Origin of the sequence: Xenorhabdus sp. SGI240, assembly GCF_040081915.1 — a bacterium.
GTDB classification, from domain to species: Bacteria; Pseudomonadota; Gammaproteobacteria; order Enterobacterales; family Enterobacteriaceae; genus Xenorhabdus; species Xenorhabdus bakwenae.
In genome coordinates this window covers 57672-115342 of record NZ_JBEBMB010000047.1, presented here as the reverse complement: position 1 = coordinate 115342, position 57671 = coordinate 57672, and the positions used below count along the sequence as shown (strand labels likewise).

Here is a 57671-nt window from a genome sequence, read left to right as displayed (position 1 = left end):
ACTCCGCGACAATAGACTTTGGAAGCGCAATCGGCTTCATTTGAGATGAATTCACGTAGACAACAAGGCATTCCGCACTGCTGACAACTACGCCATTACAATCAACAATTCGTTGAATAAATGTCAGAGAAGCACCACGGATATTCGTAACTTCGCTTTCAACAAACAGTTGGTCATCCAGTTTTGCTGGTTTCCGGTAGTCAATCGTCATACGACTAACAACAAAGCCAACTTGTTCATCTAGCATAGTCTGTTGCTGGAAACCTCTTTCCCGCAACATCTCTGTACGAGCTCTTTCGTAAAAACCCAAATACCGAGCGTGATAAACCACACCACTAGCATCTGTGTCTTCGTAGTAAACACGGATAGGCCAACGGAATAACATATTACTCATATAATCCTAATTAGGCGAATTGACGCTGTCACTATACTTAAGACAATAGCGCTTTGGAATGACCTGTCAGTAAAAAAAATTTATAGGCCGACGGCCTATAAAATTACAATTAGTTTACTTAAAGAAATGATATAAGCCAAAAAGAAGAATGAAAAATGCAGGTAACGGATGAAAAAATAATCGCCAAATAATACGGTTAGGATAAAAACCAACACCAAAAGTAACGCCAGAACAAACTGCCCAGATCAATAAAATACCTTGCCATATTTGTAGTGAACTGGTATTGGCGGCAAAACGTACAGGGTTCCAAAACACGCATGCAGCAAGTGTTAAGGCGATAATGAGGATAAGAGCCCTCACCAGGCTCTTATCCATAAGTTGGTAGCATTTATCAGCCAACATTATTTTTTGTCACTCTCAGAAGCGTTCTGTGATTCGCTATGCTCAAGTGCCAAAGCAGCAATGATAGCAAAGCTACAAGCTAAGAGCGTTCCGAGAATCCAAGCAAAATACCACATGCCTATGCTCCTTAGTACAGTGAGTGTTTGTTGTTATCAATGTAGTTCTTATCCAAACGCCCGAAGGTTTTGTAATAACACCAAATGGTGTAAGACAGCACAATAGGAACGAAGATAAGTGCAACAACGAACATAATTTGCAACGTCCACTGACTGGATGTCGCATCCCACATAGTCAGGCTGACATTCGGGTCAATGCTTGACGGCATCACGAACGGGAACATAGCAATCCCTGAAGTCAGGATAATGCAAGCCACTGTCAGTGATGAAAACAAGAATGCCCAGGCACCTTTATTCATCCAGGTAGCCAGCATAGTCAGCAAAGGAAGAAGCACACCCAGCACAGGTATCGCCCACAGAACCGGATAGTTATTGAAGTTGGTCAGCCATGCACCAGCCTGCTGGATAACTTCTTTATGTAACGGATTCGATGCGCCATTCACATCCAGTCCACCCGTGACAACATAACCATCAATGCCATAAATCAGCCATATCCCAGCCAACAGGAATGCAATTGCCGTTATCGCTGCACAAACATGGGTTGCGGTACGGGAACGCAGGTGCAGCTCGCCTGTTGTACGCATTTGCAGATACGTTGCGCCTTGCGTCACAATCATCATCAGGCTAATCACCCCAGCCAGCAATCCGTAGGGGTTCAGCAATCCAAAGAATGAACCTTCATAGGAGACACGCAGGTAAGAATCAACCGCCAGCGGTACGCCTTGCAGCAAGTTACCAAATGCCACCCCGATAACCAATGCAGGTACGAAGCTACCAATAGTCAGCCCCCAATCCCACATATTACGCCATTTTCTGTTTTCCAGTTTCGAACGGTAATCAAAGCCAACCGGACGGAAAAACAGGGCTGCCAAAACCAAAATCATTGCCACATAGAAACCAGAGAAAGCGGCGGCATATACCATCGGCCATGCAGCAAACAGGGCACCACCCGCAGTAATCAACCAAACCTGGTTACCATCCCAATGTGGGGCAACTGAGTTAATCATGATACGGCGTTCAGTATCATTTTTACCAATGATCCGCAGCAGGACACCTACTCCCATATCGAAACCATCAGTCACTGTGAAACCGATCAGTAACACACCAATCAGCAGCCACCATATAAATCGTAATACATCATAATCAAGCATAAGTGGACTCCTGCTTACTCAATATTATTCGCTGAAGACGCGGTTTTTTGTTCAAAATGGTAACGACCGGTCTTAAGGCTGCTTGGGCCAAGACGGGCAAATTTGAACATCAAGAACATCTCTGCGATCAAGAACAAAGTGTACAGACCACAAATCAGCACCATTGAGAAAATCAGATCGCCTACACTGCGTGTTGATGACGCGACAGCAGTTGGTAACACTTCACCAATTGCCCATGGCTGACGGCCATATTCTGCGACAAACCAACCTGCCTCAACGGCAATCCACGGCAATGGAATGCTGAACAATGCAGCACGTAGCAGCCACTTATATTGACCGATACGGTTACGGAGAACACTCAGGAACGACAGACCGATAACCACCAACATAATAAAGCCAGCAGCAACCATGATACGAAATGCAAAGTAGAGCGGTGCTACACGCGGAATAGAGTCTTTCGCTGCGGCTTTAATTTGCTCTTCTGTCGCATCAGTTACGTTTTGGGTATAACGCTTCAAGAGCATGCCATAGCCGAGATCTTTCTTACTTTCATTGAATGCACTGCGAACACTTGGATCAACATTACCTGCACGCAGTTCTTCCAGTAATTCATAGGCCTTAATACCGTTACGGATACGCTGCTCATGCTGGCTCATCAAATCACGCAGACCAACGACCGGTGTATCTGTAGAGCGGGTAGCAATCAGACCTAAAACGTAAGGAATTTGGATGGAATATTTATTTTCCATTTTGTCCTGATCAGGAAGGCCAATCAACGTGAATGAAGCCGGAGGTGGCTGGGTTTCCCACTCTGCTTCAATAGCTGCCAATTTGGTTTTCTGCACGTCCCCCATTTCATATCCAGATTCATCACCCAGAACAATGACGGACAGTACCGCAGCCATACCAAAACTTGCTGCAATAGCAAAAGAACGTTTGGCAAACCCTAAGTCGCGCCCTTTGAGCAGATAGTAAGAACTGATACCCAGTACAAAAACGGCACCTGTGACATAACCGGCTGCAACAGTGTGAACAAATTTCACCTGAGCAACTGGGTTAAGTACCAGTTCGCTGAAGCTCACCATTTCCATGCGCATGGTTTCGAAGTTAAAGTCAGACGCAATCGGGTTTTGCATCCAACCATTCGCAATCAGGATCCACAATGCAGAGAAGTTAGAGCCTAATGCAACCAGCCAGGTAACCGCCAAGTGTTGTTTCTTACTCAATCGATCCCACCCGAAGAAAAACAGACCAACGAATGTGGATTCGAGGAAGAATGCCATCAGACCTTCGATGGCCAGAGGCGCACCGAAAATATCACCAACATAATGTGAGAAATATGACCAGTTGGTTCCGAACTGGAACTCCATGGTCAAGCCCGTTGCGACACCCAAGGCAAAGTTAATACCAAATAACTTACCCCAGAATTTTGTCATATCTTTATAGATTTGTTTGCCAGAAAGGACATATACCGTTTCCATGATCGCAAGCAAAAACGCCATACCAAGCGTTAATGGTACGAACAGAAAATGGTACATAGCAGTTAAGGCAAACTGTAATCGTGACAGTTCGACAATATCAAACATCTTGACTCCTTGCTCCTAGCAGGAAGACACCGACTTGCGGCAACCCGACTTCGTAAAACGAAAGTCTCGTAACTACCAGCAATAAATGCCTCAAACACAACAATGAATTATTACAAAATCAAAAAATCAATAGATACCACAATAATATTACGCCTATATTCACATACAATAAATATCTTTTACGTGACTCAGCTTAGAATTCTGAATATAAATCAACAATATCATACATTCTCAGATTAATACCTATATATACTAGATCAATTTAATCAAGTTTAGCGAATACAATCCAGAGTAATAAATTGATTTTAGTCAATTTTTTTCTTATTTTGTTAATCTTTACAGCTATTATTTCATTATGGTTTACTTGATGTTAATAAGTTGTTATTTGCAATGACTGTAATTTATTTTTTGCTGTAAAATGCATTAGAAAATTAACTTTTCCTTTTCATTCTTTAAAGAATATATTTTTTCGATATTTCCAATTTAATTAATAAAATAAATAGATTTTACTAAAATCCAGTTCAATTAAATTGAAAAACAACTGATCTTATAAATGAACTAACCTATTGTTAATATTATAAATAAAATAAAAGGCTACCCTAAAGTAGCCTTTTTCTATAAAAAAGAGTTTATTTTATGCTGCTTATGCCAATAACGCTTTTACAGCATCGCCAATGTCTGCCAGGCTACGCACCGTCTTCACGCCCGCAGCTTCCAGAGCAGCAAATTTCTCGTCTGCTGTCCCTTTACCACCTGCGATAATCGCTCCGGCATGGCCCATCCGCTTACCTTTCGGTGCAGTTACACCCGCAATATAAGCAACAACCGGTTTAGTCACATGTTCTTTGATATAAGCCGCAGCTTCTTCTTCGGCTGTACCACCAATTTCACCAATCATGACAATCGCTTCTGTCTGTGGATCTTGCTGGAACAGTTGCAGAATATCAATGAAGTTCGAACCCGGGATCGGGTCACCACCGATACCAACACAGGTAGATTGCCCTAAACCAGCATCTGTGGTCTGTTTAACCGCTTCATAAGTCAGTGTGCCTGAACGGGAAACAATGCCCACTTTACCTGACTTATGAATATGACCAGGCATAATGCCAATCTTACACTCATCAGGTGTAATGACACCCGGACAGTTAGGACCAATCATACGAACACCGGCTTGATCCAGTTTTTCCTTAACGGTCAACATATCGAGTGTTGGGATGCCTTCTGTAATAGTGATGATCAGTTTAATCCCCGCATCAATCGCTTCCAAAATAGAATCTTTACAGAATGGGGCCGGAACGTAGATTACAGAAGCGGTTGCCCCTGTGGCTTCAACGGCTTCACGTACGGTGTTGAATACAGGTAATCCTAAATGCTCAGTGCCACCTTTACCCGGTGTTACGCCACCCACCATTTGAGTACCGTAGGCTATCGCCTGTTCGGAGTGAAAAGTACCCTGGCTACCAGTAAAACCCTGACAAATCACTTTGGTGTTTTTATCGATTAAAATAGACATTATTTATTCTCCGCTGCTGCGACTGCCTGTTTAGCTGCGTCTGTCAAACTGGTCGCGGCAATGATGTTCAAACCGCTATCCGCCAGTTTTTTAGCACCCAGTTCAGCATTGTTTCCTTCCAGACGAACGACTACTGGTACGTTAACACCTACTTCTTCCACCGCACCAATAATGCCGTCAGCGATCAAATCACAGCGGACGATACCACCAAAAATATTAACTAAAACGGCCTTAACATTTTCATCTGACAAGATGATCTTGAATGCTTCGGTAACACGCTCTTTTGTTGCACCACCACCTACATCAAGGAAATTTGCCGGTGCACCACCGTGCAGTTTGACAATGTCCATCGTTCCCATTGCCAGACCTGCACCATTCACCATACAACCAATATTGCCATCCAGTGCAACATAGTTCAGTTCCCACTGTGCAGCCTGAGCTTCACGTAGATCTTCCTGTGAAGGATCGTGCATTTCACGCAGTTCAGCCTGACGGAACATAGCATTACCATCAGCGCTCAATTTTCCATCCAAACAAACCAGATCACCTTGCGTTGTGATCACCAGAGGGTTGATTTCAACTAATGCCAAATCACGCTCTAAGAACAGGTTAGCCAATCCCAAGAAAATCTTGGTGAATTGACCAACTTGTTTACCCGTCAAACCAAGTTTGAATGCCAATTCACGGCCTTGATACGGCATAGGGCCAGAGAGTGGGTCGATAATGGCTTTATGAATGAGTTCGGGCGTTTCTTCCGCCACTTTTTCTATTTCGACGCCACCTTCAGTAGAAGCCATGAACACTACACGTCGTGTACCGCGGTCAACAACAGCCCCGAGATACAGCTCCTTGGCAATATCAGTTGCCCCTTCCACCAAGATCTGATGAACAGGTTGCCCCTGCGCATCTGTCTGGTAAGTTACCAGTCGTTTACCCAGCCATTGTTCAGCAAAAGTGCGGATATCTTCCTTACTGTTGACGACTTTCACGCCACCAGCCTTACCGCGGCCACCTGCATGAACCTGACATTTAACGACCCAAGGGCCTGAACCAATCTTGGATGCTGCTTCTTCTGCTTCGCGCGGTGTGGTACAAGCATAGCCAGCAGGTGCTGGTAAACCATACCGTGCAAAAAGTTGTTTTGCCTGATACTCGTGTAAATTCATGATGTTCTATCCATAATTTAATTTAAGAAAGGTAAATTACCTTCTATTTTGTTGCTCTGGATATGACCAGCCCCAAGGGGGCTGGCCTGCATATATTTTTACATCAGCGTCGTACTACTTCAGACTTGGCGGAGTTAACACTCTCCGCCGATAGTGATGCTATACATCCAGCAACAAACGTGTTGGATCTTCCAGCATTTCTTTGATGGTCACCAGGAAGCCGACTGACTCACGACCGTCAATCAGACGGTGGTCATAGGACAGTGCCAAGTACATCATCGGAAGGATCTCAACCTGACCATTTACTGCCATTGGACGATCTTTAATGGCATGCATACCAAGGATCGCGCTTTGTGGTGGGTTAATGATCGGGGTGGACATCAGGGAACCGAAGACACCACCGTTGGTAATGGTGAAATTACCCCCAGTAAGTTCTTCAACCGTCAGTTTACCGTCGCGGCCTTTGATAGCCAGCTCTTTGATGCTTTTCTCAATGTCAGCCATGTTCAATGCATCTGCATCGCGCAATACGGGTGTAACCAGACCACGTGGTGTAGATACAGCAATACTGATATCAAAATAGTTATGGTAAACCACATCTGTGCCATCAATGGAAGCGTTCACTTCTGGATAGCGTTTCAACGCTTCAACAACCGCTTTCACATAGAAAGACATGAAGCCCAGACGTACACCATGGCGTTTTTCAAATGCATCGCCATATTGCTTGCGCAATTCCTGAATTGGCTTCATGTTGACTTCATTGAAAGTCGTCAACATTGCCGTATTGTTCTTCGCTTCAAGCAAACGTTCTGCAACACGCTTACGCAAACGCGTCATTGGGACACGTTTTTCACTGCGGTGTGGCAATAAGGATGGCTGTTCAGCAGATGCGGCGGGCTTATCACTCTCTTTTTTATTCGCAGCGACATATTTTTCGATATCTTCACGGACAATGCGGCCACCAACGCCACTGCCCTTAATGGCAGCAGGATCTAAATCATGCTCTGCAATCAGACGACGAACAGCAGGGCTTAGTGCATCGTTGCTTTCTTCTTCCAAAGATGCAGTCTGACGCTGCGCTGGCGTTGCCTCGGTTTTGGCTTTAACTTCGGCAGGTATCCCCGTGCTGTCACCTAAACGGATACGACCTAACAGTTGTTTGGACAGAACAGTGGCGCCCTCTTCTTCCAAAATGGCTTCCAAAACACCTGCTTCACTTGCTGGCACTTCCAGAACAACTTTATCCGTTTCAATTTCAACCAGCACTTCATCACGCTCTATGGTGTCACCGGGTTTTTTATGCCACGTTGCCACAGTGGCATCTGCAACAGATTCAGGAAGGTCTGGAACCAGAATTTCTACGCTACTCATTTTCTATCCTTAATTTATTCAACGTTCAGTGCGTCATTAACCAGTGCTTGCTGTTGCTGCTGGTGAACAGACGGGTATCCCACCGCCGGGGAAGCAGATGCCGGACGACCTGCATAACGTAAAGACGCCCCAAATGGGATCGCTTCACGGAAATTATGTTGACTGCAATACCAAGCCCCTTGGTTCAGCGGCTCTTCCTGACACCAGACGAAATCATGAACATGGGCATACTGCTCAAGTTGAGCTTGCAGCTGCTGACGAGGGAATGGATACAGCTGTTCAATACGCACAATAGCAACATCGGTCTGTTCATTCTTACGACGCTGTTCCAGCAGATCGTAATAAATTTTGCCGGAACAAAGCACAACGCGCTTGACACCTTTTGGATCCAAAGCGTCAATTTCACCAATGACTGGCTCAAATTTACCATTCGCTAATTCATCCAGACTAGACACTGCCAGTGGATGACGCAGTAACGATTTCGGCGACATAACGATGAGCGGACGGCGCATACCACGCAGAGCCTGACGACGCAGCATGTGATAAACCTGAGCGGGAGTCGATGGTACGCAAACCTGCATGTTTTGTTCAGCACACAGTTGCAGATAACGTTCCAGACGTGCCGATGAGTGCTCTGGTCCCTGCCCTTCATAACCATGTGGCAGCAGCATAACCAAGCCACACATACGGCCCCATTTCTGTTCACCAGAGCTGATAAATTGGTCAATCACAACCTGAGCCACGTTGGCAAAGTCACCAAATTGGGCTTCCCAAATCGTCAGGACACGAGGTTCAGTGGTTGCATAACCGTATTCAAATGCCAGTACAGCTTCTTCTGAAAGGACAGAATCCCATACATTAAATACACCCTGTCCATTGTGGACATTCGCCAAAGGGACATAAACAGAAGCATTGTTTTGGTTATGAATAACGGCATGACGGTGGAAGAAAGTACCACGTCCCGCATCTTCACCAGAGATACGGACAGGAATGCCTTCATCAACCAAGGTCGCGTAAGCCAGTGTTTCCGCAGCCCCCCAGTCAAACAACTTATTGCCATTCGCCATTTCTGCACGGTCGCCATAGATTTTCGCAACACGTGAGTGCATTACCACTTCGGCAGGAACAGTACTGATGCTTTTGCCAAGATCTTGCAAACGTTTCATATCCATCTTATGTGGATACTCTTCATCCCATTCGTGGTTCAGGTAGGGTTCCCATGTGAATGAGTGCAGCCCCATTGGACGCCATTCATCGACAACACATTCACCATGATCCAGTGCATCACGATACAGATTCACCATCTCAGTCACGTCATTGGCTTCCAGCAAACCTTCCGCGACCAGCTTATCTGCATAGATTTTACGTGCTGTTGGTTGTTTTTTGATTTGCTGGTACATCAGTGGCTGAGTTGCACTTGGCTCATCAGCTTCGTTATGACCGTGGCGACGGTAACAGACCAGATCGATCATAACATCACTTTTGAAGGTATTACGGAAGTCAAGCGCCAGACGTGTGACGAATGCAACAGCTTCCGGATCATCTGCATTAACGTGGAAAATCGGTGCCTGAACCATTTTCACAATATCAGTACAATATTGTGTTGAACGGGCATCTTTCGGGTTAGAAGTGGTGAAGCCAATCTGGTTGTTCACTACGATACGAACCGTACCGCCAACTTCATAACCGCGCGCCTGAGACATGTTCAACGTTTCCTGCACAATCCCCTGCCCTATGACTGCGGCATCACCGTGGATAGTCACAGGCAGAACCATATTACTGCGACCTTCATCAAGACGATCACGGCGGGCACGTACAGAACCGATAACAACAGGGCTGACAATCTCAAGGTGAGAGGGATTAAAGGCCAGAGCCAAATGCACCAAACCACCTTCGGTTTCAAAATCAGAAGAAAAACCTTGATGGTATTTTACGTCGCCAGTGCCCAGATGCTCTTTGTGTTTACCCGCAAATTCGTCGAACAGATCTACCGGTTTTTTACCCAAGAGATTGACCAACACGTTGAGGCGACCACGATGAGCCATTCCCAAGACCACTTCACGGGTACTTTGTTTACCTGCGTGACGGATCAGCTCTTTTAACATAGGGATAAGTGCATCGCCACCTTCCAGAGAGAAACGTTTTGCCCCTGGGAATTTAGCACCTAAATAGCGTTCCAAACCTTCCGCGGATGTTAATTCTTTCAGGAAACGACGCTTTTCTTCTGCACTAAACTGTGAACTTACTGCCATTGACTCCAGACGTTGCTGGATCCAACGTTTTTCTTCCGTATTGGTGATATGCATATATTCCGCACCAATTGAACCGCAATAAATGCGTTTCAGCGCGTCATACAGATCAGCCAATTTCATGGTCTCTTTACCAATGGCAAAAGAACCAACATTAAACGTTTCTTCAAAATCCGCTTTTGTTAAATTATGGAAAGCAGGATCAATATCAGGTACAGGTTCCTGTTTCCATAATCCCAATGGATCAAGGTTTGCATGTTGGTGTCCGCGGAAGCGGAATGCATTGATGAGCTGCAAAACTTTGACTTGTTTTGCATCCATTGCTGGATCGCTGACTGAAGTGTGATAACGTGTGGCATCTTTTGCCAGACGACGGAAATAATCGCGTGCCTGTGAGTGAAGTTGCTCGCCGCTAAGTCCTGCTTCCGGTAATTGTTGGAAAATTTCTCTCCAACTTTCATCAACAGAATGAGGATCGGTTATATAGTCTTCATAGATTTGCTCTATATAAGACTGGTTTGCACCAGCCAGAAAGCTTGAGTCCAGCCAGTCCTTCATTGCGCCGTTCTGCATTGTGATCCCTTAAGCTTTAAAAGCTTTAGTTTTCGCCGTGGTTAACAAATACCGCTTAATTAGCGGTGTTGATAAAAGGTTCATTTGGACGTGCTTAATGCATGCTCTTCTATGGGTTTTCCTACCCTTCAAGGAACCTTTAAAAACCGAATATCAGTTTTTAAAAATCCCTTTATTTAGAAACATACTTCGTCTTTAGCAGCAGGCAATTTATCATTTTTCATTCTTTAATGCCCTCCACTGGTTTGATATTTATTTCAAAATTGTGGAGGGCAACATTATATGCACTATTTACACACTATTTATGTGTTATTTATACACAAATTTTTATTTTGCTATGCGCTATGTTTCAGCAACATAGATTTAATATGACCAATCGCTTTTGTCGGATTCAATCCCTTAGGACATACGTTGACGCAATTCATAATGCCGTGGCAACGGAAAACACTGAATGCATCATTCAGGTTATCCAATCGTGAACTTGTTTCAGTATCACGGCTATCAATCAGGAAACGGTATGCCGCTAAAAGACCGGCTGGGCCGATAAATTTATCTGGATTCCACCAGAATGATGGGCAAGACGTTGAGCAACAGGCACATAAGATACATTCATACAAACCATCCAGCTTTTCACGCTGTACTGGTGATTGCAGGTGCTCACGCGCGGGTGGATTTTTACCATCATTAATCAGATAAGGGCGGATTTTCTCATACTGCGCGTAGAACTGCCCCATATCAACAACCAAATCACGAACTACAGGCAAACCAGGCAATGGGCGAATAACAATTTTTTTATTGCCACGACGCAATGCTGAAATGGATGTAATACATGCCAAGCCGTTTTTACCGTTCATATTCACGCCATCAGAGCCACAAACCCCTTCACGGCAAGAACGGCGGAATGACAAGGTTGGATCTTGCTCTTTTAGCTGGATGAGCGCATCCAGCAGCATCATATCGCGCCCTTCCTCTGCTTCCAGTGTATAGTCCTGCATACGAGGCACATCATCGACATCTGGATTATAACGATAAATGGAAAATTCAAGTTTCATAATCTATTTCTCCGCAACTGGAACATCAGCAATGCAATTAGTAAGAACGCACTTTCGGCGGGAATGCTTCACGCAGCGTTGGCTGCATATTCACTTCACGACGAGTCATGCTCTCAGTTTGCGGTAAGTACAGGCTATGGCACAGCCAGTTAGCATCATCACGTTCTGGATAGTCAAAGCGGCTATGGGCACCACGACTTTCTGTACGGAAGTTCGCAGCAACCGCAGTTGAATAAGCTGTTTCCATCAGGTTATCCAATTCCAAACATTCAATGCGTTGGGTATTGAATTCTGATGAAGTATCATCCAGACGCGCATTTTTCAGACGTTCGCGGATCACTTTCAGCTCTTCCAGTCCTCTTGCCATCGCATCACCTTCACGGAATACCGAGAAATTATGCTGCATACAAGCTTGCAATGCTTTGCGGATTTCTACTGGATCTTCACCTGAGCGGGTATTATTCCAACGGTTCAGACGTTGAAGAGCTGCATCGACATCAGATTCGCTGGCATCACGGCTCGTACCCTGTTCCATCAGGCATTCTTTCAAATGCAAGCCTGCGGAACGACCAAATACCACCAGGTCAAGCAGTGAGTTACCCCCCAGACGGTTTGCGCCGTGAACAGATACGCAAGCAATTTCACCCACAGCAAACAGGCCAGGGATTACCACATTTTCGCCTTTTTCATTGACTGTCAGCGCCTGACCCGTAATCTTAGTTGGAATCCCCCCCATCATATAGTGACAGGTTGGGATAACAGGGATCGGCTCTTTTACTGGATCGACGTGGGCGAAAGTACGGGATAATTCAAGGATACCTGGCAGGCGGGATTCCAACACGTCTTTACCCAAATGATCCAGTTTCAGTTTGACATGCGGACCCCATGGGCCTTCACAGCCGCGGCCTTCACGGATTTCGATCATCATAGAACGAGCGACTACATCACGACCAGCAAGGTCTTTAGCATTTGGCGCATAACGCTCCATAAAGCGTTCACCATCTTTATTTAGCAGGTAACCACCTTCACCACGACAACCTTCTGTAACCAGAACCCCCGCGCCAGCAATACCCGTTGGGTGGAATTGCCACATTTCCATATCCTGAACAGGCACACCTGCACGCAACGCCATCCCCACCCCATCACCGGTGTTGATATGCGCATTAGTCGTGGATTGGAAAATACGACCGGCCCCCCCCGTTGCCAGAATAGTCGCCTTCGCTTTGAAATAGACCACTTCACCCGTTTCGATACAAATCGCGGTACAACCGACAACGGCACCATCCTGATTCTTAACCAAATCTAGCGAGTACCATTCAGAGAAAATAGTCGTGTGGTTTTTTAAATTCTGCTGATACAGAGTATGCAATAAGGCGTGACCGGTTCGGTCGGCAGCAGCGGCAGTACGAGCGGCCTGCTCGCCACCAAAATTTCTGGATTGCCCACCAAATGGGCGTTGGTAAATACGGCCATCATCCAGACGGGAAAATGGCAACCCCATGTGCTCCAGTTCCAAAATAGCTTCTGGGCCAGTCTTACACATATATTCAATGGCATCCTGGTCACCAATATAATCGGAGCCTTTCACCGTATCATACATGTGCCATTCCCAGTTATCGTCATGGGTATTGCCCAAAGCAACCGTGATCCCACCCTGTGCTGAAACTGTGTGGGAACGGGTTGGGAATACCTTGGAAATTAACGCACAAGATAAACCCATTTGTGAAATTTGCAGTGCCGCACGCATACCTGCGCCACCAGCACCAATCACGACAGCGTCAAACTCTCTTACCGGTAGTTTCATTTATGCACCCCACACCACAATTGTTCCGTAAATCAAATAAGTTAACAGCGCTACGATAATCACCAGTTGCAAAACCAGACGCAGTGCGAGCGGTTTGACATAATCTGTCAGTACCTGCCACATTCCAATCCACGCATGAACCAGAATGGAAAGCAGAGTCAACACGGTGAATACTTTAGTGAGGGATGAAGAAAAGAAACCTCGCCAGACTTCATAGGTAATATCCGGTGTTGTTGCGACAAAACCGACGAGATAGAGGACGTACAAAACAATAATAATTGCGGATGCGCGCAATAGCAGCCAATCCTGAATACCTGTACGACCCAAAGCGGATGCGTTGCTTACCATAATAATACCCCAGCCAGAATAGACAGAATAACCGCGATTGCTATTGCTACTTTGGCAGATGCACTACCGGTAGCGAGATTTTCTTCCAGGAAACCAAAATCCATCAACACATGGCGAATACCTCCACTGATGTGGTAAGCCAGCGCCGTCAATATCCCCCACAGGATAAATTTGGCGAAGAAGCCAGTCATGATTTCAGATGCTTGCAGGAAGCCTTCTTGCGACGACAGAGACATCCCCAATAACCACAGTAGAATGCCAACTGCGATAAAGGTAATGACGCCTGAGATACGGTGCAAGATCGACGCTATCGCGGAGACGGGTTGGTTAATCGTCCGCAGATCAAGGTTGACAGGTCTTTGTTTTTTCACAATTTTGCCCACAAAGCTTTTTTTTATTTTCCATCCTCCGGTCCTGGGCGGGAATCAGACAGCGCGAAGAGGATACAAAGACACAACATAATTAACTTAAACAATCCCTACTGTTCATCAAAAGTTGTGATTTGGCTACGCTGGGTGCTCCTGCATCAGGATAATCCGGAGACCTCACGGAAGTATAAGTACTTCACATTGTTATTACAATTGCCACACAATACGATTATTAACATTTAGCTTGAACAGTGAGAAAGATCACGCTTCAAACATTTTTCATAAAACCAACAATCTTGTTTGACAAAGATTAAACATTTATCTTACATATATGTCGTTATATATTATTTGCCATCATTTTAGATGCAAAAATTAATCTTAACGAAAAATAAAAGTTATGTAGAAGTATCATATAAGCACAAAATGATAACATTTTATGTCAATAATACTTTAAACATAACTTCCAAAAACTTTTTAACAACCTGAAAACCATTGTCGTCCGTAATGAGATTTCAGCGTTAAATGTGATACCAGCCTGATGTTAAATTCTCTCCGGTAGCACAATGCCTTCGGCACAGTATAAATTGCGCCTATCTGGTTGTTAGGGGTTATAAAAATAAGCGCTAAGGAGATATAAATGGCTGATAAAAAGGCTACGTTGAACATAAATGGTTCAGCTGCTATCGAACTAGACGTACTAACGCCGACCCTAGGTTCTGAAGTGATTGACGTTCGTACCCTCGGCTCAAAAGGCTTCTATACTTATGACCCAGGTTTTACTTCCACTGCCTCCTGTGAGTCGAAAATCACCTATATTGATGGCAATGAAGGCATTTTGCTACACCGTGGTTTTCCTATCGATCAGCTTGCAACGGAATCGACCTACCTGGAAGTCTGTTACATTCTGCTATATGGCGACCCCCCCACTCCCGAAGAATACGAAAAATTTAAAACTACGGTGACTCGCCATACTATGATCCACGAACAGATCACCCGTCTGTTCCATGGTTTCCGCCGTGATTCCCATCCAATGGCTGTACTTTGTGGTGTTACAGGCGCACTGGCGGCCTTCTATCATGATGCTCTGGATGTCCATAATCCTCGCCACCGTGAAATCACGGCTTACCGCCTGCTGTCCAAAATGCCAACTGTTGCGGCAATGTGTTACAAATATTCCCTTGGACAACCTTTCGTTTATCCACGCAACGATCTGTCTTATGCTGCTAACTTCCTGCACATGATGTTCTCAACACCGTGTGAGGAATATAAAGTTAATCCAGTATTAGAGCGCGCTATGGATCGTATTTTCATTCTGCATGCAGATCATGAACAAAATGCGTCAACGTCAACGGTACGTACTGCGGGTTCTTCTGGTGCCAACCCATTTGCTTGTATCGCTGCGGGTATTGCATCCCTGTGGGGACCAGCACATGGTGGAGCAAATGAAGCCTGCTTGCGGATGCTGGAAGAGATCCAAACAGTCGAACACATTCCTGAATTCATTGCTCGCGCCAAAGACAAAAATGACTCTTTCCGCCTGATGGGCTTTGGTCACCGTGTTTACAAAAACTACGATCCTCGCGCGACAGTGATGCGTGAAACCTGCCATGAAGTGCTGAATGAGCTTGGTCTGAATGACAGTCTGCTGGAAGTGGCAATGGAATTAGAACGCATTGCCTTGCATGACCCCTACTTCATTGAGAAAAAACTGTATCCAAACGTTGATTTCTATTCAGGCATTATCCTGAAAGCTATGGGTATTCCGTCGACCATGTTCACCGTGATTTTTGCTATTGCCCGTACGATTGGCTGGATTGCCCACTGGAATGAAATGCACGATGAAGGTTTGAGGATCGCCCGTCCACGCCAGCTTTATACTGGTCACACGCAACGCGATTTCAAGAGTCAGCTGAAAATTAATTGAATCAATAACACTATTCATATCCGGTCAGATTCCGGCATATTTTGAATAGCGTATTTCTGCACCTCTTATGTCAGTTTTTATTCTGATATCAGGGGTGTAGTTTTGTTTTATCTCTTTGAACCCGCCATATATTCCCGTGGCGGTCTCCCCATGATTTTGCGAAAAAATGTCACAAATGCACTATCATTAGCAAAACCGAGTTCCTGTGCAACATAGGATAATGTTTTATTCTGTGCCAATAACTCTATCGCCTTTACCAATCGCCATTGCTGCCGCCACTGTTGATAATTCATTCCTGTCTCACGCTGAAATATTCGGGTAATGGTTTTCTCACTGGCGCCAATATAAGTAGCCAGTATGTGTAATGGTGATGGCAATTGATCAAATGACAAATGGGCTAAACGCCGATCAAAAGGTAGCGGCAATAAGGTGGGTTCCCTACGTGCCTCACGGATCTCATCAAAAAATAGTGCTAACAAATTTGCTCCTTTTCCCTGATACCAATTAGAATCCAAAGAAGATGTCGCTATACGCTCCAAAAGGGCCTGTAATAGTGGCGTGGCTTCTAATACTTCACTTTGCGTCGAAACAGAAAATGCCAAGTAACTAGAATTTAAATAAATAGAACGATAACCTACCGAGCCATGCATTTCTGCCCGATGCCGTATCCTGGGGGGTATCCATGCCACTCTGGTTGGAGGCAGAACAGAAATTTGGTTTGCCAGTGTGATCTTGATACAGCCCCGCTGGGTAAACAGCAATTGCCCCATATCATGTTGATGAAAACCAGAATCGTGTTGCCCCATCTCTGCTGCGATCCCGATCACAGGCATATCCAAGCTATCAGGATCAAAATAATCACTTTGTTGCAACCACGCCATGTTGATTCCTTCTGATTTAATGTCCGATTAAATAAACAAATAGTCTTTATTATCATAAAAAGACAGTAACCATACTGCTAACCTTTCACGCCATGACTTATCAGCAAAAGAAAAAAATCATGCAAACTAAACCATCACTTTGGCTCGCTATTGCCTTGATGATGTTCCCACAGATCGTAGAAACCATCTATAGTCCCGCATTAACCAATATTGCTGCTGGATTTTCCGTCAACTCAGAGCAAGCTGGCCAGACATTATCACTCTACTTTTTTGCTTTTGCCCTTGGTGTTGTCGTATGGGGACGTATGTGTGATGTCATTGGCAGACGCCCAACCATGATTGCTGGTCTATCACTCTATGGTCTCGCTTCCCTGCTGGCATTATTGACACAACAATTTTGGTTATTACTCGTTGCCCGAATGCTGTCCGCTTTCGGAGCCGCCGTTGGCTCTGTCGGCACACAGACCATTATGCGTGATACTTATCGTGGGGAAGAGTTAGCGCGGGTTCTTTCCATCATGGGAATTGCCTTAGCAATCAGTCCTGCTATTGGTATGCTCAGTGGTTCAACATTGAACTATTTTGCTGGCTATAAGGCCGTCTTTGCTGGGTTAATTATTCTGGCGGTTATCCTGATCTATTGGTCTATTACCCGGTTACCAGAAACCCGGCCAACTGACGTAACAAAAGTGGCTTTATTCAGCACAGTCATTATGATGCTTAAAGATATTTCAATTTGGCGAAATGCGTTTTTGATCGCACTTTTTAATCTTTGTTTATTCAGCTATTACCAATTAGCGCCATTTCGTTTCCAACACTTTGGATTATCACCGAAAATATTTGGTTATACTGGCTTGTTATTAACTTTCGGCGTTGCATTAGGCGCACTATTAAACAAATATCTATTAAAGCAACAATGGATATCAACCCAATTAGTTACCCTTGCCTCATTAATCAGTTTATTCAGTGGGATCGGTGTATACCTGCTCGAAAATAGCTGGCTCTTTATTTTTCCAATATTGGGAATAGTTATCGCTTATGGACTGGCGATCCCGAATATTTTAGCTACTGCATTAACTGACTATTCAGACAGGTTAGGTACAGCGGGTGCTTTACTTGGGCTGTTTTACTATTTGCTGCTGGGACTTGGTTTGGCATTGGCAGGCTGGGGGCAGACATTAGGCCGCGTATTAATATGTTGTGGGATCGCAATGATGATTTTATCTCTCTTGCAAGATAAAAAGCCCCAACTGCCAAAATGGCAATAAAATCCAGGGGCTATACCAATCCAACTTCTGGATGCGTGTTATATTTCCCCGCGCAGCGGGGAAATATAAGGCCTCGCGTCGTCTTGCGGATTGCAACTTGAGGTTTATCGAGTACATATAAGTTACTAAAAAATCAAGCCGGATTAGGAATATCGATAAAAGTCACATCCAACCCATAATTATTCGCCAACCATTCACCGAGCGCTTTGATACCATAACGCTCTGTCGCATGGTGCCCTGCCGCAAAAAAATGCAGCCCCATTTCACGGGCAACATGGATAGTTTTTTCCGATACCTCTCCTGTCACAAAAGCATCAACGCCAAACTCAGCCGCCTGTTCAATAAAACCCTGGCCGCCGCCTGTGCACCATGCCAGTGTGCGGATCTCTTCCGGTGCATTATCCCCACAATGCAGGACCTTTCTCTCCAGGCTTTTTTCGAGACGTTCAGTCAATTCTGCCGGCGTAACAGGCTGCTCAAAAACACCATGAGGAAGAAGGGAATCAATCTCGCCGATAACCTTTACACCCATCTGACGTGCCAATCGGATATTGTTACCCAAAGCAGGATGGGCATCTAACGGAAGATGATAGCCATACAGGTTGATATCATTGCAAAGCAGTGTTTGCAAACGGCGACGCTTCATGCCACGGATAACCGGAGATTCATTCTTCCAAAAGTATCCATGATGAACGATGACAGCATCTGCCTCAAGACGAACAGCTTCATCCAATAGTGCCTGACAAGCTGTCACGCCTGTAATGACCCGTTGAACATGGGGGCGGCCTTCCACCTGTAATCCATTGGGAGCGTAATCTTGAAATTCACGGATCTTCAATTCCGTATTGAGCGCATGCTCCAATTCAACATTGTTCATCACATTCCCCCTATCACTTAGCATTTTCTTCATCATAAAAGACATACCTGCCATGGATTAAGTCAAAATAGATTGGTTATAAATCCAATATAAAACAAAACACCTTGCCAGCATAAACCGACAAGGTGCCAAGATACTATAGTTCAAATGTTATATTCAAAATGCCCGGTTAGGCTACATCGTCATGCAATTTTAGTGATTTCGATATCTGACGCCGTTTCCGAACTTTCCAGCCATACTGGCTTATCACTGGTTTTTAACCATACTTTATGCAGATAGCTATAAAAGCGGGCACGATCATGACGAAACAGCATAACAGGAAGCGCAATGACACCCAGTGATATAGCGCCAATACGTCGTAAGAGAATCTGATGCCAAGAGTATGCACGATAAATAGACATTGATACCCCTCATGGGCTTAACCTTGTAATATGCCTAAAATTTTATCCGATAAAATGAAAACTGACTACTCATCCGACCACTTTTTAGTGATATAAATTACCTTTTTTCTCTGATTGCGTAATTTAATTACAAAATTATACTTAAACAGAAACAAAACAAACAAATTGAAAACAAAAAATTAACCCAACATAGTTTGCTACACTTGCCTTATCGTTGAATTCCAAAGATCATTTATACTTTTTTACGCTTTCAGAGACCCTTTTAATAACTTATTTGTATGGTATTTCTATGCTGTAACTGACTATTTCTTGGAGAAATAAGCAAGGAGATACACCACCATGAATATCTATCTGATCCTTGGCATTTTTCTGGTGACGCTATTACTGGGCTACCTAATTTATGCGTTATTGAATGCGGAGGATTTCTAAATGGCAGTATCCGCTTTTTTACTGATTGCCAGTTTCCTGCTCATACTATTTCTATTGGCCAAACCGCTTGGTATCCTGATTGCCAGACTCGTCGAAGGAGAGCTGCCTCCCTGGCTAACCAAAACAGAAACCTTCTTATGGCGTTGTTGTGGCCTGCAAAAACCGGGCAGCAATGTTAAAGAAATGAACTGGTGGCAATATGCTCTCGCTATCCTCATATTCAATATAGCCGGGCTATTACTCCTGTTTATGCTGCTGATAAACCAAGGTCACCTGCCACTGAATCCACAACATTTTGTTGGCATGAGATGGGATCTGGCACTGAATACCGCGCTCAGTTTTATCACTAATACCAATTGGCAAGCTTATAGCGGAGAAAATACCCTCAGTTACCTGAGCCAAATGGCCGGATTAACTGTTCAGAATTTTCTGTCTGCGGCAACGGGCATTGCCGTGGCTTTTGCCTTAATGCGGGCGTTTTCCCGTCAAGGCACTAAAACAGTGGGAAATGCGTGGATAGACATTACACGCATCACGGTATATCTCTTACTTCCGCTTGCGATCATTGTATCTTTATTCTTTGTCAGTCAAGGCGTTATTCAAAACTTTTCTCCCTATGTCCTCATCCATTCCCTTGAAGGACAACAACAATGGCTCCCTATGGGACCCGTTGCTTCCCAAGAATCCATAAAACTTTTGGGAACCAATGGCGGCGGATTTTTTGGTGCCAACTCAGCTCATCCATTTGAAAACCCAACTGCACTCAGTAACTTTGTTCAGGTTCTGGCTATTTTTTTGATCCCCAGCGCCTTATGTTTCGCATTCGGTCTGGTTGTTGGCGACAACCGTCAGGGATATGCCCTGCTGTGGGCAATGAGTATTATTTTCATTATTGCCACCGGCGTGGTGATGTCTGCCGAAATCGCAGGCAATGCCCATCTCATCCATCCCAATATCGGTAACCACTTTAATATGGAAGGCAAAGAAGCCCGCTTTGGTATCCTTGCCTCTTCTCTCTATAGTGTTGTGACGACAGCCGCTTCCTGTGGGGCCGTAAATGCAATGCATGACTCCTTTACCGCGCTGGGTGGCATGATACCGCTCTGGTTAATGCAGATGGGTGAAATTATATTCGGGGGCGCAGGTTCCGGGCTTTATGGCATATTGCTGTTCGTTCTGCTTGCCGTATTTATCGCAGGCTTAATGATTGGCCGGGCACCAGAATACTTAGGCAAAAAAATCGATGTCTATGACATGAAAATGGTCGCACTCTCGATTTTAATCACACCTTCGCTGGTTTTATTAGGGACTGCTTTAGCAATTTCAATCGATGCAGGTCGCAGCGCTATCGCCAATCCCGGCGCTCATGGTTTCACCGAAGTACTTTATGCTTTCTCATCCGCAGCCAACAACAACGGAAGTGCTTTTGCCGGACTCAACGCCAACAATGTTTTTTACAACCTGTTGTTGGGAATAGTCATGTTTCTTGGACGCTTTGGCATCATTCTGCCTGTTCTGGCAATCGCGGGTTCCATGGTTAACAAAAAACGCCAGCCGATTAGCAGTGGCACCTTACCGACCCACGGCTCGCTCTTCATCGGATTATTGATTCTGGTCATTTTACTGATTGGTGCTCTGACGTTTATTCCTGCTCTGGCTCTTGGTCCTATTGCAGAACACCTACAACTTTGGCCGTGAGGTTGAGAGAGTGAGGTAACGCATGAAAAACAAACAACAAGTACTATTTGAACCCACTTTAATTCGCCATGCCCTAATCGATTCGTTAAAAAAATGCCATCCGGCTCAACAATGGCGCAATCCGGTCATGTTCGTTGTCTATGTGGGAAGCTGTCTGACCACCGCCTTATGGATAGGCCTATTAGTGGGACAATTGACAGGCAGCGCACTCTTTACCGGCACCATTGCACTCTGGTTATGGTTTACTGTCCTGTTTGCCAACTTTGCGGAGGCACTGGCCGAAGGGCGTAGCAAAGCTCAAGCCGCCAGTCTGAAAGGCGTAAAAAGAACCAGTTTGGCAACCAAACTGGCCTCCCCCAACCGTGAGGCAACAAAAGAAAAAGTCACTTCTGACACTTTACGCAGAGGCGATATTGTGCTGGTGGAAGCCGGAGAAATTGTTCCTTGTGATGGAGAAGTTCTTGAAGGAGGAGCTTCCGTTGATGAAAGTGCTATTACAGGAGAATCGGCCCCCGTTATCCGCGAATCCGGCGGCGATTTTTCCTCTGTCACCGGAGGGACGCGGGTTTTATCAGATTGGTTAATCGTCGAATGCACAGTCAACCCGGGAGAAACCTTTTTAGACAGGATGATCTCAATGGTTGAAGGTGCCAGACGACGTAAAACACCTAATGAAATCGCTCTCACCATTCTGCTCACTGCACTAACCATTATTTTTCTGCTGGTTTGTGTAAGTTTGCTGCCTTTTTCCTTGTTCAGTGTTCAGGCTAACCAATCTGGTGCACCGATTACACTTACTGTTTTGATTGCCTTACTGGTTTGCCTGATCCCCACCACCATTGGCGGGTTACTGTCAGCTATTGGCGTTGCGGGTATGAGCCGGATGTTGGGAGCCAACGTTATTGCTACCAGCGGACGAGCCATTGAAGCCGCTGGGGATGTCGATGTTTTGCTACTCGATAAAACGGGCACTATCACGCTAGGAAATCGTCAAGCATTCCAATTTTTACCCGCATCGGGCGTAACGGAACGGCAATTGTCTGATGCGGCTCAACTCTCTTCTCTCGCAGATGAAACACCGGAAGGGCGCAGTATCGTGATTTTAGCAAAACAACGTTTCAATATGCGTGAACGTGATCTGCGAGAATTAAACGCGACATTTGTCCCCTTTTCCGCCATGACGCGCATGAGTGGTGTCAATATGGGTAATCGTATGATCCGCAAAGGCGCTGTCGATGCGATTCGTCGCCATATTGAAGCTAATCATAGCCATTTCCCGGATGTGATTGACCAATTGGTACAACACGTTGCGCATAAGGGGGAAACCCCCTTGGTTGTTGCTGAGAACCAGCAGGTTTTGGGCGTTGTTGCCTTAAAAGATATTGTGAAAGGCGGGATTAAAGAGCGCTTTAGTGAAATGCGCAAAATGGGGATCAAGACGGTCATGATCACGGGTGACAATCATCTCACTGCCGCTGCAATTGCTGCCGAAGCAGGCGTTGATGACTTTCTGGCAGAAGCCACTCCCGAAGCGAAACTCGCCCTTATCCGCCAATATCAATCCGAAGGGCGTCTGGTTGCCATGACGGGTGATGGTACAAACGATGCGCCAGCGCTGGCACAAGCAGATGTTGCCGTTGCCATGAATTCAGGCACACAGGCGGCGAAAGAGGCAGGCAATATGGTCGACCTGGATTCCAATCCCACCAAGTTGATCGAAGTTGTCCATATTGGCAAGCAGATGCTAATGACCCGTGGTGCTTTAACCACATTCAGTATTGCCAATGATATTGCTAAATATTTTGCCATCATTCCCGCTGCCTTTTCAGTGACGTACCCACAACTTAATGTGTTAAACATCATGCACCTGCATTCTCCAGAATCTGCGGTACTGTCTGCGGTTATCTTCAATGCGATAATTATCATCTTTTTACTGCCATTGGCCCTAAAAGGCGTCAGTTACCGCCCAATGAATGCATTGTCACTCCTGCGCCGGAATCTATGGGTATATGGGCTTGGTGGCCTGCTTGTGCCTTTTGTAGGTATCAAGCTTATTGACATATTGCTCACTGCCTTAATGTTTAACTAACGATCTTTTAACGACAGCGTATTTAAAAACCGGTGCATCAAATAAGGTGATGAAAAATGATCTGGTTACGTTCTTCCATTGTTCTGCTGGTATTTCTTAGCTTAATCACGGGAATTGCCTATCCATTACTGGTGACGGGAATAGCAGAATTTTTATTCCCCTATCAAGCTAAAGGATCGCTAATAGCGCAGAATGGCAAACGGGTTGGCTCCGAATTAATTGGTCAAAATTTTACCCAATCCATCTATTTTCATGGGCGACCTTCCATGACAGCCGAAAAACCGTACAACACCCTGTCATCCGGAGGCAGTAATCTCGCAATAACCAACCCTGTATTGAGCAGCAAAATACATCAAAACATTATCCGGGTGCGCTTATTTAACCATCCCGGAAACTATCCAATCCCTGTTGATTTAATCATGGCATCGGGTAGCGGACTCGATCCCCATATATCCCCAGAGGCGGCTGAATTCCAGGCTCAACGTGTGGCGATAGCCCGTCATATGCCACTTGCCGTTATCCATAAACTGATTGAGCAACACATTCAATATCCCCTGCCGGAATATATGGGGCAACCCATCGTCAATGTACTGGCACTGAATCTGGCGTTAGATAACCTGAACCAAAAAGGCAGATCAGAATATGGAACACAATGAACCGCCGCGTCCTGATCCTGATGAATTGCTGACACTGGCAAACGAAAAACCCCGCGGCAAACTAAAAATATTTTTCGGTGCTTGTGCGGGTGTCGGCAAAACATATGCCATGCTGCAAGAAGCTCAACGCCTGCTGGCGCAGGGTTTAGATATCATTGTCGGTGTTGTTGAAACTCATGATCGACAAGAAACCGCTGCCTTACTGAAAGGGTTGCCCCGATTACCTCCCAAATATTTCCACCATAATGCTCGCCGGATAGCCGCATTTGATATTGATGCCGCCCTTGCCCGCCATCCGGCCATTATTTTGATGGACGAACTGGCATTCAGTAACCCGAAAGGTTGTCGCCACCCGAAGCGCTGGCAAGATGTCGAAGAATTATTGGAAGCTGGCATTGATGTACTGACGACCGTCAATGTGCAACATTTGGAAAGTTTAAATGATGTTGTCGGCGGCATTACCGGTATTCGCGTTCGGGAAACCGTTCCTGATCATATCTTTGATCAGGCCGATGATGTTGTTCTGGTCGATCTGCCGCCAGATGATCTGCGCCAACGGCTCAATGATGGCAAGGTTTATATTTCAGGTCAGGCTGAGCGTGCCATTGAACATTTTTTTCGCAAAGGGAACCTGATTGCCCTGCGTGAATTGGCGTTGCGTCGCACGGCAGATCGCGTAGATGACCAAATGCGCGCTTTTCGTGATACCCGAGGAAAAGAACCCGTATGGCATACGCAAGAGAATTTACTGCTGTGTATTGGCTACAACGCCGGCAATGAAAAACTGGTTCGAAAAGCAGCCCGCCTGGCAGCAAAACTCAACTGTAGCTGGCATGCCGTTTACGTTGAAACCCCCAGGTTACATCGATTGCCCGAAAGCAAACGACGTACCATTTTGCAAGCCTTAAAACTGGCTCAAGATCTGGGCGCTGAAACCGCAACACTCTCTGATTCCGATGAAGAAAAAGCCATCCTGCGCTACGCCAGAGAGCATAATCTGGGTAAAATCCTGATTGGTCGCTATTACAATTCACAGGTAAATTTCTTTGGCTTTAAATGGCATCGTGACTTTTCAGAGCGTCTGGGAAAACTCGGTCCTGATTTGGATTTGATTATTGTTGCGTTGGAAAATAAAAAAAACAGAGACAAAGGGCCAAAAGATAACCGAACATTTAATAATAAATGGCGAGTCCCGATTCAAGGTTTTTTGATGGCTACCGTACTCTGTGCCCTCATTACCCTCTTTTCCCGAACTTTCTTGCTGACCCTCGATAAAGCCAACCTGGTCGCACTCTATCTGCTCGGCGTTGTCATTATTGCGCTGTTTTATGGCCGCTGGCCATCTGTCTTTGCGGCTTTTGTCAATGTCATCAGTTTTGATCTTTTCTTTGTCCAGCCACATTGGTCATTGGAAGTCAAAAACATACAATATCTGCTCACATTAGCTGTAATGCTGATTGTCGGAGCCGTTGTTGGCAACCTCACTTCAGGTATACGCTATCAAGCCAGAGTAGCCCGTTATCGCGAACAACGCACACGACACCTGTATGAAATAACGCGTACACTGAGCAAAGCGCTGAACGAAGAAGACGTAGCCCGTATCAGCTATCACTTTCTATCCAACAGCTTTCAGGCAAAAACAGGTCTGCTGCTGCCAGATAGCAACCAGCATTTATATCAAGTGAAATCCACTAATGGTGGTCAGATGCAGGTCGATGAAGCAATCGCCAAATGGTGTTTTGAGAAAAAACAGCCTGCCGGCGCAGGGACGGATACATTACCGGGAGTCCCTTATCAATTACTGCCTATCGCTACGCCCTCGCAGGTTTTTGCCGTTCTGGCTATTGAATCGCCTAACCAGCGCCAGTTACTGGTGCCGGAACAACAACGGCTATTACAAATCTTCACGGGACTCATTGCCAATGCGCTGGAACGCTTGTACCTTACCCGCAGTGCAGAATCCGCCAGGTTAGAAACTGAGCGGGAACAACTGCGTAATTCATTACTGGCAGCACTATCTCACGACTTACTTACGCCATTAACCGTACTATTCGGGCAGGCTGAAATACTGATGTTGGATTTATCGACAGAAAGTTCGCCCCATACCCAACAAGTTAACCAAATTCGCCAGCAAATTCTCAGCCTTTCACGACTGGTCAATAACCTGCTTGATATGGCACGACTGCAATCAGGTGGCATTCAGCTTAATCTTGAATGGTATCCATTGGAAAAAATTGTCGGCAGTGCCTTGCGTGCTCTGGAACATACCCTCAATCGCTATACTGTAGCACTTTCTTTACCTGACGCTTTATTGCTGCATTGTGATGCCGTCTTACTGGAACGTGTTTTTATCAATTTGCTGGAAAATGCCATTAAATACACTAACGGACAAACCCTCTTAGGCATAAAAGCCACAATCGAGGAAAAACCTGATCAAAAACAGGTGCATATTGAAATCTGGAATGCAGGCTCAGGCATTCCATCAGGGCAAGAAAAACTGATTTTTAATAAATTCTCACGCGCCAGCAAAGACACAGCCATATCCGGTGTCGGGTTAGGTTTGGCAATCTGCCGATCCATTATTGAAATCCACGGCGGAAAAATATGGGTGGCTAACAATAAAAAAGGGGGGGACAGTTTTCATTTTCTTCTACCGTTAGAAGACTCGGCAAAAATTGAAAATGCCCCCAGAGAAATATGAGTATGGTTAACGTGAATACAGCCAATGTCTGTACGGTTAAAACCATGTATTGCTCACATCAAAAATAACCCCATTTTTTGCCGGATTTTACTCCTTCCTGCGCACAGGCAAACCTGTTCCACGCATTCCTGCTTGCGGCAGAACCAACACGGCTGCCGACCATGCAGGCATGGTTACCTCACCATTTTCTGTTATTTGTATTCCCGCCGCTAAAGATGTTTCACCTAATTCACGTTGAATAGCGTTTAATTTCAATCCGTTGATATTAAGATCTTGGACAGTCACAGGCCAAGGTGCAGCGTTAATAACGATGACCACACCATCAAATCTTCGGTCATAATCACGTGCGGTCGTGTTACCATCATCAATCGTCATCACCAATAACCCCATTTTCTGATGAGGGCCAACATTGGCAAAATCGACCCGTTGCCTGACAGCCTCACCATCACCAAGTGTCATCAATGGTGAAAATTGACGTAACCGCAATAGCTCCTGATAAAAGGCCATCATTTGTAATAATTCAATTTGACCCGGTTTTTCTGCCTGATTTTTTACCCGATTAATCAGTGGATAATTTTGGCCGTCGTTACCACGTTCAGGTAGCCCCACATCATAGTTATTGTCTTTATAATCATAACTAACTCGATTAAACCAATCGCCGGCGTCATAAGAATCACGGGTAAATGATTTTGAACGCAATAACTCTGAACCCTGTTGATCGAAAGCCAGGCCTTGCCCAAGAAATACCGTTGCAAGAGAGAGCGCCTGCATCCGAACCCTTGTCATCAAATCGGCTTCTTGGGCGGCTTTATAGCTAATAATATCCCACAATGTTTGATTGTCGTGCTTAGATACATAATTTAGTACTTCAGTAGGATCTGACGCATAACCCGCAGCAGTACCCTTATAATCAATTTCTCTGCCGGTTTTCACATTTCCATCTTTATCGATTATGACGAAATCAGCCAAATTGCCAGCCATGCCAAGACGTACCAGATCCCATAAATGACGAGCCTTATCCGCATCTAAGCCAGAAATTTCGTTCGGCAATATTCCGCCACCATTTCCTACGCCCTGATGACGGCGAATACTGTCAGCAACATCAAAAGGCCCACCTCCACGTACCGCATCTCGCAATCGGTCAGAGAAGGTTCCAATGCCACTCCCCTTAAGATTAACTTGTGATGCGATTTCAAATCGATCATCCTGCCCAGAATGCCAGCCCTCGCCGAAAAAGTAGATCGATGGATTAATCGCCCGTACTTTTTCCAGTGCCGATATAATTTGCGCTTTAGGGTGATAACCCATTAAATCGAATCGAAATGCATCTACCTTATAATCTTTAACCCAGGTCACCAGCGAGTCTTCAATCAGTTTGGCAAACATACGACGTTCAGGCGCAGTGTCAGCACAACAGGTATTATTTTCTACATTGCCGGTTATTTCATCTAAACGGTGGTAATACCCAGGCACGATCTTATCCAACACCGATGTCCGGGACGCAGGGCCTGCCGCATCGGTATGGTTGTAGACAACATCCATGATCACATTCATCCCTAATTGCTGTTTGATAGCCTGTATCATGGAGCGAAACTCTTTTATACGACCGGAACCTTCTGGATCAGTAGCATAAGAGCCTTCCGGTACTGAATAGTGAAACGGATCGTAGCCCCAATTATAGGAATCCGTCCTGGCCACCATCGTATTTAATTCTTGTACCTGCGGATTATTGATATTGTCATCACGCCGCAACTGCTGCAAAACTTCCCGTACGGTCAATGAGCTGTGGCAATAACCCGCAAAACGGCTATTTTTCACCATGGGATTGACCCGACATAGACGTTTAAAAGAGTGATCAAGATCAGCCACCTGATGACTAAATTCGTTAATGGAAGCGTTATCGAACACAGGCAATAACTCCATATGAGTCATTCCCGCCCGGCTCAACGCTTTAAGGTGTTTGAACATATCGCTGTTCTTGTCGGTCAGTGCCAGGTATTTACCGCGCCAATCTGCGGGTATCGTACTATCTGTAACGGAAAGATCACGGATATGCGCTTCATAGATGGTCATGCGGGCAATATCCGTTGGTGTATTTTGCGGGTGTGGTGTCAACAGGCTATCCCAATTTTGTGGTTTCAGTGACGCATCATCCAAATTGACGATCTGGCTATATTCTGAATTGGTAGACAGGCTATAAGAATAGGGATCGGTCACTTCATAACGTTCCACATGACGGGAAGAGGGATGGTAGACCTTTAAGGCATAACGATAGTAAGCGCCAATCAATTCCTTGTTACCCTGCCATGACCAGGAGCCGCTCGCAACATCACGCGCCATGGAATGATTGGCGACAATTTGTTTATCTTGATTATAAATAATCAGGCCAACCGCCTGGGCAGTCGGTGCCCACAAACGGAAAATCACGCCTTTTTTGTTTATCTGCGCCCCATATTCCAGTTTATCCGCCGCATCGGCGAAACGCTCATCCAATACACCCGCCGTTTGTACCTGAGTTGCCGATATTAGCAAACCTTGCTCATCGGCGGCCAAAGCGACCAAATCTCCGGTCAAAGGGAGATCAATATCTGTTCCCTCTGGCAGACGGAATGCTGCCCATTTTGCCAGATGAGGAAACTTCCTTGCCATCTCTTGACTTAAGTTCGTCGGTGTTAACGTCAGATATTTATCGGTAAAATAACCTTGCTCATTGGACTCTACTTTATTGTTGTGACTGTAATATAAGCGAACAATAGGTTGGCCAGCCCCACCTGGCCATAATAATGTTTGTCGATCAATCCAATGTGCAGAGGCCTGAGAAATTTCTGGTTCAGAATGACAACGATAGATTTGTTCACTGCCAGATATGTTCTTCAAACTATGTGCCATCATTTCCTCCTGGGTTTTGAACGAATGATTTTTATTTTGTATACAGCTATCCTGTACGCAACTTGTCAGTGATAAAATAAATAGGTTGCTAAATACAATAAGATAAACCTTTCTCCAAAAGACAGATTTCATAGCCAAACCTTTTTAATAGAAAGATTACATTAACCATTTTATTTTTTAATAAGATGAAAATAATGATTAGACATTGTATTAGATAAACTCACCTCATCCTTTATTAATAAATATCAGGAGTAGATTAAAGGATGAGCTATCTTCTGTGATATTAATTAATTGTGCTTTCATATAATTAAAAGTCACGGTAATTTGAAAAATAAAGCGCATAAATATTTTTAGCATTTGAATGGAATTATGCATATTCAGATCAACAAATTTAGCCTATGATGCATTCCTCTGATACCACACGTTAATATCAAACACAGGGTTAATTGAATATGAGTACATGGCTGATTTATGCCTTACTCTCCGCGCTAACGGCAGCGCTGGTCGCTATCTTTGGCAAAATTGGGTTGCAAAATTTGGATGCCAATACGGCAACCGCCATTCGTGCCGTCATTATGGCACTGTTTTTGGTAGGCGTTGTCGTTGTACAGGGAAAATTGAATCTTATCAGCGAAATTGTCGCCAATCGCAAGGCATTTATGTTTATTCTGTTAAGTGGTATTGCTGGCGCCCTCTCCTGGTTATTCTATTTTCTGGCGATCAAACATGGCAATGTTTCCCAGGTTGCTCCTATCGATAAATTGAGCGTGGTATTTGCCGTCATTCTGGCAGTCATTCTATTTGGTGAGAACGTTTCGCTGGTGGCATCTGCGGGTATCGTGCTGATTACCCTCGGTGCTTTGATGGTCGCTTTGGGATAAAAACAAAGAAGCCGCAGCAACTGCTACGGCTTGTATTTTTACCAGCCAGAACCCGCCAGAAATAGAAACCCGTTAACCCGCAGTAAATACCTGATTGACGATTTCCTGGGCCTCATGTTCAATTTTTTCACGATGCTCCGCACCAAGGAAGCTTTCGCAATAGATTTTATAGGCCTCTTCCGTACCAGAAGGACGGGCGGCAAACCAACCATTATCACTCATTACTTTCAAGCCACCAATGGAAGCGCCATTCCCCGATGCAGTGGTCAAACGAGCGGTAATCGGATCACCTGCCAATCTATCGGCCTTAACCATTTCCGGTGATAACTTGGACAATAATGCTTTTTGCTGATGAGTCGCCGGAGCCTGAATACGGCTATAGCTCGGAGTGCCAAATTTGGCCGCCAGTTTGTTGTAACGTTGCTGTGGGTTCTCACCGGTCATTGCCGTCATTTCAGCCGCCAACAAACAAAGAATGATGCCATCTTTATCGGTTGACCACGGAGTGCCATCAAAGCGCAGGAAAGATGCCCCGGCACTTTCTTCTCCACCAAAGCCTAACTCGCCTTTATATAACCCATCCACAAACCATTTAAAACCGACGGGAACTTCTACTAATTCACGCCCCAGATCAGCAACAACACGATCAATCATAGCGCTGGAAACCAGTGTCTTGCCCACGGCAATATTTTTCGGCCATTGTGGGCGGTGGCGGAATAGGTAATCAACAGCCGTTGCTAAATAATGGTTAGGGTTCATCAAACCCGCTGGCGTAATAATCCCATGGCGGTCATAGTCAGGATCATTGGCAAAGGCTAAATCAAATTTACCACGCAGCTCCAGTAACCCCGCCATTGCCCAACGGGATGAGCAATCCATACGGATCACGCCGTCATGATCCAGTGTCATAAAGCGAAATGTCTGATCGACCTTATCATTAACCAGAGTCAGATCGAGATTGTAATATTCTCCAATCCGCTGCCAATAGGCAATCCCAGAACCGCCCAGTGGATCAATACCAATCTTTAAGCCTGCTTGCTGGATAGCCGCCATATCCACAACGTCACCGAGTGCAGTGACATAAGGTTCAATCAAATCACGGGGATGCAGATAGCCACTTTTTAAAGCCTGTTCATAAGAGATACGCTTGATGCCACGAAGAGCCGTTTCCAGTAATTCATTCGCACGCTGTTCAATGATGGCCGTCAGATCGGTATCGGCTGGCCCGCCGTTAGGGGGATTATATTTAATACCCCCGTCTTCTGGCGGGTTATGGGATGGCGTGATCACGATACCATCAGCCAAATTTTTTCCCTGGCGGTTATGGCATAAGACGGCATGGGAAATGGCAGGCGTCGGTGTAAATCCATTATTTTCCTGCACAATGACATCCACGCCATTCGCCGTTAACACCTCCAATACGGAGATAAATGCGGCTTCTGAAAGCGCGTGGGTATCTTTACCCACATAACATGGCCCTGTAATTCCATGTTGCGAACGCATTTCCACAATGGCCTGCGAAATAGCCAGAATATGCGCTTCGTTAAAACTATTGCGGCCAGCACTACCACGATGGCCGGAAGTACCAAACTTGACCTTATGGGCCGGATTTTCAGAATGGGGTTGTAAGGTGTAATACTGTGAAGTGAGTTGAGCGATATTGATTAAATCATGCTGCCGGGCGAGCTGCCCTGCTCTTGGATGAATGGCCACTTTATTATTTCTCCTGGGAGACCGCACTGACTTACCGCCAGCGCAGTACTAATAAACTAAGCGATTGTATTAGTAGTAGAGCAACTAACTGAATTAAATAGTGCCACACACTTTCTCAATCAAATTTGCCGGAAACTTCATATCCTGCATAATATGTTCGATCATGCTGCGTTTACGGTCAGTATTGGTATTGGTGATCACCCAAAAAGGCGTACCGGGAATATGGCGTGGCTTCGTTTGCTTACCGCTAGCCAACAAAGTGTGTTCATCACCGGCGAAATAGGTACGGGTACGGCCATGCATCGCTTCTGTCGCTTTGGAAAAGCTTTCACTGTTCAAACTATATACTGTAGACAAGATCAGCATAAAGCGTTCAACCGATTTTTTCTTTTCAGCGTACTCATCCGAAAGTAATAATTCACGAATAACGCGAACAGCATCACGGGAACGGGCAACTGGGGTTTTAACAACAGGTGCAGGAACGTTGGCAGGCTCTGTCTTTTGTACTGGCTGCCCGGCGTCTAACTTCAGTATGCGCCGTAAAATATCAGATGCACTTTCACCGATATGCAGAGTTTGGCTTGCAATAAAGCGGTAAAGTTCTTCATCAACTTCTATCGTTTTCATTTCTATCCAGTACTGTTCTTAATGAAAAAATTATCTTGAGATTATAAGATATAATGCCACAAAACAAAACAATTAAACTTTCAATAACTTAAAGTGATTCTTTTTAAAATTGACAATCTTTAGGCAAGCGACTTTCCTTTAAAATAAATCAATTAGTTACAACTCGTTCATCCTATTGAGTTTGTCACAGCTCACGTATCATGATATTAAGCATCTCAATATTAAACATTGGATAAATGGTATTAAATTCAGGCAAATCATGAAGTCAAATTGTCAATTAAATTATCATCTTCACACTGTAGAAAATCTGCAATCTTCAACCCCCGTGGTCTTGATTCATGGGCTTTTTGGAGATTTAAACAATTTGGGCGTATTGGGGCGTGATCTACAGCAACATTATCCGGTGATCCAAATTGATGTACGTAACCACGGTATTTCACCCCGTATGGAAAATATGGATTATCGTGATATGGCGCGGGACGTCCTGGCACTGCTTGATGAACTAACCGTGTCCAAAGCCATTATTATCGGGCATTCCATGGGGGGCAAAATCGCCATGACCATGACGGCCATTGCGCCGGAACGGATTGAAAAGATCGTCGTGATTGATATGGCTCCCGTCGCTTACCCGGTTCGCCGCCATGACCGCATTTTTGCAGCATTGAACAAAGTCACGGCTGCCGGTGTACAAACCCGACAGGCCGCGGCAGATATTATGCGTCAGGATATTCGGGAAGAGGGCGTTATTCCGTTTTTATTGAAATCATTCCGTCAAGGGGAATGGCAATTCAACCTGCCTGTTTTGCAAAAAGAATATGAAAAGATTATCGGTTGGGAGACTATTCCGGCATGGCACGAACCCGCCCTGTTTATCCGTGGTGGAAATTCAGATTACATTACAGAAGAATATCGGGAAGATATTATCAGCCAATTTCCACAAGCAACAGCATGGGTTGTCGCAGGTTGCGGGCATTGGGTGCATGCAGAAAAACCAGAAGCTGTACTCCGGGCTATTCATCGTTTTTTAGGCACAAAATAATGAAGAATATCAACCCATTGGAATGTGGGTTGATAAAAAAGAGTCAATATAAAAATAATTATATCTAATTTATTACTGGCACTTTAATATACAACAAAGAAAAACAGTCAGCCATTATTACACCAATATTAAATAATATATACCAATCCAACTTCAATATGCATGTTATATTTCCCCGCACAGCGGGGAAATATAAGACCTCGCGTTGCTTTGCGGATTGCAACTTGCAGTTTATCGAGTATATCCTACAGATAAATAAAACATCTTAATTTTAATTAAGGACAAAATTATGAAAGATAACATCTTATATAATCCTATTGCTCATCTCTACGAAGTTTTTTCAGACTCCAGTGCTCAAATAAAAATAGTCACTCGTACCCTCCTCAATCTGGCAGGAGATGTAAAAGGAAAATCGGTGTTAGATTTAGGATGTGGATATGGCTTATTTAGTCGGGAATTCAGAAATCGTGGCGCTGCAAAAGTGATTGGTGTTGATATATCAGATAAGATGATAGAAATTGCTAAACACAAATCGCAACAATATAACGATGGTATAGAATATCATATCAGGGATGTCAGCAAAATGGAGTCATTCGGCAAATTTGACCTGATAGTTGCCGCCTGGTTATTTTGTCATGCGGAATCACTTGAACAACTTGAAAATATGTTTCGTGTAATTGCAGATCATCTTAAACCTTCCGGTAAACTCATCGCTTATACATTTGAACCTGATTATCGTTTAGAAAAAGGAAACTATGAAAATTATTGCATAAAGGTTCTAAGTGAAGAGCCTGTGAAAGATACAACTCTTGTGAGGGCTGAATTTCTGACTACCCCACCCAGCCCTTTTACTATGCATCGTTGGAGCCGTGAACAATATAAAAATGCCATCACTAAGGCGGGATTAAAATTCGAGTGGCATAAACCCATGCTATTGGAAAGTGATATTGAGCGTTATCCACCCGGTTTTTGGGATGATTTCCAAAGAAATTGCATTGATGCAGCCTTTGTTTGCCAATTATAATAAAATAATCCCCCATGACTATTTTAGGGGGATTACTTTATGAAATAGTTTTTTTAGCTACCAAACTCACAAAAACTTCCATAACGCAAATGATATAACTTACTGATATTATTTATGATGACATTTTTATTATGCCCTGCTTTATTTTTATATTCCGTTATTTAATAGTTATATATCCGATAAACTTCAAGTTTCAACCCACAAGATGACGCGAGGCCTTATATTTCCCCGCTGCGTGGGGAAATATAATACGCATCCTGAAGTTGGATTGGTATATCCCCTGAAAACCCTCACGATAAAATCACTTAATTTTACAGCGTAACCTTCGCGTAAAAAACAACCCTATTTATTATCCTTATTAATAAAAATCATTATAATAATATACTTTCGTATAAGATTTTTTGTGATTGAAAAACGAATAATTTTCTGATTAATAATATTATTGAAATAATAAGGTAACTTATATTTCTTTTATTTTTATTCTAATTTAAATAATTATATAATAAATGAGATCTCTATGAACATTTTAAATAATAACACAGCAATTTCTAACGACACATCAGCAGCGTTACACTTACTTAATCAAACAATGGGGTATTCTTATCAAGCCGCACTTCGTGCTGCCGCAGTTCTTGGGGTAGCCGATCATTTGAACAACGGGCCAAAAACAGTGCATGAACTCGCCAAAACTGTCGGGGCCCAAGAGCAACAACTACACCGAGTTCTGCGGTTGCTTGCCACACGGAATATCTTTCATGAAACTGAAGAAAATCAGTTTTCACTCACACCAGCCGCAGCGTTCCTGCGCAAAGACACACACCACTCCCTCCGAGCCGCAGTATTGATGCTGACTGACAGGACATTTTGGCAACCTCTTGGTGAGATTGTAGAAAGTGTCCGCGGCAATCCCGCCTTTAAACACCTCTACGGACTGCCTTTCTTTGATTATTGGGCGCAGACGGACACACCGGCTGATGATTTTCACGCCGGTATGTCCTCAATGTCTAAAGTGGAAAATTTGTTCCTGGTGAACAGTTATGACTTCCCGAAAAATGCGACAGTTGTCGATATCGCTGGCGGATTTGGTGGCCTGTTATTAAGCGTATTACAGGCCAATACAACTCTGCGAGGGATCCTTTTCGACCAATCACACGTACTGACCAGACATCAACTTGACGCACTAGGTGACGATACGCGTTGGGCGATTGCTTCTGGCGACTTTTTCGAGTCATGTCCTCAGGGCGATATCTATCTGCTCAAGTACATTATGCACGACTGGCCTGATGAACAATGTATACGCATCCTACGCAACTGCCGACAAGCGATGTCCCCTGACGGCCGGGTACTGATAATGGACCCCGTAATCCCTAATGGCAATGTTTCGCACGCAGGTAAGGAAATGGATCTCCTCTGCATGGGGATCTACGAAGGGGGGCGCGAGCGTACAGAGGATGAGCTACGACAATTGCTGGCTAACGCAGATTTGAAACTCAATCGCGTCATTGATACCGGCTGTTATATTTCGATTGTCGAAGCCATTGCAAAATGAATGCCTTCACTTAAGTCAGCCGGATAAAACGTCCTTAATTTCAATATAGTTAAAATATAGGAAATAATGATGTCTTTTCAAAAAAGAAGTCTTGCGATTGTCGGAGGCGGGGCCGCGGGCGTGGCAACATTCATCGCAGCAGTGCAACATCGTGTGGCACAAGCCATTTATATTATTGAACCCGGGCCTGTTGGTCCCGGTATGGCCTTTTTCAATTTGGATGACGATATACTCTGCAACACCTCGGTTGATACCATGTCCGTCGTGGCCGGTAACCCTCTGGACTTTCTGGATTATCTGCATAAACGTGGACATATCGTTACACCAGAATCTTTTGTACCACGGCAATGGGTCGGAAACTATCTGAATGAAAGGTTCCTGGAATTTAACTCTGTCGCTCACAAGGCCGGTATTGGTGTTTTCCATATTCCTCATTTATTCAGGCAATTGAAGATAAATTCACACCGCTGTTATACGCTTTGGCACGGTGACGTTCTGACGCCTCAATCGCTGGAAGTGACCGATGTCATTTTCTGTACAGGCTTCGGCTCTTCTCGTATCCCTGAGGTATTGAAACCCCACCTGACTCATCCAACTTTTATTCACTGCCCCTACCCAGAGCAGGATATGTTAGCCAGAATTCCCTCGCAATCGCAGGTATTGGTTATCGGCAGTAAACTTTCAGCCATCGATGCTGCTATTCTTCTCTGCCGTGAAGGCCATCGCGTCACCATGACGTCGCCATCAGGAGATATACCCGCTGTGCGTTCGCGGTTTATGCGAAGCTCAGGAACCTTCTTTGAGCATGAAAACATAATGTCAATAATGACCCGTAAGGGGAATCTATCGAACCATTTTTTTCCTGACTCATTGAAACATGCCTACCTGAAATATTTCTACCGCGCACTCGACAAATACACAAAAATACCCTGGCGAGAACAGTTTTCTAATGCCAATAGTTATCGGGAACGTCTGCGTGAAGAAATCGCTATTGCCGAGCAAGGAAAGAGTCAATGGCAAGATATGATAGTCAATTTCATGGATGTCATTAATGAAGTACATTTAAATGATAAAACCTATTTCGACGGTTCATTTCATCCCAACGTCGAAAAAATGCTTCATCGATATATCACCGCCATTGCTTTACCCAATGCACGAAAACTTCTGCACTATATGGACAGAGGTTCTCTGATCATTCAGCAGGGAGAAATTCTAAATGTTGTTATAGAGGAAGGAGAAGTCAATTCCTGGTTAGTCAACTTAGAGCAGGATTATCAAACGTTTGATGCTATTGTCGCGGCTGTTGGTTATCACCAACCTGACTTTGTCATTGACGAGGATGGGAAACTTGAGATTGACACTCACGGCCAGCGTTCAGAACGCGCCATATCGATCTCATCAGAAATGATTGCCATCCACCCTGACCTTAAGGAAAAGGAAAGTATTTGGTTTGTCGGAACGCCTGCGCATAAGCGGTTATGGGTGCCCAATGCCCTCGTCGTGGTAGCGAATATTGCAACCAGGGTGATTAAGAATATGTTACAAACAGATGTTCAAGCCCCATCTGCTGTTGGTAACCACGAAAAAGAGCTAGAAATCAGCACATAATTTTAATCCGTTCGTCTAACATGGATTTTCCTTAAGGTTTTAACACCGAAAAGGAAGATCCATGTTAAGCAGGGTTCATACAATCAGCGGCATCGTTTATACGCGATAAACTTCAAGTTGCAATCCGCAAGACGACGCAAGGCCTTATATTTCCCCGTTGCGCGGGGAAATATAACACGCATCTTGAAGTTGGATTGATATAATCCGCAATTAAAGTCAATGCCAATAACACATTAATTGAATAATGGCCCACATTCATGCATGGGCCATTTTGTTAACTAAGTTCAGTGAATAAAACTATCAGGCTAGTTTAGACTTCCCGTTGAGGGTATCAGACCAAGCCGTTATGACGGTTGATTTCGATTTACTATCAAGCGCATCAATAAAGCCGCTATCTCCCATATTAGGCGCGAATCCACTCATGGCCTGCACCAGAGAATCGACTGCATTGGCAGAGAGTAACGTATATTCACGCTCGCCCTGTGCATCTTTATCCCCCATTTGGGTGATGATATCCGCACGGTTACCCTTGAAGTAATCATTAAAAGTCACAGAACCCAATGCCTCAAACTGCTCCTGTGCCGAGGTATCTTTGAAATTACGCTGAGTCAACAGAACCAAATCGTAGCCGCTGCGCTGGAACCACAGGTTTTGCCAATTGATGTCGTTGAACATAATCTTGTCGCCTTGCTTGATATCTTCAACCACGTTATCAATCACATTACCGTTGACCACAAAGCTATTTACGCCCGTGCCACCTTTGAAGCGGTTTTGATATCCTCCCAGTACCAACAGATCATCACCATCGCCGCCGTTAAGCTGGCTGAACTTAGATACCACATCGGCAATCAGGTGATCGTTACCTGTGCCCCCATTGATAACAGCGTGATAACCCATCAGTTTGATAGCATTGTCACCTTCCTTGCCATCGATCCGGTTATCGTTGCCGAAGACCGTCGCAAAGTCGTTCCCTTCGCCCAAATCAACCTGATTGTTATTGCCAATGGCGACAACATAATCCTGATCTTCCCCTGCATCAATGCGGTTAAAGTTGCCGGAAGCCACGATATAGTCACGTCCCTTGCCGCCATCAATCACGCCACCTTCACCGAAGACAAAGGTCTGATCATCACCATCTCCCATGTAGGCGTAGTTAATCCGTCCAGCCAATACAGCCACATCGTTGCCTGCACCGCCAAACATCATGTTTTCACGCCCCATCAGAACACCCATATCATTACCTTCACCCCCCGTGAAGATATTCGAGGTGCCTACGGAATAGAAGACGTCATCACCACGGCCGCCCCAGAAGTTGTTGTTATCGCCCAGATAGGCACCGAGATCTTTGCCGTCACCCCCCCAGTTAAAGTTGTAGTTACCCAAAGAAGCGTGGATGTCACCATCGCCTTGCAAATGACCACTCTTACGCAGGAAGTCGAAGGTTTTATCCTGCATGTTTAGCAAATCGGCTGTCAGGTTCTCTTTCAGGTTAGTGGCCAGCGATTTCATCTCAGCCTGCTTATCCCGGTTAAACAGCGTGGCAAACAAGTTCGGCAGGTTCAGGGAAGTCAGGCCAAAGGCGCGTTCTGCCTGTGCCTCTGTCGTTTCCGGGGCTGATTTATCCCCTTCACTGATAGAGATATGCCCTTCCTGACTCTCATCAGGTGCTTTGGCTTTCAGGCCGTGGCTTTCCGCAAAAGATTTCACCCCATCAGCTCCCATATTCAAGCCAGCTTCTAAACTGTCGAGCAATTTGTCTGGATCTGTGAAGGCTTTCAGTTGGTCACCACTGAATTCACCGATGATTTCCAGCATTTCACGCAGCATAGCAACGCCATCAACAGGCTGGCCTGAGCGGGAGACGATAGCGCCTTTCGCGGTATAATCCACGCCAAAGATATCCGCCAGCGTGGTATCCGCACTGACACCTGCCAGATTGCCCAGCAATTTATTTTTGAGCTGACGTGGCAAGTCCGTTGGGCTAAAGGTAAACGTGGTTTTTGCCATACCCGTTGAGGTATATTCCTGTGTCATCAAACCAAACAGCGATCCCAGGTTGGTATCCAGAATCGACTGGATATTGTCACCGAACATCAAGTTCCAGTTACCCGTCGTGATCTGAATATCAGCACCTTGTCCACCCACGGCAAAATTGAAGGCCAGTTTTTCATTCGCTTGACGGAATTTATCTGCCCGACTGATTTTACCCATTTCCGGGGTATTACCCTTTCCACTCAACCATTGGTTGTATTTCTTGTTCAACGTGCTTTCGAGATCATTTTTCAGGCCACGGCTGCTACGTTCATTTTGTGAGTCGAGATCAGTCAGGGTTCTATAATCCACACTGCTGGTCAAATCGAGACCAGACAAATCACTGACATATTTCTTCGCACTTTCCAGTGTCCATTGCTGGTTTTGGGTCGCCAGCCAATCTGGTGAGTTAAACTTTCCGGCAATGTTTTGCAGGACACCAGAAATACGGGCTGCACCATCAAATGGGTTAACCAACGGTGGGGTTGGAATGGATTTTTCCAGCATGACGATCAGATCGTTACTGCGCCCCATATTGAAGCTGATGTTGCGGTTACCGACAAACAGTTGTGCCCCTTCCAGTGCCTGATAACCGGCAATATCAACGCTGTGCTTGCTGTCACCATTGCCAATGTGAACCATCACATTGTTATCACCAAAAGCCAGAGACTTAAAGCCACCTGTACCAACCTTGATGCCTACGTTAGTCGTGCCCCAGTTAATCGCCGTAAACTCACCATCACCCGCCTGTACCTGAATATTGCCGGAATAGCTCAGTTGGTTATTGGATGATGCCGCCACTGAAGGGTTATCTACCGTATTGCGTTGTTTTGGTGCATGGAATGCCTCTTTATTATCGGCAATCGCACCTTGCGCTTTTGCATCCACATCTGCCTGACCGACACGGGACAAGTTGATGTCACGTTCAGAGATACCACGACGAACGCGTTCGGAGTGGCTTTCCACTTCACCCTTGTCATTCCACCCCAACACGAGCTTATTATCCGTGAGCTTGTGAACCCACTGTTCTTGCGCATCTTTCGTGTATTTACGGCCAATACTGTCTACCGCAACTTCACTGCTGCGCGCCGATATGGTGGTTTGGATACCCTGCTCATCCAGTGCTGAAATAAAGCGACGGGCAAAACCATCCCGTTTGTCATCACTGATCAAGGAACAACTGACAAGGCTGATATGATCAGGCATGCCAACCTGTTTGAAATCAGTACTGAACTGTTTCAGTTTCAGGGCCAGTTCATCTGCACTGTAACCGCTGACGCGCGTGTGGTTTTGTAGCGATTTTTCACGGCCATGCCCCACAATCTGCCAGCGTAATTTGCCGGACTGTAATTTATCGGCCAAGACAGCCGGATCACCATACACCACGCGGTATTGACCATGAACATCAAGCTGAACAACCACAGTGGAATCCGGGTGCTTACCGGCCAGATTCGCGGCAGCTTGCGCAACAATAGGATCATTTTCAGTCTGGATAATGATCTGACCAGCAAAGCGACTGTCGCTACTTTCAGGCTGGGATTTGACCACAGCATTTTCCCAGGAATTGACGTTCTGGTTATTCACATGAATATGACTTTCCAGCGAGTCATCACCTAACGGTTTTTTCACGCCATGAGTTGCATCAATCTCGGTCGGTTTCTTGATTGGGGTATCATCAAACACTGGCAGTGCTAAAATGTCTCGCATCGTGAATTTAACATCCCACTTTGGACGATAAGTTGCCAGAACCGCACCATCGATGACGACTACACGCTCGAAAACACTTTCCCCTGCTGCATTTTTTTTCAGTTTGTAGCTTTGTGCCATGTTTAGATCGGATTCATCGAAGAAACGTGTCACGTAAGCGCCAAACTTCTCCGCCGACGAGAATTCAACAATCCCCACATTGGGATCATAGAAACCATAAACACGATTTTCATCGCTGCCTTTCGCCCACGCCGCCATGGCATGATCTGGACCATCCAGTTCAAGCAACACGGATTGACCTTCTCTATTTCCGGCGGTAATTTTCTGGACGACGCCATCGACAGTCAGTGCCTTCGTGTCTTCCAGTTTCTCTTTCCACACTTTGATGGACGTATCTGATATTGGATTCCTGGCATGGAGTGCGGCCAACGATCCCAACAATTTATTTGCGTTGGCGTGTTCAGTGGCAGAATACAAATCTGGATTGTTAAGTACCGCTGCCGCAGAGTACATTTTTTCCAGCAATTGACGGGCAACGCCATCCTGTCCCTCATTTTCAAGTTGTTTCGCAACCAGAACCAACTTCGACAGTGGGTCACAACGTCCGCCAAAACCATCATTTGACAGATTCACCAATAACAATTGTGGTGCCTGTTGTTCACTCGCCTTAGTATCAGCAATACCTGTTGAAACGACATCACGGAACAACCGATTGTATTTTTCAGCTCTTGGCTGGAAGGTGATTTTCAAGGCGCGGCTTTCAATTTCCCAAGCCAAAGCCCCTTTTTGCTCCAGACTCCAGTTACCTTTAACCAGCAGATCTACCAATTGCTTGATATTCATGTTTGGACGGAAACCATCCACCACCTGTTCTGCATGGCCTTGTTTGTAACCCGCCAGAAAATCTTCGGTTGTGCGAATATCTTTCAGCTTCTTACCTGGGCCGGCTGGCTGTGGTTTTATTGCTTCACCATAACGTTTCAGGTCGTTATTAATACCTTTGAGAACTGTTGATTCGTCAAGCTGCGGTTTTATATCAAACGAATCATTTGCAATCTGCCCTGCATTGGGTTGGTTGGTAATCTTCTCTGCCGAAGCCTTGAGTGTGAATGTGCCATTTTTCGCATTAGCAACGACTGTATCGATATTCGACTGCACAAGGTGTGCCGCCTGCTTGAAATTGTGACTTTCAACTTCAACCCGGATTTTCTCACCTTTCTTCGTCGTCACTTCCAACGTCACGGCATCGTTACCATAATCAACTACACGTCCCGTTACGTTTGCGCCCAGCTTAAAAGGCTTACCTTGCTCTTTTAGCGCCCGCAATACGTACTGTTGTTCACCGGCACGTGCCTGTTTCCAGACTCCGTCATACTGCGTAATGGTGTCATCTTCAAACGTATTGTAGTTAACGTAGAAACTTTGACCTTCCTCGCGGCTGGCTTCATAGGTATACGCAAACTTGGATTGATATCCCGTTATCACTCCCTTATGGAAAGAGTCCATAAAGCGTTCAAAGTCTTTATAGTTATCAAATGACTTGATGCCAAGGTTAGGATCATAGAATGACCAGACAGTTTGTTTTTCCTCTTTATGGACAACAACGGCCATAGCGTGATCTTCAGACATAAAGGACATATAGGTCGTCTTATCCACATTCCGCAGCTTCTCCATGACGCTCTCATAGCCAGCAATATCATTGCTCATTGAGCGGTCAATTCGATCTCCCGTCAGTCCATTGGCTTTTAATTTACCGCCGTAGGCTTGGTTGGCTTTCTTGCGGTCTTCCCAATTGGACAGATTTTGCGTCTGGCTATACTGCATTGATAGCAGATCTTGGATTGCCGGACCGATATGTTGGCGGCGATATTGATTAAGCAAAGAGGCTTCAATCGAATTGATATCACTCTTTTTATTCACAGTATTCTCATTGTAGGCGTTGACCGCATCGGTCAGCCACAACAAATACGCTTTGCCACCACCCAGTCCATGAACCCGTTCTTCCATCAGGTAACGGCCAGACAAGGCAAAACAGATGCCTTCCAGAAATTCTTTTGACTCAACGTGATTCCCATTAGTCAGGAGGACATTGCCAATTTCGGGTACAAGTTTCTGAAGATTATTGAGCAGAACCCCTGTCTGAGAGAAATGGAGTGAATATTTATCCAACGCCTTTCCACCAGATTTCATATCAAACAGGATGTAAAGCGCTTTTTCCAGCAAGCCGGCCTTCACGCTACCATTTTCATGCCTAGGTTTGGAAAGTGTCGAGACAATCAGATCAGCATATTGGCTCATCAGCCCACTGTCTTCATGACCATAGAAGGTCTGTTCACCCGATACCTGATAACCCGCCACAGCCAGTTTAGCCCGCAGTTTTTCCCCTTCCTTGCCCAATCCTTCATTATCGGTCAATAGCATGATTGGCGTCTGTTTCGAAATGCCTTGCAGATTTTTCTCCAACGAGAACTGACCATTAACAAATTTAGCCAGCCCCGCCGTGATCCCCGCAGGGTTCGGCACTTCATGGGCGGTAATCGCTTTGGTCATACTTGGCATTGGCCTGTCAAGCAGCAAACCAGAGACGGCTTGTCCATTGCGCTCAGCATAACGGGCAAGATCCGCCGCAACAGCTCCCCCCATAGAATAGCCATGAATAATGATATTTTCAGGCTTGATGCCACGGTCATTAACCAAATAGCTGAACATGGTACGGGCATCCTGATAAAGCCCTTTTTCACTTGGATGACCATCACTGGAGCCATAACCCCGCATGTTCACCGCCAGCATATCCACACCCTGTTTTTGGTATTGATTTTGGATAATGTTGGCTTGCTCTTCCGCAGATGAGCCGGAACCGTGGATGAAAAGCACGACTTTTTTCGCCGGACTCTGTTCTTCCTGATCTTTTTGAGTACCGTTGTGGTAATAACCCGTTAGACGCCCAGCTTCACCCTGTAGCGTGATCTTATCCGCTGTACCCTGAGTGACTGCCGCATCCAATATTATTTGGGTGTGATTATCAACGTTACGGCGATCTTCTCTGGAGCCATAAAGCGCATCATTCAGGAAGCGAGTCACTGGATTGAATAGTTCTCTGTCACGCGGTGGCGTACCATCATTATTAATGGCAACTTTTTCACCACTTCTTGGTGTAATATCTGCCAATACCAGCGATTCCTCCAGACGTACACTCACTTGTGACAACAAATTTTGGAGCGCAGGAACGCGTTTTGAATCTGGATGCCCCTGCAAATAGCTTTCAATCTGGTGAAGCAGGTCGGTTAATTTATCCACTGCCTCAAAGTCATAATCTTTGCTGGTTTGCAAGGTATTTTGGTAATTGCTGAGGGCATCTAATACATTGCGATAACTATCACCCAGGATCTTGCCTTTAACATAAGCCGCTTCCTGTAACTCTGCCGCAGACATCAAATCGGTTTTTGGTTTATAGCTCCAGCTACCGTCTGCTTTTTCAGCGATAATGCGGGTACGCCCGTGATCAAAGGAAACAATGCGATCTTTCACCAGATGCAGCTCATCAGGCAGTTGGTCGTAATTGTTATAGTTGGCAAGAATAAAACGCTCAATAGATTTAATTTGAGCAGAATCTTTTGGATTTTCCAGCATGATAGTTTTGACGCTATCACTGTTATTACCCGGCCACGGACGGACTTCAAAGCCTTCTCCATCAGCTTCACTCACCAGCAAATTGCGTTCTGTACGCAAACCATAGAATGGCAGGGCCTGATTCAGCAGGTTATCGATGGCACTGGTTTTGATATCCAGATTAACCAATGTATACGGCTCATACTTTTCAGGGTTCAATGCAAGCAGCCTTTCCTGCTCTGCAAGGCTCAGGGAATCAAAACGTGCTCTTACAAAAACTCCCGCGTCAGTCAATCTGCGGCCAATGGATTCAGGGGACATCCCTTGATATTCTTTGGCCGCTTTATCCAACAAACGAATTTCCCCGACCAAGCCTTCACGCTGTAATTGACGCAATACAGGTAATTCAACATTCCAGAAGTAGTTGCCAAGACGCAACCCGCCTTCCGCAATGACATAGACATCATCACGTGACCCGGTTGCATAAAGGGAACTCCAGAATCCGGTATTGCTGTATGCAGAAGCGTTAATGACGGATTGCAAGGCTTTCTGTTCCTCAATATCAGAATCGAGGAGTATGTCGCCACAACGCATCAGCATCTTGTTCAGATCAATAGCAAATTTGTTACCTTTTACATCAATATCGTAAACCACCTTCTTGCCATCAGTCTGCACTGCATCAAGAACTGAACGGTATTGTTTGAAATTTTTGCCAGACCAGAATGAAACAATGCTCTTATCACCATGTACAGGTTCAAAGCTATAACCATAACTTTCCAGCCTTGAGACGAATTCGACACGCTTATCCCAGTCGTAATCGATTGTGGCATCAACAAATAGTTTTACCAGTGAAGTAACCTGATCTTTCGGTACGCTGTTTTCAGTATTATTCAGGTAGCCTTCAATAAAAGTGACCATTTTCTGTCTGAGTTCATCCGGGATATCTGCATCCACGCGAGCAAACCCCGGCACAGGAATATATTTTTCCGTGGCAAGTTCGTTGTCACTATCCAACCAATGGTAAACATTAGCCACTTTCTGTGCCCGGCTTGCGACAGAACCACCAGAAGTATTGACTGAATCTGGCGGAATCAGGTTTTCACTCAACGCTTTCAGGCCACTGAGATCCAGCCCCGAAATTCTTGGTGTGTCCCTGCCCCATTCAGTCACTACAGCCGAAGGTTGGCTAACTTCCTGATTGTCTGACGTTTCGTTATGAGCAGACGTTAGGCGAGATCCGCCAGACACTTTTTTAGCACGTATTCCTGCATTGATCTGCAAGCGGTTTAAGGCCTCTTTGGCATCGTCAAGTTCGTTCAGCTCTTTATCCAGCTCTTGCAGTTTCTTGCTGAATCTGCCATCTGCCGGAACAGTCAAATCAGCATTGATATTACTCTTGGATTTTTCTGCTTGTTCAATGTTTTCAGAGTAATTCGCTTCATAAGCTTTGCCGGACAGACCGCTGCCTGTTGCACCTGTACGAACCGGTTTATGGTTGTCATCCAGTTTTGAACCCTTGGCATCATGTTGTACTTGCGCGGTTTTACTGTCTGCCGCAGAGACTTCATGCTGACCATGCTGCTCTGCTTGTTGTACTGCCAGATTACCATCATGCTCTGCCCGCTTAGCTTTTAGCTCACGATCAAGGGCTTCTTTCTCCTTGCTTCTGGCTTGGATAAGTGCCGTTTCTATATCCTGCTCGGCATGTTGTTGGTTTTGTTCAGCCTTAAGTGTGCCCACTTCTGATTTAGCAACGGCATCCTTGGTATCGCCCAAACGCGCTGCTATCGCTGCCTGGATATTATCCAATTGATTCTGCGCAGTTTCACCCGCCCGATTCAATCCGGTTTGAATACGCTGCTGTAAACCAGCCGCGAACTGATCACGCCATTGTTGACCTGATTCACCCTGATAGGTGGCATGGATATCCAGTGTTTCCAGCCCCTTAATCTGCGCCAGCATCTCATCTGTCACCGCCTGCGCTTCTTCCTTGATGGCATTACGCTGGCTCTGCCCGTTAGTGTTCAGGGCATCCAGATCGGTGGCTTCCAGTTGTGACTGGGTGCCGGCAATCGCCGCCAGTTGTTTATCTTTTTCCTGAGCCAGACGTTGGCTATCGGCTTCTGCTTTTTCCTTGTCCTGCAAGGCGTTTTGTGCCGCTTTATCCTGTTTCACATGGTCAGCAACAGACAATTCAGAGGTAGCAACGACGTTATCCAGAACATAACCCAAGCCATCATCTAAGCCGGTTCCAGAAAACATCAGCAGGTTACTGCCTGCCATGGCGGTTAAAGTCAGGGTCTGGTTTTGCCACTCACTGTTACCATCGGCAGCCGAAAAAACAGCTTTGCCATTCCAGCTCACTTTCAAGCCATTATCCGCAGAAATACCAGCACGTCTGGCAAAATCGAACTTAACGGTAATTTTTTCACCCTCCGTCAAATTCTTAATAGTCTGACAGATAGAGGTATTACGGTTGACATCAAGCTCACTGACCCGCTCACCATGCCCTTCATCACTCAGTCCATACGCCTTGGCCGAATAGCTGGCTTCAATGCCATAGGTGGATGTCCATCCCTTGTCGCCCTGTTCGAAATCACCATTGACAATCAAATTGCGTGGCTGATTCGTATTCAGGTGTTTTTCATCGCCAAGTCTCTTCTCGATCCCGGCAATATTGGGGGTATCAACACCGGTCACAGAACCTTTCAGCTCTTTCGCCAAATCCGAACTGATTTCATCAATTTCTGTCAGTTTGAAACCATTCAGGGAAGCAACTTCCGGCAGGTCAATGGCGCCTCGCCCTTTATGGGTTCCTGAGGTATTGGCTTCATCGCCATTTACCAGATAATTGATGCCCTGACTGCCCGCGCTGCCCAGAACGGTCTGTTTGATATTGTCAAACAGTGCATTCAATTTATTGCTCTGGGTATTGCTTTCCGCCACCGCAAGGCTATAAAAATCACCATTACCGACCTGAATTGCCACGTTGTTGCGGGCATAAGAGGCGTTGATGTTCAGGCCATCACCCACACGGATATTGGCATTACCCGTGCCTTTCATGACGGAAACATTCAGGCCGTCACCCACACGGGTATTGACGTTGAGTTTACCCCAGGCCACATTGACGGCAACCCCATCACCGACTTTGGTATTGATATTCAGGTCGCCATGAACCGCTGTCACGCTAAGGCCATTCCCCACCGTGGTGGTGATGTTGCCTTTCCCTTTGGCCGCCGTCACTTGCATACCATCACCCACTTTAGTGACGATATTGCCCTGGCTCCATAACGCATTGAAGCTATCCCCATCGCCGATTTGGGTCACGATGTTGGCTTCGCCCTTGGTGAGCACAACGTTACGGCCATCACCGATTTTGGTGATCACGTTCGCCTTGCCCCAGGCACCGGTATAGTCATTACCATTGCCGACATGGGTTACAATATTGGCTTGCCCCTGAACAACGGCAACTTCCTGACCATTGCCCACTTTAGTAATGATATTGGCATCACCTTTGGCAAAGTTATAGCGATCACCGTCACCAACTTGAGTCAGGATATTGGCTTTGCCCCAGGCAGCATTGACGCCCAATCCATCACCCACTTTGGTGATGATATTGCCTTCACCTTTGGCGAACCCGACCGTCGTGCCGTCACCAACATGGGTCATGATATTGCCGATTTCAGAAATCAACAGGCCAACCGCGGTTCCATCACCGACTTTGGTCAGAATATTTCCTTTGCCAGCTAGCACGGCTGCCGTTGTGCTATTACCTTCATGATTAACATGGGTCACCACATTGGCTTCGGCAGCGGCCACAACGCCCATAAAATCATTGCCGACTTTCGTCACGATGTTGGCTTTGCCTAATGCCAATACCCCCGTTAAACCATCACCGACATGGGTCATGATATTGGCTTCACCAAACATGGCCGACAGCGTGGTGCCATCACCCTCTTTCGTCATGATGTTGGCTTTACCCGCAAACAACCCCATGCTGGTGCCGTTGCCGACATGGGTATAAATGTTGGCTTCACCCACCATCAAAGCTGCCGTCAGCTCATCACCCACTTTGGTCAGCACATTTGCCCCGCCAATCATGGCCGCGAAAGTGGAACCATCACCAATCTGGGTAAAGATATTGCCTTTGCCAATCATGGCAGACAGGGCATCGCCATCGCCGACTTTGGTCGCAATATTACCTTTGGCGATCATCAGGGCAACACTCTTGCCATCACCCACGTGCGTATATACGTTACCCAGTGCCAGCATCAATGCCAGTGCATCGCCATTGCCCACTTTGGTGAAGATATTGCCTTTACCACCCATCAGCGCCCAGGCATTGCCATCACCGACATGGGTGAAAATATTGCCTGCACCAATCATCGCCGCAATGGTTGTGCCATCACCCACTTTGGTGAAAATATTACCCAGCGCGCCCATCACGCCCAGCGTTTGTCCGTCACCAACATGGGTCAGAACGTTACCCAGCCCTAACATAATGCCAGTCGTATCACCGTGACCCACTTTGGTCAGGATATTGACTCCTCCCAGCATAACGCCGGTGGTTTTACCATCCCCCATATGCGTCAGGACATTACCGCCACCGCCCATAACGGCCTGAACATCACCCTTACCCTTTTTAGTCAGGATGTTGGCACCACCCAGCGCAATGGCCGATGTATTTGCCGAACCGGGATCCGCCGTTTCGTTATTGCTGATATGGGTAATAATATTGGCGCCGCCAAACATGGCTGATGACAAATCGCCTTCACCCACTTTGGTCAGAATATTGGTGCCACCCGCCAGTATGGATGAGACATTGCCGTTCCCCATTTGGGTCAGCACATTGGCACCGCCAATGCCTGTCCAGAACGCATCACCATGACCGATTTGGGTATGGGTATTGAAACCACCGCCCATTGCGATACGGCTGTTGCCATTGCCTTTATGAATGGAGATATTGCCAACAGCCAGAAGATGAGCAAGATAACGGCCATCGCCAACGCGAACCAATACGTTTGCTGCGCCACCCGCCTTGACGTTCAGATCACCATTTTGGCTTTGGTGCAGTAAAACGTTGGCAATGCCGGCACCATCGAAGTTCAGGTCACCTTTCTTGCCTTTTTTGATGATGACGTTTGCCCCACCACCACCGTCAAATGTAGTGTTACCGAATTCAGAGCTATGCTTAATCACATTCGCAATGCCCGCTCCTTTAAAGCTGACATTGCCACGGGTCACGTTGGATTTGATGATATTGCCACCACCGGCCCCGGCATAATGAATATCACCCGAACTGTCACCGCCGCCAGTGGCTGACCTGAACAGCTCAAGATCACAATATTCATGCAGATCAGGCACACGGCCGGAATTTGTGCGCACCGTATTCACACTGTAATGAAGATCACTGAGCGAATAACTGCCGGCTCCCATATCGTGGTAACCATTGGCATAAGAGATATCTGCGTTCGCCAGATTAGCTATATGGTTACCTTCTTTATACCAGGGGCGAGCGATATATTGCAGCGTTCCTGTTTTGGGATCGTTCCGCAGCTCCACCACCACAAACTTGGTGTGTTCGCCAAGTTGCTTAGCATAAATATAGGTGTTTAGCCTCCGGTTGGATTTGACCGCTTTTACGTCAACCGTGGTTCCATCACGGTAAATGGCATAACCGCCCATTTTGGCATCAGATAAAGTGATATCTGCTGCGTCAATCTGGACACCATTGCCATAATTTACCCACTGGTTTTCCGTCAGCTTTTTCTCAACCGCATGAACTGTTACCGGTTTCCGCTGTTCAACGGTCAGGTTTGACAACGTGTATGCGCCATCTTCACCGACTGAACTGAAGCCTCCCTGAGTCGAGATATCTCGTTTTTCCAGCCCGTTAAGATGTTTCCCTGCTTTATACCACGCGGTCGAGATGTATCTCAGCTTACCCGTTGCGGGATCATTGCGCAGCTGGACCTTGTTGATTTTAGTGTGAGTCCCATCCTCAAACGCAAACAGGTAAGTGTTTGGTTCCCGCACTGATTTAAACCCTGTCACCTGATGGGAACTGCCAATCCATGAACCACTCAGGGTTGCTGTTGTCAGCACAACCTCTTCGGCCTTGGTATATTCCATTCCTTCGCTACCGAAGTCATTGGCGGTTCCCTTACGGGTAATTTCGTTATAAGCACCGGCACCCGTGAAATAGATATCACCCTGTGCAATATCGGAGTAAAGGCTGTTATAACCGCCTGCGCCTTCAAACCGGATATCTCCCTTGGTTTCAGAATAGATATCATCGACCTGACGGATACGTTCAATACGGTTAGATGCCCCTGCACCACGTAACGTTATGTCGCCACTTTTACCTTTACGGACAATAGTGTTGGCTACTCCCGCGCCCTCAAAATCAATGTTGCCACTCTCAACTCTGGAGCTAATGATATTTGCCGCGCCAGCGCCCTTGAATGTCAAACCACCAGTGGAACCTTGATAACGGTTAAACCAAGTACGATCGATCTTGTTTGCGCCACCCGCCCCTGCGAAATAGAAATTTCCCTGGTTAGTTTCATGCCATAATTCGTTGTATCCACCCGCGCCCTTGAAGCTAACGTCACCCTGTAACCCCTTACGAGTGATACTATTATATCCAGCGGCGCCAGAATAAAAGATGCCACTCTTGTCTCCGGTATGATTGATTTTCACTCCACCGGAAACCCCCTCAAACGTTATCGGCCCGCTCTGTGTCTTATTGATTGAGGTGAAACCCGTCCCGCCTTTAACCGTTAGATCGCCGCCCGTATCATTGACATTCAGATATCCGGCAGCACCGACTATTGTGTCATGCCCCCATGTTGTATTGACGGTTGCACTAAAAGAGCCGACGACTATGTAGTCATTGCCGCCATAGGCATTAATGACACCACCAACACCAATGGCGTGTATTGTGTTTCCGTCATTATCATCTTCATATTTACCGGTAAAGAAGTATTCTGTACTGCGGTTAGATGACTTTCCCATAAAATAATCCTGATATTGGGTAGAAAATTAAACCGTGAACCATTGCACCCGACGGATACAACGGTTATTTGGCACATCCAGCGTTCCCCTGACGGTGCAGGCTTTTTGTCCTTTCCGGGCAGCAAAGACACGCCGACGCAGATCGCAGGCAATGTCACGCGCATGTCCGAAAGGGGCAATCATCTCTGGAAAAAAGATATGCTGGCCGGAACGCCAATCTTCCGGTGAAATTTCCCGTTCACCGGAAAGAATGGCATCCCGACTGCTGTCAGACAAAAAAGCCCAATTACAAAAAGCAACTGGGCGTTGATGTTCATCTTCGTAATAGCAAAACTGATTAAGCCGGAATGACGGCAAGATACGTTGTTGCCATTCAGCAACGGAGTAACGTCGGTGCAAGGGGGAGTGCTGACAAAGCAACATCACCCCACCCATCATTGCCTGTATTTCATGCGCACTCAGTGTTGCCAAGTGATGTGTGATCACCATAAGTTAGCAACTACCTGATAGGATGCTGATATTATTTCGATGTTCCGGCGTTACGTGCTGAACGTTTTTTAGGTTCAGAAGATTCTGGCGCTGTAGCCGTAACTTCCGCAGGTTGTTCACTTTCGCTGCTCTCAGGCACCGGTAAGAAACCAGCCGCAATCAGTTTATTGATTTCAGCGGCCATTCTGGGATCTTCAAGCATATTTTTAACCATGGAAACCATATACATAAAACCGGAAGCAGGCATATGGATCACTTGTTTTAACTGCAATTCCTGATCATTTTCCGCCAGCATGCCACTCGCCATTTGATTAGGCTCCTGACCGACAAAATAAAGAGAGAATACGCCTTTGTTATAATTAACACTTGAGATGGTTTGTACAAATTTTTCAGACATAGCATTATCCATTAAATAAATATTAATTTAATGTTAAGATTGCATTAAATTAAAATGATTAAATCATAAATGAAACCATAGTGTATATGGGTTCATTTATGATTTAACCTGATAACTCCAACTTATCGGAGTAAGCTAAAGTCATTTATATTTCCCTTATTGTTCAAGCGTTATTATCTTGAAAGAGCTATCATTTCTAAATAACTCTCATTTTTAAATAACTATCCAAAATACAAAATAGCCAGTAAAGTATACCACCAGGCTTTAATGTCAGCTTCGGATAAAGATATCTCTATTTATTGGCTAAGATCAACATATAAATAGTAAATTATCTGTTTATACCCTATATTTTGTCCCAATGATTCACATTCACAGGCTTTTTGATAACAGATAATATTATTTAATGGATTTGTTAAAATTCTTCAACAAATATAACATTTCACTGGTTTTCAGGTTATCTCTTTATATCGAAAGTGTAATTTTTTATTTAAAACAGATTTGACTTAATGAATGAAATAGAAAAAACAATAATATCATTAATTAAATTAATAATAATGATATCTAATAGGGATCATGCAATCATAGCAAATAAAAACGTAAATGATGGTGATGATTATATTTCCACTCTGAATAAGATACAAAAAGAATGTAATATTAAAATCAAAAATAAATACTCTATAAATAAGCAGTTAGGTGCCATATCTCTGCCGGCCATTTTATTTAGCCATGATGGGCAACCTTTCATTCTGGCAAAATATGATGAGCAACGGGTATTAATCCAAAAACCTTATCAGGAAACACCGGAGATATTAGGTAAAGAAGAATTTATCAATCTATGGAGCGGCAAGTGGATAAAAATAAAACAAAAAAGCAATCAATTTAATATCCGCTGGTTTATTCCTGAATTTATCAGACAAAAAAAGAACCTGAAGGAGATTCTCCTGTTCTCCTTCATTCTACAAATCCTGGCACTTATCTCTCCTCTGGTGGTGCAAGTTGTCATGGACAAAGTGCTTGTGCATCAGGCATTTTCCACATTGGATGTACTGATTTTTGGGCTGGTAACGGCGGGCCTGGTTGAAATCATTCTGCGAGGATTGCGGGAATACCAGTATGCCCATACCGCCAACCGGATTGACATCAAACTGGGCTTGAAATTGGTCAGGCATCTGTTTGGTCTGCCATTGCTGTTTTTTAAATCCCGCCAGATAGGTGCAATTGTGACACGAGTGCGGGAGCTGGAAACGATCCGCGAGTTTTTAACCGGCTCCATGTTCACTCTGTGTATCGACGTTTTGTTCATGTTTGTCTTTATTTATGTCATGAGCCTGCTGTCCGGTACGCTGACCTTGCTCTTCCTGCTTACTCTACCCTGCTATGCCCTGCTGGCCTGGTGGGTGACACCAAAAATTGAAAAGGCAGTGGAAAAACAGTTCACCCATGCCGCCATGAATACCTCTTTCCTGACCGAAACCGTGGCCGGTGCCGAGACGCTGAAAAGCCTCGCCGCTGAACCCCGCTTTATCCGCCGCTGGGACAGCCAGACGGAAAAGATGGTCAGCACCAGTTATGAGGTACAGCAGTGGGATAATCGTTCCGGTCATCTGGTGATGATGCTACAAAAAGTCACCAGTGCCGTCATTATCTGGCTGGGTGCGTCGGAAGTGCTTTCCCTGCACATGACCATTGGTCAATTGATCGCCTTTAATATGATGGTCAGCCACACCCAGCAACCCCTGGCTAAGCTGGTGCAACTCTGGGGGCAATTTATCCGTTCACGCATTGCCATTGAGAAGCTGGGAGATATGCTGAACCTGCCAACCGAGCAGCAATCAGGCAATGAACAGGTTACGTTACACGGGGCAATTTCATTCTCGGATATTGTCTTTCGCTATCAACCCGATCTCCCCCCCACCATTAACCATTTCACGCTGGCTATCCGGGCGGGGGAAACCCTCGGCGTTGTTGGCACCTCGGGTTCAGGGAAAAGCACCCTGGCACGTTTGCTGTTGCGGCTTTATACCCCGGAAAGTGGGGCTATCACGCTGGATGGCGTTCCCTTGCAAAACGTCAATATTGAATCCCTCAGGCAGCAGATCGGCATCGTTTTGCAGGAAAACTTTCTATTTAATAAAACGGTGTATGAGAATTTGTCCCAATCCTGCCCTGATGCCCCGTTATCTGCTGTCATCGAAGCGGCAACGCTATCAGGGGCACACGATTTTATCCTCAGATTGCCGATGGGATATGACACCGTGATCGCGGAAGGCGGGCAATCGCTATCAGGCGGCCAGCGACAACGTTTGGCGATTGCCAGAACCCTGTTGTCAGAACCCAAAATCCTGATCCTTGATGAAGCCACCAGTGCGCTGGATGATGAATCACAAGCCATTATTCAATCTAATATGGCTAAGATTGCCCAAGGCAGAACGGTCATCACCATCGCCCACCGGCTTTCCACGGTACGCCAATGTGACCGGATCATCGTATTACACCAGGGCCAAATCATCGAACAGGGTAGCCATGAACAGCTTCTGCAACAAGGCAAACACTATCGGAAACTTTGGCAGTTACAACAAGAACTAAAACAGGAAATACAACAGGAGGAGCCGGCCTATGTTTAAGGCTATCTTGCGCAAAGGGATCAAGCGGTTACGTCCTGCCAAAGCGCATTATGATTTTTTACCAACCCACCTGGCGTTGTCACAACGCCCACCTTCGCCGTTCGCCCGTTATACGGCCATCACCTTAAGCATTAGCGTTCTGGTCGCCCTGTTATGGGCTTGTCTGGGGAAACTGGATGTGCAGGCAACCGCAACCGGCCGTTTGATCGCGTCGGGTCGTTCCCAAATCATTCAGGCTTATGAGCAGAGCCGCCTGATGGCCATCCATGTCAAAAATGGTCAGCACGTTGAGAAGGATACGCCACTGCTGACGCTCAATACGCTCGGCGTCAATCAGGATATTGCCCGTTTGAGCGAGAATCTCGACTATCTGATGGAAGAGGAAATCCGTTACCGGGCACTGCTTGAAAAACAAAACCCTGAATTCCTGCCGCTTTTCCAGCAGCAATCCGCCGATAAACAGGAAAGCATTCTGGCGCATTACGCTCACGAAAAGCAGGAATTTGAATCCATTATTTCCACTATCCACGCGGAAATGGCAGAGAACCAGACTTCCCAACAAGCACGAAACAGCGATATACGCTCATTAACCAACCTGCGCACCAATATCAACCAGCGCTTGCAGGCCAGAAAAACATTGAGCCAAAAGCAGGTCATCAGCAAGGTGGAATATCTGGAACAAGAAAAAGAACTTCTGGAAACAGACAGGCTGATCGCTCAACAAAAATCGGAACTCGATATTCTGATGTCCAAGTATAAAAGTCTGGAACAACGTTTACAGGGCACCAAAATAACCAAAGAGCGGGAATGGTTTGAGAAAAGAAAACAGGCAGAGATACAGCGGGCATTAACACAACAAGAAATGTCGAAAATGCAGGAACGAGAAGACCTTGAAGTGGTGCGCTCTCCCGTCACTGGCACAGTTCAACAATTAACTGTCCATACTCTCGGCGCTGTCCTGCAACCTGCGCAGAATTTGATGGTGATTGTTCCTGATGAACATGTACAACTCGCTGAGATCCAGATCTTAAATAAAGATGTCGGTTTTGTCCGGCCCGGTCAACCTGTCACAGTCAAAGTCGATGCTTTCCCCTATACCCGCTATGGCACGATTGAAGGAGAATTACTGAGTATTTCGCGGGACTCCACCACCGATGAACAGCTAGGTCTGGTTTTTCCTGCACAAATCAGCCTCAAACAGAACAATATTATGGTCGATGGGAAACCTGTCGAAATCACGGCTGGGATGTCCATCGTTGCGGAAATCAAAACCGATCAGCGAAGCGTGATTGATTATCTGCTCAGTCCCATTCAGGAATATCAATCTGAAGCGTTAAGGGAAAAATAATCATGTCTGACACTTTTTCCTTCACCTGTAGCTCAGATACAAACCCAAAATCCGGCAACCCAATCGGTGCAAATAGCGATATCAATGCAAACAATTATGCGC

At 45.5% G+C, this 57671-nt stretch carries 37 protein-coding genes (2 of these 37 cut by a window edge); 15 read left to right on the top strand and 22 right to left on the bottom strand.

Annotated elements, in window-relative coordinates; genetic code table 11:
* The 13 genes from ybgC to sdhC all read right to left on the bottom strand — a co-directional run.
* Positions 1-394, bottom strand: the 5' portion of a protein-coding gene (ybgC, locus tag ABLA76_RS11915; RefSeq protein ID WP_348988073.1) for a tol-pal system-associated acyl-CoA thioesterase. 11 nt of this gene lie to the left of the window's left edge; 394 of the gene's 405 nt are visible here — the first part of the coding sequence; the start codon lies at positions 392-394; its stop codon lies off the left edge, out of view.
* A gap of 114 nt (positions 395-508) precedes the next feature.
* Entirely contained in the window at positions 509-796 is a 288-nt protein-coding gene (ybgE, locus tag ABLA76_RS11910; protein ID WP_285811356.1) for a cyd operon protein YbgE, read from the bottom strand.
* Positions 796-912 (bottom strand): cytochrome bd-I oxidase subunit CydX, encoded by a 117-nt coding sequence (gene cydX / locus ABLA76_RS11905; RefSeq protein ID WP_072059785.1) that lies wholly within the window; start codon positions 910-912, stop codon positions 796-798. The genes ybgE and cydX overlap by 1 nt, the downstream gene beginning before the upstream one ends.
* Positions 913-923: 11 nt before the next feature.
* Positions 924-2063 carry a cytochrome d ubiquinol oxidase subunit II gene (gene cydB / locus ABLA76_RS11900; protein ID WP_348988072.1) on the bottom strand — a complete coding sequence of 380 codons (1140 nt, stop codon included), beginning with the start codon at positions 2061-2063 and terminating at the stop codon, positions 924-926.
* Between the two features lie 14 nt (positions 2064-2077).
* Positions 2078-3649, bottom strand: coding sequence for a cytochrome ubiquinol oxidase subunit I (gene cydA, locus ABLA76_RS11895; protein ID WP_348988071.1), 1572 nt, complete (start codon positions 3647-3649; stop codon positions 2078-2080).
* A 643-nt stretch (positions 3650-4292) separates the two neighbouring features.
* Positions 4293-5162, bottom strand: coding sequence for a succinate--CoA ligase subunit alpha (sucD, locus tag ABLA76_RS11890; protein ID WP_348988070.1), 870 nt, complete (start codon positions 5160-5162; stop codon positions 4293-4295).
* Positions 5162-6328, bottom strand: coding sequence for an ADP-forming succinate--CoA ligase subunit beta (gene sucC, locus ABLA76_RS11885; protein ID WP_047770301.1), 1167 nt, complete (start codon positions 6326-6328; stop codon positions 5162-5164). Before sucC ends, sucD begins: the two co-directional genes overlap by 1 nt.
* A 159-nt stretch (positions 6329-6487) precedes the next feature.
* Positions 6488-7699 carry a 2-oxoglutarate dehydrogenase complex dihydrolipoyllysine-residue succinyltransferase gene (gene odhB, locus ABLA76_RS11880; protein ID WP_047770302.1) on the bottom strand — a complete coding sequence of 404 codons (1212 nt, stop codon included), beginning with the start codon at positions 7697-7699 and terminating at the stop codon, positions 6488-6490.
* 14 nt (positions 7700-7713) lie between these two features.
* Positions 7714-10521: a 2-oxoglutarate dehydrogenase E1 component gene (sucA, locus tag ABLA76_RS11875; protein ID WP_348988069.1), complete on the bottom strand. Its 2808-nt coding sequence runs from the start codon at positions 10519-10521 to the stop codon at positions 7714-7716.
* A 335-nt stretch (positions 10522-10856) separates the two neighbouring features.
* On the bottom strand, positions 10857-11573 hold the full coding sequence (locus tag ABLA76_RS11870) for a succinate dehydrogenase iron-sulfur subunit (protein ID WP_047770304.1): 717 nt from the start codon (positions 11571-11573) through the stop codon (positions 10857-10859).
* A gap of 37 nt (positions 11574-11610) precedes the next feature.
* On the bottom strand, positions 11611-13377 hold the full coding sequence (sdhA, locus tag ABLA76_RS11865) for a succinate dehydrogenase flavoprotein subunit (protein WP_348988068.1): 1767 nt from the start codon (positions 13375-13377) through the stop codon (positions 11611-11613).
* Complete coding sequence (gene sdhD / locus ABLA76_RS11860) at positions 13378-13725, bottom strand: succinate dehydrogenase membrane anchor subunit (RefSeq protein ID WP_348988067.1); 348 nt, start codon at positions 13723-13725, stop codon at positions 13378-13380.
* Positions 13719-14108 (bottom strand): succinate dehydrogenase cytochrome b556 subunit, encoded by a 390-nt coding sequence (sdhC, locus tag ABLA76_RS11855; RefSeq protein ID WP_047770311.1) that lies wholly within the window; start codon positions 14106-14108, stop codon positions 13719-13721. Before sdhC ends, sdhD begins: the two co-directional genes overlap by 7 nt.
* Before the next feature lie 622 nt (positions 14109-14730).
* Here sdhC and ABLA76_RS11850 point away from each other — a divergent pair.
* Positions 14731-16017: a citrate synthase gene (locus ABLA76_RS11850; protein ID WP_348988066.1), complete on the top strand. Its 1287-nt coding sequence runs from the start codon at positions 14731-14733 to the stop codon at positions 16015-16017.
* A gap of 107 nt (positions 16018-16124) precedes the next feature.
* Here ABLA76_RS11850 and ABLA76_RS11845 read toward each other — a convergent pair whose 3' ends face one another.
* Positions 16125-16898: a helix-turn-helix transcriptional regulator gene (locus ABLA76_RS11845; protein ID WP_348988065.1), complete on the bottom strand. Its 774-nt coding sequence runs from the start codon at positions 16896-16898 to the stop codon at positions 16125-16127.
* A 119-nt stretch (positions 16899-17017) separates the two neighbouring features.
* Here ABLA76_RS11845 and ABLA76_RS11840 point away from each other — a divergent pair, with 119 nt between their 5' ends.
* Positions 17018-18166, top strand: coding sequence for a multidrug effflux MFS transporter (locus tag ABLA76_RS11840; RefSeq protein WP_348988064.1), 1149 nt, complete (start codon positions 17018-17020; stop codon positions 18164-18166).
* A gap of 133 nt (positions 18167-18299) precedes the next feature.
* Here the strand turns inward: ABLA76_RS11840 and ABLA76_RS11835 are convergent, their stop codons facing one another.
* Positions 18300-19043, bottom strand: coding sequence for a type 2 GTP cyclohydrolase I (locus ABLA76_RS11835; RefSeq protein ID WP_348988109.1), 744 nt, complete (start codon positions 19041-19043; stop codon positions 18300-18302).
* A 182-nt stretch (positions 19044-19225) separates the two neighbouring features.
* Positions 19226-19444, bottom strand: coding sequence for a YbfA family protein (locus ABLA76_RS11830; RefSeq protein WP_348988063.1), 219 nt, complete (start codon positions 19442-19444; stop codon positions 19226-19228).
* A 339-nt stretch (positions 19445-19783) separates the two neighbouring features.
* Here ABLA76_RS11830 and kdpF point away from each other — a divergent pair, with 339 nt between their 5' ends.
* From kdpF to kdpD, 5 genes are read left to right on the top strand one after another with little or no spacing between them, the layout of a single operon-like run.
* The gene (gene kdpF / locus ABLA76_RS11825; protein ID WP_072059786.1) at positions 19784-19873 is read left to right on the top strand and encodes a K(+)-transporting ATPase subunit F; all 90 of its coding nucleotides are present in this window, start codon (positions 19784-19786) and stop codon (positions 19871-19873) included.
* Positions 19874-21571 carry a potassium-transporting ATPase subunit KdpA gene (gene kdpA / locus ABLA76_RS11820; RefSeq protein ID WP_348988062.1) on the top strand — a complete coding sequence of 566 codons (1698 nt, stop codon included), beginning with the start codon at positions 19874-19876 and terminating at the stop codon, positions 21569-21571.
* A gap of 22 nt (positions 21572-21593) precedes the next feature.
* Positions 21594-23660, top strand: a complete 2067-nt coding sequence (gene kdpB, locus ABLA76_RS11815) for a potassium-transporting ATPase subunit KdpB (protein WP_348988061.1) — start codon at positions 21594-21596, stop codon at positions 23658-23660.
* A gap of 56 nt (positions 23661-23716) precedes the next feature.
* On the top strand, positions 23717-24316 hold the full coding sequence (gene kdpC, locus ABLA76_RS11810; RefSeq protein ID WP_348988060.1) for a potassium-transporting ATPase subunit KdpC: 600 nt from the start codon (positions 23717-23719) through the stop codon (positions 24314-24316).
* Positions 24303-27017 carry a two-component system sensor histidine kinase KdpD gene (kdpD, locus tag ABLA76_RS11805; protein ID WP_348988059.1) on the top strand — a complete coding sequence of 905 codons (2715 nt, stop codon included), beginning with the start codon at positions 24303-24305 and terminating at the stop codon, positions 27015-27017. The genes kdpC and kdpD overlap by 14 nt, the downstream gene beginning before the upstream one ends.
* 87 nt (positions 27018-27104) lie before the next feature.
* Here the strand turns inward: kdpD and pulA are convergent, their stop codons facing one another.
* Positions 27105-29909: a pullulanase-type alpha-1,6-glucosidase gene (gene pulA / locus ABLA76_RS11800; RefSeq protein WP_348988058.1), complete on the bottom strand. Its 2805-nt coding sequence runs from the start codon at positions 29907-29909 to the stop codon at positions 27105-27107.
* Between the two features lie 449 nt (positions 29910-30358).
* Between pulA and ABLA76_RS11795 the strand changes: the two genes are divergently transcribed.
* Positions 30359-30787, top strand: a complete 429-nt coding sequence (locus ABLA76_RS11795) for an EamA family transporter (protein ID WP_047770332.1) — start codon at positions 30359-30361, stop codon at positions 30785-30787.
* A 72-nt stretch (positions 30788-30859) separates the two neighbouring features.
* Here the strand turns inward: ABLA76_RS11795 and pgm are convergent, their stop codons facing one another.
* Both pgm and seqA read right to left on the bottom strand, forming a co-directional pair.
* A complete protein-coding gene (pgm, locus tag ABLA76_RS11790) occupies positions 30860-32500 on the bottom strand; it encodes a phosphoglucomutase (alpha-D-glucose-1,6-bisphosphate-dependent) (RefSeq protein WP_348988057.1) in 1641 nt (546 codons plus the stop codon).
* A 93-nt stretch (positions 32501-32593) separates the two neighbouring features.
* Positions 32594-33127 (bottom strand): replication initiation negative regulator SeqA, encoded by a 534-nt coding sequence (gene seqA, locus ABLA76_RS11785; protein ID WP_348988056.1) that lies wholly within the window; start codon positions 33125-33127, stop codon positions 32594-32596.
* 259 nt (positions 33128-33386) lie between these two features.
* Between seqA and ybfF the strand changes: the two genes are divergently transcribed.
* From ybfF to ABLA76_RS11765, 4 genes are all read left to right on the top strand, one after another.
* Complete coding sequence (gene ybfF, locus ABLA76_RS11780; RefSeq protein ID WP_348988055.1) at positions 33387-34166, top strand: esterase; 780 nt, start codon at positions 33387-33389, stop codon at positions 34164-34166.
* A gap of 289 nt (positions 34167-34455) precedes the next feature.
* Positions 34456-35190 carry a class I SAM-dependent methyltransferase gene (locus ABLA76_RS11775; protein ID WP_348988054.1) on the top strand — a complete coding sequence of 245 codons (735 nt, stop codon included), beginning with the start codon at positions 34456-34458 and terminating at the stop codon, positions 35188-35190.
* A gap of 589 nt (positions 35191-35779) precedes the next feature.
* Positions 35780-36739 carry a methyltransferase gene (locus ABLA76_RS11770; protein WP_083446767.1) on the top strand — a complete coding sequence of 320 codons (960 nt, stop codon included), beginning with the start codon at positions 35780-35782 and terminating at the stop codon, positions 36737-36739.
* Positions 36740-36805: 66 nt separating this feature from the next.
* Positions 36806-38347, top strand: a complete 1542-nt coding sequence (locus ABLA76_RS11765) for an FAD/NAD(P)-binding protein (protein ID WP_348988053.1) — start codon at positions 36806-36808, stop codon at positions 38345-38347.
* Between the two features lie 300 nt (positions 38348-38647).
* On the opposite strand, the gene rtxA is transcribed toward ABLA76_RS11765, so the two are convergent.
* Genes rtxA through ABLA76_RS11750 form a run of 3 tightly spaced genes read right to left on the bottom strand, consistent with a single transcriptional unit; the run spans position 38648 to position 53597 of the window.
* Positions 38648-52711, bottom strand: coding sequence for an MARTX multifunctional-autoprocessing repeats-in-toxin holotoxin RtxA (rtxA, locus tag ABLA76_RS11760; RefSeq protein ID WP_348988052.1), 14064 nt, complete (start codon positions 52709-52711; stop codon positions 38648-38650).
* 27 nt (positions 52712-52738) lie between these two features.
* The gene (gene rtxC, locus ABLA76_RS11755) at positions 52739-53200 is read right to left on the bottom strand and encodes an RTX toxin-activating lysine-acyltransferase RtxC (protein ID WP_348988051.1); all 462 of its coding nucleotides are present in this window, start codon (positions 53198-53200) and stop codon (positions 52739-52741) included.
* A 31-nt stretch (positions 53201-53231) separates the two neighbouring features.
* Complete coding sequence (locus tag ABLA76_RS11750) at positions 53232-53597, bottom strand: peptide chain release factor 1 (RefSeq protein WP_285811379.1); 366 nt, start codon at positions 53595-53597, stop codon at positions 53232-53234.
* A 554-nt stretch (positions 53598-54151) separates the two neighbouring features.
* Between ABLA76_RS11750 and ABLA76_RS11745 the strand changes: the two genes are divergently transcribed.
* The 3 genes in view from ABLA76_RS11745 to ABLA76_RS11735 are tightly spaced (at most 2 nt apart) and all read left to right on the top strand, a layout consistent with a single transcriptional unit that may run on beyond the window.
* Positions 54152-56221, top strand: a complete 2070-nt coding sequence (locus tag ABLA76_RS11745) for a type I secretion system permease/ATPase (protein WP_348988050.1) — start codon at positions 54152-54154, stop codon at positions 56219-56221.
* Complete coding sequence (locus ABLA76_RS11740; protein WP_285811381.1) at positions 56214-57569, top strand: HlyD family type I secretion periplasmic adaptor subunit; 1356 nt, start codon at positions 56214-56216, stop codon at positions 57567-57569. Before ABLA76_RS11745 ends, ABLA76_RS11740 begins: the two co-directional genes overlap by 8 nt.
* A gap of 2 nt (positions 57570-57571) precedes the next feature.
* Positions 57572-57671, top strand: partial view of a type I secretion system permease/ATPase gene (locus ABLA76_RS11735; protein WP_348988049.1) — the beginning only. It continues 2096 nt past the right edge of the window; the window shows 100 of its 2196 coding nt (coding positions 1-100); it begins with the start codon at positions 57572-57574; its stop codon lies beyond the right edge, outside the window.

Bases quoted from the DNA above. Each gene is read 5' to 3' on its own strand.
- kdpD (WP_348988059.1), top strand. From the start codon at position 24,303: ATGGAACACAATGAACCGCCGCGTCCTGATCCTGATGAATTGCTGACA.
- ABLA76_RS11835 (WP_348988109.1), bottom strand. From the start codon at position 19,043: ATGAACAATGTTGAATTGGAGCATGCGCTCAATACGGAATTGAAGATC.
- rtxC (WP_348988051.1), bottom strand. From the start codon at position 53,200: ATGGTGATCACACATCACTTGGCAACACTGAGTGCGCATGAAATACAG.
- sucA (WP_348988069.1), bottom strand. From the start codon at position 10,521: ATGCAGAACGGCGCAATGAAGGACTGGCTGGACTCAAGCTTTCTGGCT.
- kdpF (WP_072059786.1), top strand. From the start codon at position 19,784: ATGAATATCTATCTGATCCTTGGCATTTTTCTGGTGACGCTATTACTG.
- ABLA76_RS11740 (WP_285811381.1), top strand. From the start codon at position 56,214: ATGTTTAAGGCTATCTTGCGCAAAGGGATCAAGCGGTTACGTCCTGCC.
- ABLA76_RS11770 (WP_083446767.1), top strand. From the start codon at position 35,780: ATGGGGTATTCTTATCAAGCCGCACTTCGTGCTGCCGCAGTTCTTGGG.
- kdpB (WP_348988061.1), top strand. From the start codon at position 21,594: ATGAAAAACAAACAACAAGTACTATTTGAACCCACTTTAATTCGCCAT.
- rtxA (WP_348988052.1), bottom strand. From the start codon at position 52,711: ATGGGAAAGTCATCTAACCGCAGTACAGAATACTTCTTTACCGGTAAA.
- ybgE (WP_285811356.1), bottom strand. From the start codon at position 796: ATGTTGGCTGATAAATGCTACCAACTTATGGATAAGAGCCTGGTGAGG.
- ABLA76_RS11845 (WP_348988065.1), bottom strand. From the start codon at position 16,898: ATGGCGTGGTTGCAACAAAGTGATTATTTTGATCCTGATAGCTTGGAT.
- sdhD (WP_348988067.1), bottom strand. From the start codon at position 13,725: ATGGTAAGCAACGCATCCGCTTTGGGTCGTACAGGTATTCAGGATTGG.
- sucC (WP_047770301.1), bottom strand. From the start codon at position 6,328: ATGAATTTACACGAGTATCAGGCAAAACAACTTTTTGCACGGTATGGT.
- ybfF (WP_348988055.1), top strand. From the start codon at position 33,387: ATGAAGTCAAATTGTCAATTAAATTATCATCTTCACACTGTAGAAAAT.
- ABLA76_RS11840 (WP_348988064.1), top strand. From the start codon at position 17,018: ATGCAAACTAAACCATCACTTTGGCTCGCTATTGCCTTGATGATGTTC.
- sucD (WP_348988070.1), bottom strand. From the start codon at position 5,162: ATGTCTATTTTAATCGATAAAAACACCAAAGTGATTTGTCAGGGTTTT.
- seqA (WP_348988056.1), bottom strand. From the start codon at position 33,127: ATGAAAACGATAGAAGTTGATGAAGAACTTTACCGCTTTATTGCAAGC.
- cydX (WP_072059785.1), bottom strand. From the start codon at position 912: ATGTGGTATTTTGCTTGGATTCTCGGAACGCTCTTAGCTTGTAGCTTT.
- ABLA76_RS11745 (WP_348988050.1), top strand. From the start codon at position 54,152: ATGATATCTAATAGGGATCATGCAATCATAGCAAATAAAAACGTAAAT.
- kdpA (WP_348988062.1), top strand. From the start codon at position 19,874: ATGGCAGTATCCGCTTTTTTACTGATTGCCAGTTTCCTGCTCATACTA.
- pulA (WP_348988058.1), bottom strand. From the start codon at position 29,909: ATGATGGCACATAGTTTGAAGAACATATCTGGCAGTGAACAAATCTAT.
- ABLA76_RS11765 (WP_348988053.1), top strand. From the start codon at position 36,806: ATGATGTCTTTTCAAAAAAGAAGTCTTGCGATTGTCGGAGGCGGGGCC.
- sdhA (WP_348988068.1), bottom strand. From the start codon at position 13,377: ATGAAACTACCGGTAAGAGAGTTTGACGCTGTCGTGATTGGTGCTGGT.
- ABLA76_RS11795 (WP_047770332.1), top strand. From the start codon at position 30,359: ATGAGTACATGGCTGATTTATGCCTTACTCTCCGCGCTAACGGCAGCG.
- ABLA76_RS11850 (WP_348988066.1), top strand. From the start codon at position 14,731: ATGGCTGATAAAAAGGCTACGTTGAACATAAATGGTTCAGCTGCTATC.
- cydB (WP_348988072.1), bottom strand. From the start codon at position 2,063: ATGCTTGATTATGATGTATTACGATTTATATGGTGGCTGCTGATTGGT.
- ABLA76_RS11775 (WP_348988054.1), top strand. From the start codon at position 34,456: ATGAAAGATAACATCTTATATAATCCTATTGCTCATCTCTACGAAGTT.
- ABLA76_RS11870 (WP_047770304.1), bottom strand. From the start codon at position 11,573: ATGAAACTTGAATTTTCCATTTATCGTTATAATCCAGATGTCGATGAT.
- cydA (WP_348988071.1), bottom strand. From the start codon at position 3,649: ATGTTTGATATTGTCGAACTGTCACGATTACAGTTTGCCTTAACTGCT.
- ABLA76_RS11750 (WP_285811379.1), bottom strand. From the start codon at position 53,597: ATGTCTGAAAAATTTGTACAAACCATCTCAAGTGTTAATTATAACAAA.
- odhB (WP_047770302.1), bottom strand. From the start codon at position 7,699: ATGAGTAGCGTAGAAATTCTGGTTCCAGACCTTCCTGAATCTGTTGCA.
- ABLA76_RS11830 (WP_348988063.1), bottom strand. From the start codon at position 19,444: ATGTCTATTTATCGTGCATACTCTTGGCATCAGATTCTCTTACGACGT.
- kdpC (WP_348988060.1), top strand. From the start codon at position 23,717: ATGATCTGGTTACGTTCTTCCATTGTTCTGCTGGTATTTCTTAGCTTA.